The sequence below is a fragment of the Kitasatospora sp. NPDC051164 genome (genome assembly GCF_044455625.1).
Classification (GTDB): domain Bacteria; phylum Actinomycetota; class Actinomycetes; order Streptomycetales; family Streptomycetaceae; genus Kitasatospora.
In genome coordinates this window covers 1-55,835 of sequence record NZ_JBITFB010000036.1, presented here as the reverse complement: position 1 = coordinate 55,835, position 55,835 = coordinate 1, and the positions used below count along the sequence as shown (strand labels likewise).

Here is a 55,835-nt window from a genome sequence, read left to right as displayed (position 1 = left end):
TTCCGTCTCATGGCCGGCGCCGGGCACATCGGCAAACTGGTCCTGACGGTGCCCGGCGAAGGCCACGCCACAGCCGTACTGCGCGACCCGCCCTCGCCGGTACGGGCGGACGGCGCCTACATCGTCACAGGCGGCCTGCGCGGCGTCGGCCTCGCCACGGCCCTGTGGCTGGCGGGCCGAGGCGCCGCCCACCTCGTCCTCAACGGACGCACGTCCCCCTCCGCCGAGACCGAACGGGTCCTCGCCGGACTGTGCGAACAGGGGACCCGCGTCAGCGTCGTGCTCGGAGACATCGCGCAGCCCGGCGTCGCCGAGCAGCTGGTGGCCGAGGCCACCGCGGGCGGCGGGACACTGCGCGGCGTGGTCCACGCCGCGATGGTCCTCGACGACGCCGCGGTGTCCAACATCACCGACGACCAGCTCGAACGCGTCTGGCATCCCAAGGTCACCGGCGCCTGGCGCCTCCACGAGGCCACCACCGGACTGCCGCTCGACTGGTTCGTCCTGTACTCCTCCATGGCCTCCCTGCTCGGCAACCCGGGCCAGGGCGCCTACTCGGCCGCCAACGCGTGGCTCGACGCGTTCGCCACCTGGCGCACCGCCCTGGACCTGCCCACGTTGGCCGTGAACTGGGGGCCCTGGGGCGAAACCGGGGTCGCCACCGGCTTCGCGGCCCGCGGCTACCAGACCATTCCCACCGCAGAAGGACTCGAGGCCCTGGCGGCGCTCCTGACCCACGGCCGTGTACGCACCGGCGTGATCCCGGGCCCGCCGGACACCTGGATCCCCCCGGCCGGGCGGGCGTCCTCGCTGTTCGCCCTCTTCACGCCCGAGGCACCCGGCACCCCCGTACAGGCGTCCGGGCAGGATGCGGCGCGCGACATCCGGGGCGAGCTGCGGGCCGCGGAACCCGGCCTCGCCCGCCGCACGGTCCTCGAGGACCACCTGGCCGGGCACATCCGCACCGTGCTCCGGCTGGGGGCCAGCACCCTGGACCCGCAGACCCCGCTGAACGCGCTCGGGTTCGACTCCCTGCTCCGCATCGAACTGCGCACCCGCTTGGAGGCCTCCCTCGGCGTCAGGCTCGCCGGCGACTTCGTCGCGGGCCACCCCACGCTGGCAGCTCTCGCCGACGGCCTCGCGCAGCACATCGGCATCAGCCTGACCGCCGACGCTCCACCGGATCCCCCCGGCCGGGCCACGCCCCGGGCCGCGGACATCATCGCTCCCCGCTCGCCGCGGTCGGCCCGGCCGTCGGACGCCGCCGCCGGCACCGAACCGCCGAGGAAGAACCCATGAGCTCACTGCGGGCCGCCGGCGCCAAGCCACTGCCGGACCGCCAAGCACGGGATCCCGGCCTTGCCGGGGGAGGGAATCGGGGGACGGCCATGACCTTCGCAGACTCGCCACGCTCGGGCCCGCACGACACGCGGGGACGGCGCGTCACCATGTTCGTCCTGCCGGAGACCCACTGCGTGGGACCCGTGCGCCGTGCCGTGAACGCCATTCTCAGCCTCTGGGATGTAGCACACCTCACCGAGGACGCCGAACTCCTGACCTCTGAGCTCCTGACGAACGCAATCCGGTACACCGATAGCGAGCACCGGATCAGGGTGACCATCGCGCTCGAGCAGCGGTGGCTGTCGATCGGGATCCGGGACCGCTCCGCGATTGCTCCCCGGGCGTACCGGGCAACCGCCTCCCAAGAAGGCGGGCGCGGGCTGCTGCTGGTGGAGAGCATCGCCGGCTCGTGGGGGTACCGTTTCCATGTCGACGGAACCAAGACGGTTTCCTGCCGACTGCCGCTGTGAGGCCGCGCGCCGTCCCGGACCCCACCAGCCGTGCCGCCGCACGAACGGTTCGGCACCGGTCCTCACAGCGCGCGCGATTCGAGCGTCCTTCAATATGCAATTCCCGCGCCGCTCGGCAGAATTCCCCAATAAGTGTACGTGATTGTATTGGGAGCCGGGGTGGAGTTCCCGGTCGGGGTGGCGGTAAACATGCTCCCTGAAATTGCCCACGATATATCCGGAAAGAAACGTTTCCGCTCCTTGAGTGGTTCGGTCGCATGCTGTATTTTTTCGACCATGCCTGGCGGCCGCCGCTAATTCAAGGCGCTTTGCGGCGGCGAAATTCCGATAGCTGGGAGTCTGGATGCTGAGTGCAGAGGAATACCGAGAGATTTGCGCCATGCGCCACCAGGGCTGGTCCATCTCGGCGATCGCCCGGTGCATGGGCCGTGACCGCAAGACGGTCACGGCCTACCTCAACGGGGAGCGGACCGTAGGGGTCCGGGCGGAGACCCGTGACGAGTTCCTGCAGTTCGTCCCGTACTGCCGGCAGCGCCTCGACGACGATCCGCACCTGCAGGCGAGAACGCTCCACGGCGAGATCGTCGAGCTGGGCTACAACCGCGCCTACTCGACCTTCACCCGCGCCCTGCGCAGGCATCTGATGTGGCCGCGTCGCGGACCGCGCCACCGCGGGAGGGCCAGCCCCGGCCGAGGCCCCCTGGAAGACGTGCAGTTCGACTGGGTACGGCTCCCGGCCCCACCCGTCGAATGGGACTGCGGGCAAGAGATGTACCTGCTCATGGGCTCGCTCACGCGATCCGGCCACTGGCGGGCCGCCCTGGCCGGCACCACCGACCTCCCGCACTGCGTGGAAGCCCTGGACCAGGTGCTGCGCCGCCTCGGCGGCACCGGCGAGCGCTGGTTATTCGACCGGACCGCGCCGGTCTGCTCGACGGCCGGCAAGGTGACCGCCGTCTTCCACGAGATCGCGATCCACTACGGTGCCTCCATCGCGATCCGCCCGCAGACGGGAGCACCCAACCCCGTCGTCCGCGCCCACCGCTCCGTCGTCCTCCACTGGTGGGACACCGCGACCGGCGAACCCGGCGTGCAGGCGGCCCAGGACAGCCTCGACCGCCTGACCGAGCGCTTGGGCAGCCGGAACCGGCCGTCGGGCTGCCGCACCCGAGCCCTGCTGCCCCTGCCCTCGAAGCCGTTCCCGGCGCGTATCTGCGTCCAGCGCAGGGTCGACCCCCGCGGACTCGTGCCGTTCGAGGGCAACCTCTACCTGCTCCCCGCGGGTCTCGTCGGCAACGAGGTGAGGATCCGCCGACGGCTGGACGAACCCCACCTGTCGATCACCACCACCCGCGGGGCGGTCATCGCCTGCTTCCGGAGGGCGCCGAGGGGGGCGGGCCGGACGGTCGCCGGGCACGACGGCCCGATCGCCCTGGAACGGCCCGGCCGGACCACCGGCGCCGGGGCGCGAGCCCGCAGGACACCGTGTCCGTCGACTCCGCACCCGAGGACCGCTCCGTGAGCATCGGACCGAGCACCAGCGCGCTGCTCGAGACCACCGGCCGCACCCGCAGACAGGACGTCACAGCGTCCTACGTGGCCCTGGCCCAGGCCTGCGCGGCCACCGGCGACGACGCCCGGCACGCCGAGCTGGTCAGCGACCACCCCCACGACGTCTGGTCGCTGCCCGCCTCGCGCGCGATCGCCCTGGTACACACGGGTCAGGACGAGGCATGGGCGCTGGTGCGGGGCGCGGAGCTGCTGGAACAGCACCGGGTGGCCGTCGTCACCCCGTACTACGGCGGCGTGCGCACGGCTGCCGGCCGGGCCGTCACCTTCTGGCACGACCCCGGGGAACGGCGCCGGGACGAGTCACTGAGCGCCCGGGTGACCGCCGCGGTGCACCGGATCCATCCCGGGTCCGCGCTGTGGCTGGAGGACCACGACCCGTTCGCCGGCCTGCTGGACGGCCTGGACGACACCCCGCTGAGCGAGTCCGCCCGCCGGTTCCTGTTCGAGTGCACCGCCTGGCTGCGCGCGCAGTGGGCAGGCATCGACTGGCCGACCCCGCCCACCGTCATCCTCGGCGCCCGACGACTCGCTCACTGCCACGACGGCGGGACGCACCCGCGGCTGGCGCTGCGCAGACCGCTGTGGCGCGGCCACCGGGAGTGGGACCTGGTCGCCGCGCGCTGGAGCAACGAGCTGCTGCGCGGCCGCCGCGACGACTTGCAGGCCTACCACCGCACCTACACCACGCACGGCCGCACCGACGCCGCGATGCCCTGCGACCGCATCGGCGCGTGGTCGGGCTACCAGGTCGTGCGGGACGTCGTCGTGCTCACCGCCGTGATGGACACCGTGCGCCGCGCCCGCCTCGACTCCCGGACCCGCGACCTGGCGGTCCACCAAGTGGCGTGCCTGCGCGGCGCCCGGCTGGCCCCGTGGGACTGGGGGCAGCGGTGACGGCGGCGGCGGTCGGGTAGGAGAAGCCGAAGGGACGGAGCGGGAGACCCGATCCGCTCCGCAGCGGCGGTCGCGTTCCGCGCATCGGCTGTCGCGGCCCACTTCCCGAGCCGGCCGGGAGCTCCACTTTCCCTTCCCCGCGCGCTGGTCCGACGGACCCGACGCCGTCCGCGCCCGCTGGCGCGCCCTCGTCACCACCCGCCAGGACCTCGGACGACAAGCAACGGCGCACCCTCGCCCACCTGATCGGCGAACGCCACCGCCGCCGTGCTGCGCCTGCTGTACCCCTGCGAGCATCCCGACCCCGTGGCAGTCCTCCCCCGGGTCCGGGCCGCCCTCGACCCGCTCCTGCAGCGGAGTGCGAACACCCGGGTCCTGTACGGGCAGACCCAGCAGCTCAAGGCCTGGTCCGCCGCCCTGGGCCACGCCCTTGATGCGCTGACCCCACCACCCACCACGTAGGAACCATGACCACCGCCCGGACGACGCACAACCCACCACGGTCGCGGAGACCCTCCCTTCGGGACTCCGCGGCGCGCTCAGTCCGCGCGCAGAATCCGGGAGACGTAGATCTGCGGCGGATCCGCGCTCTCGTTCACCGCGTACTCCACCAGACCGAGGTCCCGGCGCAGCGGCGCCGAGTGCATGCCGGACCGTCCGGGGACGGGCATGCTCAGGTGCGGGAAGGGGTGTTCGCGCAGGTCGACGATGAACGCAACAACGGCGGAGAAGACGTCGGCGGGGATGTCCGGGTCGCCAAGGAATTCCTCAACGGCTGGAGAGAGGGTGATCGGGTCGTCGTCGTCCGGGAGCTCGGTGTAGTCGCTCACAGGGCCCCGAGTCGGCGCAGGACCGCCGAAGCGGGGGCGCCGGGAGCGGTGCCGGCCTGGACGGCGGCGTGGATGCGGTCGCCCTCCGCGTCCTGGTAGAGCCTGGCTCGCAGCCACCAACGGCGCAGGACGCCGCCGATCGTCTCGTCGTTGGCCTCGCCCATCTCCCGGTAGAACTCCATCCGCTGCGCGGGCGGCAGGGCCGCGGCGACGGCGTCCTGGGTGCGCGGGATGGGCTGCTGGCCGTCGTGATGGCCGTGCAGGGGCGCTGCGCTCACCGGTTCCTCCAGAGGCTCTCGTACGGGCGGGACCAGGTACCAGTCTCCTACCTCCGCAGTGCCGACCGATACCCGGGGCCGCTCACGCTCGCAGGCCGGTTCGCCGGGTTCGGCGTGGCCAGTCGTGTCCGGGATCATCCGGCTGTGCCCCGAACTCGTCGCACGAAGCCCGCAGCTGCGCGAGCCCCGGGTCTTCGTCCGCAACGGCGCGTCAACCTGGCGGCACGCGGCGGACTGGGCAGCAGACCCCCCTTCCCGAAACCGGCGGGGATTGAGCCGGTAGGTGCCGCTGCGCGGGCTCGTCTTCAGGAGAATGTTCAGCCTGACCAGGCGGGCGAGGGCAACCTTGACGGTCGTGACGCTGGCGAGGATCTCAGGCGCCACCGTGTCGGGGGCAACCCGGATCGCTGCCTGCGCTCCGCCGTGCTCGCGTATCCAGTCGATCGTGGCTCCCCGCCGGTGAGAGCCAGCGTGTGCAGCGGGGGTCCCACGTCCCGGAACCGTCCCGCCCGGTCCTCATGCCCCGGCTCGGGTTCGTACGCTTCGACCACCACGGTGACCTCGGTAAGAGGATCCCGGTCGCCAAAGTCGAACCACTCCCGATGGATCCTGTAACCGTCGAACGCCTTGTGGAGATACCGCTCCAACCGGGGACCGCCAGGAGACGTCGCGGCAAGAAGCAGCGCGACAGGCGACCCAGCCTGCAGAGCCGCCAGCCGACTCCCCGGATCGGTGCTGCGCCCGATCTTCGCCGTCCGGGCGCCTGTGGCGGTGATCAGGTAGACGAATTCCTCTGCCGACTGCGCCATCCCCTACCTGTCTTACAGCCCGGAGCTTCTGCCGTGCACCGTAGCTCCGGGGTACGACACGAGCCCCCGGGGCGGTCAGCCGACCGCGCGCAGCCGGGTGCGGCCAGCCTTGGGCGGGGCTGCCTGGTAGTCGGGGATCAGGATGGGTGGGACGCCCTCGCGGGCGGCGCGGGCCATGGCGGCCTGCATCTCGAGTTCGGAGCTGTAGCCGGCAATGGCGGGGTGGAGGCGGTAGCGGTAGCCCTTGCGCAGGACGAGGCCGCGCTCGACGAGAAGGGTCATGCCGCGGCTGACCACGGAGGGGAGGATCTGCAGTTCCTCGGCGATGTCCTGCTGGGTGATCGGCACGACCCCGCCAGGGTTCTGCCGTTCGACCATGACGGACAGGACGTTCGTCGCGGTGGGGGTGAGTTCGAGGCGCCGCAGCATCCCGAACAGGTCGGTGACCATCAGCATGCTGGCGACTCCTTGTCTCCGGTCTGGAGGGCTTCCAGTCCGATGATGTCAGGGAATCCGTTTTCCAGGGCGAGCGCCCGGAGTTCTGCCAGGAACGTCTGCTGCTCGTCCCCGTTGCCTTTGTAGGCGATGAGGGGGTTGAGCTGCCAGATTCCCCGGCCGACGCTGCGGATGTAGTTGCGGGCGGCGAGGTGCTTGAGGGCGGGGCTGACGCTGGAGCGGCTGGTGCCGATCTCGTCGGCGATCTCGCGCTGGATGGCGTGGCAGACCCCTCGTTCGGCCCGTCCGACGATGTTCGACAGCACGGCGCACTGGAGCTTGGTCATCTCCCCGGACATGAGCGCCTGTGGGAGGACGAAGCGGGCGAAGTAGCGGCTGAGGAGGGCGTAACCGTCGGACCCAAGGACCTCGTGAGGGGCCCGGCGGTAGAAGCGGGTGCGGGCCTCGTAGACGCCGTCGGGGAGGTGGCCTGCGTAGCCGCGGACGATCTCGGCGGCGAGGTCGCGCTGGTGCTGGGGACCGGCGGGCTGGAGTCTCGGCTGCTGGCGGGTGCGCTGGGATGCCTGCCTGCGGGTGCTGTCGCGCTCTGCCTGTGCCAAGACCGTGATCCTTTGCTCGTGTCGACAGGACGCTACATGTTCTTCGCAGCATTGCGAAGAATCCTGCGCTCGGGTGCGAAACATGTGTCGCAGCGGTGGTCGATCCCTCCGGAAGCCGGATCATCTGGCCCAGGTCGGATGATCATGCGGATGCCGTGGGGCGTCGCGTAGTGCCGACCCAATGTTTCGCAGAGTTGCGAAACATTGGGGCTGAATGTCGGCGTTCAGTGACCCCAAAACACCCTGAGTGTCGGCGCGGCCAGACCTTTGATTTTCCAAGTTTGCAGGTCAAAGGCATGATCGCCCGACTCCCCTCTTACAAAAAAGGGGCCCGACCCGTCTGCCGCAGGTCGCTCCCAGCGGGCTGACTGGCCATGCCGCTGCCGCCGCCCGGGCTGGGCTCGGTTTGGCCCTGCTGGTCGGGGCCGTCCGAGCTCACTGCGCCAGTCATGGAAGTCCGGCTGCCGCCGGACCCGGGCCCAGGGGGCCCTTTCCATGCCTACTAGTCCTGGCGGCTGGTACCCGGGCCCTGCCGCTGCTGGCGCTGCGGACCGGCGGGCGGAACCAGCAGCGGGTGGTCCCGGGCGGCGGTCCCAGGTCGTGAAGGTGGGTGGTGACATCGGAAACCGCCCAGTCGGTGGGCAGGCCGGGCACCCGGTGCAGGCCGATCCGGCAGGTACCCCCGCCCAGCACGTGCACCAGCCGCCTGCTCGATGGCAACTGCCCAGTGTCACGCCGTCTTCGGCGTGACCGGTGCGGTGACGGGCCGACGGCGGGGCCGGCCACGGCCCTGACGGCGGGACGGCGGGGCCGGCCACGGCCCTGACGGCGGGACGGCGGCGCAGGGCAGGCGGCAGCGAAGGATGCTCCAGCGCATCCGGGCGCTGGCCAGGGTGCGGTAGCGGAGCGCGCCGCGCTCAGCCACCGAGTCTGCCGCAGGCCGCGACGTTGTTGTGGCTGCAGCCTCATCCCGGGCGGGGCAGCAGGGCATCCGGGGTCACCGACAGCGGCGCAGAGCGGGGTGAAGGCCTCGTTGGCCGGGGCCCACTGCTGACCGCCAATGGGCGCGGCGAGGGAGGCCATGGCCTCGGTGCTGGTGCGCAGGGTGAGGCGGTGGCGGTAGGTGGCGATGACCTCGGCGACGGCGTCCAGCTCGCCGATCGGGGAGGAGTCGAGGGCGGCGGCCAGGTCCCGCTCGAACAGGTCGCGGTCGCCGGGCAGGCCGTAGCGGGACAGCGCGGTGCGCAGCTCGTGCAGGGTGGCCGGCCGAGGCGCGGCCGCGTCCTGGTGGTCGGGCTGGGTGGTTACCAGGTCCTCCTCGGTGGTGGCGGCCGCCGTGGTGGCGGGCCGCAGGGTCGGGGCGCCGTGGTGAGCGGCGCGGCCGCCCGGCCGACACCCGGCCCCGGAGGTACCTCATGAGCAGCACCCGCGCCGCCCGCTTCGCCGCCGCCTAAGCCCTGCTCCGCGCCGGGGCGGACGTCGACCACCTCGTCCAGAGCGATTTCTGTGCCCGCACCAAGGGAGCCACCGAGGCGGCCCCCGTCACCGGCGACGACGGCACCGTCCACGGCACCGCCGCCAGCACTATCCGAGCAGGTCAAAAGCGGGTTGCTGGCTCCGCAACATGTGTCGCGGACGACAACCCCCTCGGCGCTCAGATAGGGAAGTGCCGGAGAAGGAACTGCGCGAGACCGGTGATCAGCTGCATGCGAATACGCGCCTCCTGCGCGTCCGACAGCCCCGGGTGCGAGCCGTTCGAGTGCGAGATGTCCCAGATCCCCTGAAGCATGGCTCCGCCGTCGCGTTCCGGCAGCGGCTGGCCGAGGGCAGCGGGCGGTCTTCCGCCCGGAGTGTAGAGACTCTTGATCGCGACGCCGCCCTGGTTGGCCTTACCGTTGTCGGTGTAGCCAGCGTGGTCGACGGCGAGGCTGACGATCAAGCTTTCTAGGGCTGCCCTGAGCTGCCCGTTCGAGGATGCGTGGTCCTGTTCGGCGAAGTGCTTCACGGCCAGCTGGTAGTGGCCGAGCGCCTGGGTGTAGCCGCGCGCCTTCAGCTCCGCCTCCAGCGCGGTGATCTCCGGGTTGAGAGGGGCGACTGTGGGTTCGTTGGGCAGCACTCGGCAGGTGAGCTTCGAGTTGTTCCGGGTGATCTGGAGCTCGAAGCCATCGCCCGACATCGCTTCTGTCAGAGCTGGGAGCTTGTCGCGGTAGAACGGGTTGAGGCTCTCGACGAGGAGTCGGACGAACTCCAGCAGAGCCTTGTGCGCGTTCGCGTTGTCCCCCTGTGTAGCGGAGCGCTGGGCTCTCAGCAGAGCCGGCCGCAGCATTTCGGCCTTGCTGGTGAACTTGGGCGGATCACCGTCACCCAGCTCGGTCATCATCAGCATGTTCTTCAGCTCAGTCCCGCTGCAGCTGTCGACCGCGGTCTCGATGATCAGGCCCAGTGTCCTGATCGACAGGGTGTTCATGGTGACCAGTTTCAGAGGTCGGCCTCCGCCGGCGCGAGCGGTTTCCGAAGGTCGACCGCTACATCAACGGGCTGGTGCCTGGCATCCGTTGGGTTTCGTCATAAGCTCGCGGTTCGCTGCGCGGGCGGCGGCCAAGTCTTCGTCTCGGTCGATGAGCTCGGGCGGAGGTCGAGGAGCTGCTGTTCCAGCTCGGCGACCCTGCGGTTGAGCGTCTCGCCGTCGGCGAGGGTGCCCAGGCCGGATGCTTCCCAGGCGGCCTGACCGAGCGCCTCGGAGAGGCGTCGTTCGAGCCGGGTGATGTGCGCGGCCAGTCGCCCGTTGCGGGCGGTGAGGTTCGCGACGTCGGTCAGCAGAGACTTGCGACTGACCTATGCTCCAGTGGTCGCGCCGGGTGGGGGCCGGCTCGCGCGGGCGATGACGGCCGCATGCAGGTCTCCGTGACGGTGAATCAGGCCGCGGTGGACGCCGGCGGCGCGGGCGACCGACGAGACGCTGATCTCCTCGCCAGCGGCGACTTGCTCCACCGCGCTGTTCACCCTCACAACCGAGCTCCCAGCCGCGATCCTTGCCCGAATGCTCGGCGTCCACATCCACGTGGCCGTCCAGTGGCAGAAGGCGGCCGCCGGCGACTGGGCCACCTACGCCGCGCAGGTCAGCCACCGCATCAAGCATCCCCACCGACACGGAGACGATGGCCATGCCCCTCGATGACCAGCACATCTGGGCTCTGCTGAGGGACCTCGACGATCCCGACCGCATGGAGTTCCCTGCGAGCTACGACCACGTCGCGACCCGAGCGCGATTCGATCAGCTCGCCAACAGGCTGGATCAGCGGTTCCGCTGCACCTGCACCGTCGATCGAGGCGTCCAGGACGCGAACCATCACGGCACCATCGTCATCCCCGCCAGTACGACGGTCAGCGGCGACCACCTCACCATCACGGTCAGCAACTACGGCAACCTCGTCGCCGTGACGCTGGGGAACCCCGGCAGCTACGACGAGGAAGAAGAGAACGTCTTCTTCGACACCGCCGACCGTCGCCCCATCGACGACGAACTCGAAGCACTCGGCTACATCGCCGTCTCCGAGCACTTGCTCTGGAACCGATACGACGGCGTCAGCAACCTCGGTACGTACTTCGAGCCACGAACCTGGTGGGACCGCTTCTTTGACTACATCTGAGCCCGCCCCAACGGCTCTGCACCGCAGGCATTCGGACAGTGCCAATACTCAACGACGACAAACTGCCCACCACGGATCGCGTTGCTGGACTGCTGCTGATCCTCTACGCGCAGAAGATCTCCACGATCAGCCAGCTCACCGTCGATGACGTCGACATCACCGGCGACACCGTGGCAATCACCTTCGGAACCTCGCCCGTCACCCTCCCGAGTCCGCTGGCCGCCTTGGTCCGCGAGCTCGTCGCGACCCGTCGTGGAAAGGCCGAGATCGGCACACCGGACAACATCCCCTGGCTCTTCCCTGGAGGACGGCCAGGGCGCCCGCTCAGCGACAGCCAGATCGGTATGGGGCTGCACAGGATCGGAATTCGGCCCCAACAGGACCGCTCCACCGCGCTCTTCACCCTCGCCGTGGAACTCCCCGCCGCCATCCTCGCCCGGATGCTCGGCATCCATATCCAAGTCGCCGTCCAATGGCAGAAAGCGTCCGCCGGGGACTGGGCCGCCTACGCCGCAGACGTCAGCCGACGGAACAGCTGGCCCGACCCGAGCGGAAGTGGCACATGACTCCTCGTGAACAGCACCTTTGGGCCCCGGGGCCGGCCTTCAACGAAGCATCGTGCTGAGAATCGCGTCCCGCCGCTGAAATGATCACTTCCCGGAAAACCTCCTCGTGCCGGGCGGGATCGGCCCGATATGGTCATGCGCGGACTGGTCGAGCGTGGGATACGGGGGCGGAGGTGGCGGGAATCCGGGTCGTGGCCTGTCTGCCCGCGACTGCGCGGGATGACCTCGTCACGGCGCTCGGGCAGGCGATGGCACCGTTCGAGATGTACGCCAACCCGCAGTGGCGGTCCATCTGGGACTGGTGGGCGATCCGCGGAGGCAGTGACGGCAGCGGATTCTCGGCACGCACTGGGTTCCACGACAGCACGCAGCTGATCCACGACGACCCCCGCTATGACGGCACACCGCTTCCGAGCCGGCCCGGGATGTGCGCCGGCGGGCCACGGGGGCTGCTGGACTTGACCGACTTCCGCGCACTCTCGAAGCGGATGGCGACCGTCCGAACCCGAGCAGGCGATCCGTGGGATCTGTGGCACCGCCTCGCCCCCGAGCATCCGCCGATGCTGCCGTGGTCGACGCTCCGCGCCCGTCACCTGGAGGATCAGGGTTATCCGACGGAGCGGATGTGGGCCGACTTCACGAAACAGCCGCTGCTTCAGGCGTTCGTCGCGGATCCGTGCAGCCAGATCCCTGAGCTTGGTGACATCTCGTGGTTGAACCACCAGATTGGCCTTGTCGCCGCACTCGACGGTGACCGGGCGGACTTCGTTCGCCGGGTGACCGCCCGCATCCAGCAACCCGACCTTCTCACGCTCGACGGCTGGTGGATCGAGGACGGAATCACGCCTGTCCACGCTCTCTGCGAGGACTGGGAGACCTGCCCTCACATGGATGACGGGTGGCACTACCAACACGACATCGGCGGGTACCTGGACGCGCTTGCCGACGATGTCCTGCTGATCAAGCTCAAGTGCCATGGGTGACCGGCCCCTGCTGGTCGAACCAACACGGCATTCGGACAGTTCCGATACCCGACTCCACCATTAGCCCGGCCCGGCGGCGCCCAGGCCTCCCTCTTCGCCGAGGTCGGCAAGCTGGAGGCCGAACGCAACAGGGACCTCACCTGGCAGGTCCGGCAGGACTACAAGGCCGGCCGGATGCCCGTCGGCCCCGGCGCCAAGAGCCTTCTCGACTTCTTTGCCTTCGTCGACACCCACACCGGCGCCGGACCCGGAGCGCCGGCCACCAAGCGCGGAGACCAGGAGGTACTGAACCTCCTGGCCCGGCGCGCGAAGACCCTGCATCCGGGCACCGCGAACTACTGCTGGTTCGCCGACCCCGCCAAGGCCCTGTGCCTCAAGCCGGCCGGCACACCGGCCCCCGACCGGCCCCTGGTGGGGATGTGCGACGCCGCGCGCTGCCCGCAGGCCACCCACCATGCCTGCCACCGGCCGGTCTGGGCCGCCGGCGCCGAGAACAAGAAGGCGTTCATCGCCGCGATCGGCCGCAGCCAGCGAGTGGAGAAGACCCGGCTGCAGCAGGAACTCGACCGCGATATGCGCGTCCTGGAAGCCATCGACACCGCCCACAAGAACGGGGTGTGAGATGGCCCGGATCACCGAACAGACCCGCTCCCGCAACGAACACGCGATCCGCTCGGCCATGGACCGACTTCTTCGCGGCGAGGTACCAGAGGGCGGCCGGTGCGATCCCAAGACCCTGGCTGCCGAAGCCGGCGTCACCCGTACCGCCTTCTACCCGAGGAAGAACCCCGACGGCACCACCAGACCGGGTCCCTACCGGCACCTCGCCGCGGAGTTCACTCGCCGACTCAAGGCGATGCAGGGCGCAGGAGGGACCCCGGACCCGCGAGACTCCCGGATTGCCCGCTTGAAGGACGCCAACGCCGTCCTGGCCCAGCGCCTCCAAGCCCAGGAGAAGCAGCTCAAGGAACTCATGGCATTCCGACAGCTGGCCGTCTCCCGGCTCGCCGCTCAGCACCTGGAGATCGAACGTCTACGTGCCCAGTGCGTAACACGGGCAAGCGGTCAGGCGGCTGCTGCCTGACGCATCCCTGGGGACGGTGACGTCCATCACGCCAGCAGCGGCCCCGAGGCGACAGGAAAGCGACAACGCCGGGGGACCCGATACGAGTAGGCCTCGCTGCTAGCGCCTGGCTAGTGCTGGAAGAGTACTTCCGGATTGTTCGGCGAGGGGCCGTCCAGCAGCGGACTGTGGATCCCCTTCAGCGTCCGGTCGAAGAACGCCGTCACGTACTCGCGGGTGATCACCAGCCCGCGTTCCGGGGAGAGGCCCTGCGTCGGGAACCCGGCCTGCTTCTTAAGCAGGTCCAGGTCACTGAAGTCGAAGTGGTCGGCGTCGGTGACCGTCAGCCATTCCTTGTAGCCGCCGAGGGCGGCCCATGCCTGCTCCCACGTGGTGTTGTGGCCGCCGGCCGAGTGGTTTTCGGCCGTGCCCAGCATGAGGAACGGCCGGTTGATCCGGCCGGGCATCGGTGTCGGGTGGAAGGTGCCGTCCATGTTCACTCCGGCCCGTACTCGCGGGTCGGCGATCATCGCGGCGGCGGCGGACGCTCCGCCGAGGGAGTGTCCGGCCATGCCGATCTGGTGCTTGTCGATGAGGTGGGCCAGGCGCCACGCGGTATTGCCGTGCGTCAACTGGTCGATCACGAAGGACACGTCCGTCGCGCGGCTGGCGACGACGGAGTCGAGGTTGAGCGCCGGGTTGTCGCAGATCACGCACGACGACGTCTGGCCGTTCGCCAGCGTCTCGCCGCTGTCCTCGTTGGTGTGGCCGACGAGCGCGACGACGTAGCCGTGGCTGGCCAGGTCGGTCGCGAGCGCGGTGAGCGTCATGCGCGGGTTCTCGTGCGCGGCTGAGAGGATCACCAGCGGATACTTGCCCCTCTGCGGCCGCGCGCCGTCGAAGGCGTGGGTGGTGACGCCGGCAAGGGTCTGCGGGGTGACGCCGGAGCTCGCCGGCGTCTTCTGGCGCTGGAGGATTCCGGCTGCCTCGCCGAGGGTCATGTATGGGGCCGGCGTCCCGGTCCCGGGGACGGCCGGGTAGATCATCGTGACGGTCAGTTGGCGGGGGCCGGATGACGGCACCCACGGGTCAAGACGGTTCGCGTCGGTGAGGTGGATGACCTCCTTGCCGGCGGCGTAGGGGCCGGTCGGCGCGGGGAGCGTGCCTTGGAAGGACCGTGTGGGCGCGGTGGCCGTGGCCGGTGCGGTGTCGAACGCGTGCGTGGCCGACGGTGTGGCCGTGGCGGCGAACCCGGTGCCGGTTCCGGTGACGATGGCGGCGAGCGCCAGCGCCGCGACAGCGCTGATACGGCGATTGCGTTTCATGGGGGAGACGCTAGGTTCCGCAGCTCCGTATCGAATCAGCCCATGGATGCAAACACTCTGATGTCGTTCGTAGCCCCCGCGAGGTACCGGAGTAATCCGCCGGGAGTATGTCGTGCGGCGCGGGTTCCCTTCGCCGGCATCGTCGAGCGCCACCTTCGTCTTGGCCTACGACGAGCACGACGCCAAGCCCTACCGCTGGATCTACGACGGCAGCCCACTCAAAGCGGCATGAACCCCCGAAGGATCAACGCGGCGCTGCACTAGTCCTGTGAGACATGTTGCTCTGTTGCTCGCGGGACACGGGCGTGCCGGAACAAGGCTCGCGGTGGGCGGCCCGATCCTGGTCACCAGTACCAAGCTGGGTGCGGCCGCGTACGTGGACGACCGTGCCGCTCACCACGCCGGCAACTGGACCAGCACCCTCGCCACCGTCAGCCTCATCTGGATCCATCTGCGGACCATCTACCCGATCGAGTCGACCTTCGCCACCGTCCGCCATCGCACGAAGGTCAGCAAAGGCGCCGGCTCCCGTGCCGCCGGGCGGGCGATGGTGTTCAAGCTTGTCGAGTCCGTCCAGGCCCGCTGGCGGGCCGTCAACGGCGCCCACCTCGTCCCGTTCGCCCGCGCCGGAGCACGCTCCGAACGTGGCCGGCTCGTGGAGCGCCCCGGGGGGCCTCGCGGCCTGATTGTCTCAGCACCTCGAGGGCCGCTGCGGGGCGCACACGGCAGCGCGCTACTGCTCGAAACCGGCGCGCAGGGCCTCGATGAACCAGGCGAACACCGGCGCGAGGCTTGTCGGGGCGGGCCATCCGTTGATGACGGCCAGGAGGTGCCAGTAGCGTTCCGCGCGCGAGTCGTTGGCGACCTCCAGGCGTGTCGACAGCCAGCGGCGCAGGTCAGTGTCGTCGGCGCGGCCGAAGACCTGGGCGTAGCGGGCGGTGAGGGCGTCGATGATGGGTGCTGCCGCGGCGGAGGTGGGGGCGATGCCGGCCGTGAGGGCGTGCCCGACCTGTTCGCGGACCGTCTCGGTGAGGTCGTGGTGCAGTCCGGTGGTGTCGCCCTGGGCGCGTTCGGCTGCCTGGTGCTGTGCCATCCGGCGCACTGCGGTGCGGAAGTCCGGGTCCTGGGTGAGTTCGGCGAGTTCCACCCATGCTTCGACCTGATCCGGTTCGGGGTCGTCCGGCAGGTCGGGCATGGCCGAGCGCATCATGTCCACGAAGTCGGGGTTGGCGTCCAGGCCGCCGAAGATGTCGTCGATGAAGTCGTTGACGAGGCGTCGGCGCTCGTCGTCGGAGAGTTTCGCGAGCTTGTGCATGAGGTCCGTCTCCTCAGGGGTGGAGCCCCGCTTGGCTACCGCTCGCAGTACCGCGCGGCGCAGCCGTAGCGTGCGGATCTGCACGTCCAGAGCGTCGGCATGCGCTGCTGCGACCTCAGGAACCGAGATCTCCCGGTCCAGCACCTGCCGGATGCCGGCAAGGTCGACTCCCAGGTCACGCAGTGTTCGCACGAGGTCCAGGCGCGCAAGCGCATGGAGGTCATAGAGTCGGTAGCCGGCCGGGCTGCGGTCAGTCGACGGCACGATCCCGGTGTCGGAGTAGAACCGGATGGTCTTCACCGTCAGCCCGGTCCGCCGGGCCAACGCTCCGATCGTGTACAGCGCGTCGTCGTCCATGCCCCCACCTTCGCGTCTCCCCCTACTGGAGACTCAAGCCCATCCCCCAGGAGACCCCGCCGGCGTGGGACGGGCCATCCCCGCCTCATCCACAGGTCTTGACAGTTGCTCTGCTGCACGACCGGCTGGACCTGTGGCATTCACTGCCCGGCAAGGAGTGGAACCACTGGTGGAGCCTCTCCCAGGTACGGCCCCGCCCATGAACGGCTAGCGGTGATGGGTGGGGAGTGACTCGTCCTCGGCAGGCCTGGATCCGATCGCCGGCACAGCGAAGGGCTGCCTCCTCGGCGTCGTGCCAAGGAAGCAGGCCCTTCGGTGTTTTCGGGGCCGGAGTCATGCCCCTCTACGGCGTGGGTCTTCCGGGACGCATGCCGCGGGCTGCCACCGGGTCAAGAGCCCTGGCCGGTCGGATCCCTGTGCTCCACGGCCCGGGCGACGTGAGCGCACAAGCCGCAGTGCCACGGGCCTCACCGTGAGCTCGCGTGTAAACGCCGTTTACACCCGGGCGGAAGAGAAGCCCGAAGACACACGGCCGCAGGATGTGCCTAAACCCGCATGGCGCCACTATGGTGACGCCATGATGACTCAAAACTCTGGAGGCGGGCGGGAAAAGGTTGCGTCGAAGCTTCCCGTAGCCCTCCGTCAGGAACTCAAGACCCGGTCGGCGCAGCTCGGGATCGACATGCAGGACGCTGTCGCCCAGGCTGTCGAGCAGTGGCGTGTCCGGCCGGCCACGGACAACCCGACCGTTGACACCTCCGGGGCCGAAAGCTGGAACACCTGGCTCCCCCCCGGCCTGTACGACGAGTTCAAGGAGGACTGCGCCGGTCGTGGGATCTCCTTCGTCCAGGGCCTCGCCCAGGCGATCCGCGTGTGGATCGACTCACACAACGTCTCCCTGGCCGAGCTGGCGATCCCCAAGTACACCCGGCGGATCGTCGTCTGCAACCAGAAGGGCGGAGTCGGCAAGACCACCATCGCCGCCGGGACAGGCCAGGCCATAGCGCTCGGCCTGCCCGCCAGCACAGGCGCTTCGAAGCTGCCTGCCCTGCCCGGGCTGCGCACCCTGCTCGTCGACTACGACCCGCAGGGCCACCTGACGTCTCAGCTCGGCGTCAAGCAGACCCCGCCGGGTGAAGAGAGCCTGGTGACCCACATGGTCGACCGGGACCGCGTCGTCGGCTCACTCCTCGACCAGGTCGTGGCCATCGAGCCGGACCACTTCGAAGGCCGCCTCAGCCTGCTGCCCTCAAGCTTCGATGCGTTCCTGCTCGACTCCCGCCTGGGATCCGTCCGCGGCCCCCGCGAGACCAGCCTCCAGCGCGCCCTCGCCCCGCTCGAAGAGCACTTCGACGTCATCGTGATCGACGCCCCGCCGAACCTCGGCCTGGCGATGGACGCCGGTCTCTACTACGGGCACCGCCGCAAGAACGAGGCACCCGGCACCTCCGGCGTCCTCGTCCCTGTGGAGGCTGAGGACTCCTCCGCCGACGCCTACGCCATGCTCGACAGCCAGATCCGCACCGTCAGCCTCGACTACGAGGTCGACATCGACCGGCTCGGACTCGTCGTCAACAAGTTCGACAAGCGCAAGGGCTACGTCGCCACCCACTCCCTCGACAACTGGCAGTCCCTGGGCACACCGCCCGTCGTCTCCGTCGTCCCCGACCTCAAGGAACAGCGCGAGGCCGTCCACGTCAAGCAGCCGCTGCTCATGTACGCACCCACATCCATCCAGGCACAGCGCATGCGCGAGATCCGACGGAGGCTCTCGTGAGCATCGCCAAGAAGCTGCAGGGCGGCGGCGGGTCGTTCGGGGCGCTGGCTCAAGGCGCCGCACGCGGGGACGAGGTGCGAGCGCGCAGCGAGGCGCTGGACGCGACGGGCCGGGTGCGGCGTGCGTCGTCGGCACCGGTGTCGTCGATCGTTTTCAACCCGCTCAACCCCCGGAAGACCTTCGACAGGGAGTCGATCGGCGAGCTCGCCGAGAGCCTGGCCCGTCGGCAGATCGTCCCCGTCACCGTGGTGAGCCGAGGCGCGTTCCTCGACGCGCACCCGGACCAGTCGGATGCGATCGGCGAGGCGGACTTCGTCGCTCTCGATGGAAACCGGCGTCTGCGGGCCGCGCAGCAGGCGGGGCTCAAGACCCTTCGTGTGGACCTCAACGACGACTTGGTCTCGCGTGCCTCGGACATGGTCGAGGCGGCTCTGATCGCCAACGCGCACCGCGAGGACGTGTCGCCGTTCGAAGAGGCCCAGGCGATCGAGCAGCTGCTGGACACGGTCTACGAGGGCAACCAGGCCGCCGTCGCGCGGGCGCTGGGCAAGTCCCGTGCCTGGGTCGGACAGCGGCTGGCCCTGCTCCACCTCTCTCCGGAGCTTCAGGAGCAGACAGGAACCGGAGAGCTGGCCGTCGAGGACGCGCGCAGGATCGGGGCTGAAGCCCGGTCAGGGAGGATCACCCCGGCCGAGCAACTCGAGCGGGCCGAGGCCGCGAAGCAGGCGGCCGCCGAGAAGCAGGCCGCGAAGGCGGCGCGGACGGCCAAGCGCGCGGACCGTCCGGCGGGGGAGCAGGCGAGCGATCGCCCCTCGGCACCTGCCGCCGGGAACCACCGCGCCGGTGACGGTGTAAACGGCGTTTACAGGACGACTGCGCCCCAGCTCCAGGACGGCAGCTCATCGGAACAGCCTCCGGGTGTAAACGGCGTTTACACCTCGGGCCTACCGGACCAGCGCGACGCCGGCATCGATGCGAGCGACCGCATCACGTATTCCGCGGAGGAGTTCCCCGCAGACATGGTCCGGCAGGCTCAGCAGGCCGGCGGGACGACGGTTCCGCCAACTGCGACCGGGGTGCCCGACTGGCGCGACCTCGAGGGAGTGGCGACGTGGCTCTGCCGCTTCCTCCAACCCGACGAGCTGAGGGTTGTCGCCACCAAGGTGCTGGACCGGCTTGATGAGTACGCACCGGAACGGACGGCCGGCGGCTGATCAGCACGGGTTATGACCGACGGCCTGGGCACCGTGAAGGTGCCCAGGCCGTTCTGTCCTCGCCGGACCGGGACGGTGTAAACGGCGTTTACACGCCGGGCGTGGCGCAGTCGTCGGCGGGTGGCTCGCAGGGAGGCTCTGTGATGTAAACGGCGTTTACGCTTCCGTCCGGCGGGCCAGCACGATGTCCGTGCAAGTCGGGTGTCCTACCGCAAATGGGGACAGTCGCGTCATATGCGGATCGTTGACATGTGCAAGCCTGAAAAGTGAGGCACAGAAAGGCCACTTGGTCGGCTTCTCAGGGCATGGCTGGTGTGTAGGGCTTCTGGGCTGACGGATAGGCAGCCACGGACCCCTTCCAGGGATTTTGATCATGAAATCTCGTGTCTGCGCCTGCATGGCCCGATCCCCTCACGCCGGAACTGGCAGGACAGGGCCCGCGAGGGCGGGAAGCTGGCCGGGCAGCAGACCGCGTTGTCGGACGTCCTGCACGCTGCCTGAATTCGGGCCGGGGAGCACCGCGCGGGTGGCCCGTAGGCAGCCCGCTGCTCCCAGCGGCCGTGGCCCTCGTCCTCGTGCCCCGGGGGGCGGCGTCGTTGAACCCGGGTGGGTGTCCCGATCAGGGTGCGCGGCGAGGCCCTGCCTCGTACACCCGCCCGTGGCGCCGCTCTGGTGCCCGGCAAGCCGGGACGGCCCGCCGGATTCGGCGGGCCGTCCCGGGGATCGGGTCAGTACCAGTTGGTGCAGGCGATGTTGTAGCCCCATTGGGGGTTCGCGTACGGGCTGCCCGCCCATTCGGCGGCTGAGCAGGCGCGGTACCACACGCCTCCGTCGTCGTACTTCGTCGGCAGGGTGTACCAGCCGCCAGGGCCCACGTACCGCCGGTCAAGGAAGCTGTTCCAGGTCCGGCCGCCGTCGAAGGACTGGTCGTAGTAGAACGCGACGTTGCTGCTCCCGGCATACAGCCAGCCGGTGACGTAGTGGTGGCCGTCGCTGCCGACGTACTGGTTGATCTCGACCGTGTTCGTGTTTCCGTCGGGGTTGTAGGTGGCGCTGTTCCACACACCGCTGGTGAGGGCGGAGCCCACTGTGGGCTTCGGTGGTGTGGTGGGCTCCGCCGACGCGGTCCCGGCCAGGGGTGCGAGGAGCAGCCCGAGAGCTGCGGCAAGTACGGGAAGTCTCTTGATCACGGTGCGGCTCCCTGATCTCGTCTCCGCCTGGTTGGCGCAGACAGGCGGTCCACCGTCGCAGTCCTGCGGGGTCTCAAGACGGCCATCGAGTACGGACGGACTGATTCCCTCCCGCTCTTTGGCCAGCAACGGTCCCTTGACGCGGTCAACGCTTTCCGGTGCCGCTCGTTTCGATTGCGGCTTTCGCGCGGGAACACCGACGAGGCCTCCCTGCTCCTCGCCCCCGCCGCAGGACCCCTCGCCGCCTGGGCTTAGTGCATCTGGAACCCGTTGGCCGCAGCAATGATGATCACGATCAGCGCGATGAAGATCAGGCAGCCACATCCGCTGTTGCCGAGCTGAAGTCCGGTGAGGAATGCTCTGGTGTGGTTGCCGTTGCCGAACGGTCCTTTCAAGTCAGACACGATTGTCTCCTCTGGCTGGCTTGGATTTGAGTGTCAGTGAGCACACAGCACCGGTCAAGGCGCCCGTCGCCCATGAGTCTTTAAATCCAGGCGAGGTTCCCGTGCCCCGTTGTCGGCTCAATGAGCCGTCCAACGACCGGTTGTAGAGGGGGAGTTGCGAAACGGGCGCTTGTTGTTGCCGGACGCTGTCGGTGGCGGCTGGGTGCTGGGCGGCGTCGGGTGTGTGCCGCCCGCCGGGGCGGGAGGCACGGGGCCCAGGGGGCCGTGTGGTCATTTGCGTCGGGTGCAGGTGACGGTGAGGCCGCTGCCCTTTCCGCCGTCGGAGTAGGTGGGGAAGTGGAGGGTCAGCTGTGCGTTCTTGTAGGTGGCCTGGGCCGTGCGCCCGATGTCGCTGGACCAGCCTTCGTTCAGCCTGTACTGGCCGGTGAATCCGTCCTCGACGCTCTGCGTCATGTCCGGTACGACGAAGGGAACGTCGTCGTCGTACGACTGAACCCGCAGGCGGGTACCGTCGAGGTCCCACTGGCCGGCGAGTCCATCCCATTGGGTGGTGGACCACCGGCCGTCGGCGGCGATGGTGAGCACCCCCTGGTGTCCGGCGCTCGACTGGTAGTCCCACTCGCCCACGGCGAAGGCCTTGAGGGCCTGCTTCTTCGGGCCGCCTGCCTCGGTCTTGTTGCCGGTGCACGCGGCGATCAGGCTCGCCATTGTGCCGAGGGCGAGGTATCGCAGTGCGGTGCGGCGTCCTACCAGCCGCGTGATGTCAGGTCCCTTCATGGCTTCCGCTCCTTGGGTTTTGATGCAGCGTAGGTTCGTTCTGGGGGCTGGGAATAGGGCGTTCGCGCTGGGTTCGAGCGCTGCGGGCGCGGGAGTGGGCCGGGGGTGTCGCGCGCGTCCTGGACGGTCTCGGCCCGCGTTCGCCCCTTTCGGTCCGGTCGCGGATGACGCCGCAGCCTCAGCCCCACCAGTGGAGGAGCGCGCCGACGGTGATGACGGCGATGGCGCTCATGCAGCCGTAGCCGCCGCAGCCGCGGCCCATCGGCAGCGCCCGTCCCTGGATCGCGGCGCGGTGGTGGCCGAGGGCCAGGCGGTAGAACAGCCACAGGATCGGAGCCGACACGGCGACGATCTCGAACAGGCTCGGACCACTGCGCACGGGAGTGTCTCCTCACAGAGGGTGGGGTGGGGCTGGTTGCGCAGCTTCCGGTAGGCGGCCCGGGCCTGCGCCCCGGTGCGCCCCCGGCCGGCCGGGGGCGCGGCTGGCCAGGGCTCGTCTTCAGGCAACGCCGGGACCTGTCGCCCAGGGGTGTTGTTCTGGGCGACAGGCGCGGTGTGCCGGGGCGGTCGGCCGGTCAGCCGTGAGAGAGGGCGACCACCGAGAAGTAGGAGTTGGCGACCCGGCGGCATGCCTCGCGCTCGGCGGCGGTGTGCCTTCGCGGGAAGCCCGGGTCGTCACAGATGTTGTTGAGGTCCTGGAGGAAGATCTGGTCGACTCGTTCCTTCGGGGACGGGCCAGTCAGGCTGAAACGGAAGCCGTTGTCCCCGAACAGGTCCTTGTAGTTGTGGTAGCCGAAGTCGTGGCGGATGCAGGCGAGACTGAAGTCGTAGTCGGCGATCTTGTCCGGTGCGGGGGAGTTGCAGACGTTGGTGTCCCAGTTGAACTCGTAGCGGTCGGGCTGGTGGCTGCGGTGCGCACCGAGTTCCCGGTACCAGGCGTCGGTCGCGGCTTGCCCGGGCTGGGTCAGTTGGTCGAGGTGGGCGATGCGCTCCTCGCGGCTGGCCGGGGTGACCGGAGCCCCGCGGGCGGTCCAGACGTCGTTCTTGCCGGTGTACTCGTTGAGGGCGGAGCCGTCGGGGGTGATGCCGTAGAGGTGGTCGCCGGATGTGGCGAATGCGGCTCCGGGGTTGCCGATGCGGTTCCACTTGTCCGGGTGCCCGTTGTATTTGAGGATGTCACCCGCACGGTCGGTGGCGTAGAGGGTGTTGGCGGCGTAGAGGTGTTCAGTGCGCTCGGTGCGGACGGGCTTCCACTTGTCGCCGGGGCCGGCGTACTCCATCACCGAGGTGTGGTCGGTCGCGAGACGGTAGAGGTTGTTGTCGGTGACGGCGAACTCGGCGCCGGGGCCGCCCAGTCGGGTCCACGCCGTGGCACGGCCGTCGTAGCGGTAGATGTCGCCGGAGCCGTGCTGGGTGGCGTAAAGGGCGCTGTCGGTGGGGTGGCCGAGCCACGGGTCCACCTTCGTGGCCAGTGTCTTGCCGGTGTAGGTGTAGAGCCGGTCGGCCGGTCCGCCGACCTTCGTCCAGGTGTCGCCCTTGCCGGTGTACTCGTAGACGGCGGAGTGGTCGGGGCTGATGCCGTACAGGTGCTTGTTCGTGGCGGCGAAGTCGGCGCCGGGTCCGCCGATGCGCGGCCACGAGCCGGTGTCGAAGTCGTAGCGGTGGATGTCGCCGGTGTCGGGGTCGGTGGCGTAGACGGAGTCCTCGCCCGCGTAGATGCGGTTGGCCTTTCCGCCGATCTTGATCCAGCGGTCCTGGTTGTCGGCCCACCGGTAGATGGCGGTGCGGTCCTTCGTCAGGGCGTAGGCGCTGTCCTTGGTCGCGACGAGGTCGCCCAGCACGATGGCCGCGTTCGTGGAGGTGTGGAAGGCGCGTTTGCCGGTGGCGGCGTTGGCGGAGACGGCGAGGGCGAGGACGCCCGCGATCACGAGGCACAGCAGCCGGACGATCCGGGCCCGCGTCCATGGTGCGGGCGGCGGTTCCGGGGACCGGTCGACGGCCGGGCGGCCGTGTCGTGTGCGGGCGGGGATGGGAAGCTTCACGGGTTCCTCCTGGGATGGTTGGGTGTTCGGTTGGTGGAGCAGGGCGGGCGTGAGGGCCGGCCACGGGGCGGGCGCAGCGGCCGGCCGGGCTGTCTGAGGGGACGGCCGTTGGTGCGCGGGCTCGCTGGCGTGGCGGGTCAGGTGGCGACGGGGCCGCCGACCTTGGTCCAGGTGCCGGGGGTGCCGGTGTACTGGTAGATGGCGGTGTGGTCGGGGCTGACGCCGTAGAGCTGCTTGTCGGTGGCGGTGAAGGTGGCGCCGGGGCCGCCGATGCGGGTCCAGGAGCGGCGCTCGCGGTCGTACTGGTGGATGTCGCCGGGGGTTTCGGCGGTGACCGGGTCGGTGGCGTAGAGGGTGCTGCGGCTGGTGTAGATCCGGTCGGTGGTGCCGCGGACCCGGTCCCACACGCCCGGGATGCCGGTGTATTCGTAGAGGCCGGTGTGGTCGGGGCTGACGCCGTACAGGTGGTCGGCGGTGGCGGCGAACTGGGCTCCGGGGCCGCCGATGTCGGTCCAGCGGCCGCTGGCGGCGTCGTACTGGTGGATGTCGCCGCCGACGGGGGTGGCGGCGGTGTCGACCGCGTAGAGGGTGCCGGCGCTGGTGAGGATCCGGTCCGTGCCCGTGAGACGGACCCGGTTCCACACCCCGGGGGTGCCGGTGTACTCGTAGATCCCGGAGTGGTCGGGGCTGACGCCGTAGAGGCGGTCAGCGGTGGCGGCGAACTGGGCACCGGGGCCGCCGATGCGGATCCACGGCCCGTCGACGCCGACGGCGTGGAGGTCGCCACCGGTGTTCTTGCGGGTGGGCTCGTACTGCCAGATGTCGCCGGTTTGGGCGTCGGTGGCGTAGAGGGTGCTGCGGCTGGTGTAGATGCGGCTGGTCGCGCCGCGGACCTTCGTCCACGTATCGCCCTTGCCGGTGTACTCCTCGACGGCCTTGTGGTCCGGGGTGATCCGGTACAGGCGGCTGCCGGTCGCGGCGACGCTGGTACCGGAGTCCCCGGGCGCGGGCGCGGGTGCCGGCGCAGGCACGGGTGTCGGCGTCGACGGTGCCGGGCTCTGAGCGGGTGCCGGCGTTGACGGTTTGGAGGGTGCCCCCGGCGCCGGGGCGGCGGCGGGTGCCGGCGAGGAGGCGGCCTCGTGGGCCGGTGCGGGCCCGGGGGTGGGTGCCGGAGGCTGTGCCGCGGGTGCCGGCGCGGGCGGGGTTTCGGTGAGCTTGCGGTACCGCAGCGGGATGTATCCGGACGTGTCGTGGTCGGCGATCTTCACGGCGTACCGGTTGGCGGTGGAGGCGCTGGTGGTCGTGTGGGGCCTCCTCTCGGCGTAGTAGCGGAAGTCGCCCTTGGCCTGGTCGGTCCAGCCGGCGAACAGAATGATGTGCCCGCCCTTGTCGAACGGGGTGTCCAGCGCGTCTCCGGGTTGCAGTTGGTCCCAGGTGATCCGGTCGGCGACGTGGACCAGGCCGCCGGTGTCCAGGCTTTCCGTGAGCTGCCAGGCCATCGAGACGAAGCCGGAGCAGTCCTTGCGGTAGTAGCCGCCGGTCTCGTCGTCGGCCCACGCGGAGCCCTGGTCGTAGGGGACGCCCTGGCGGACCCAGGCCTGGGCGCGGGCGAGGATCTGCTCGCGGGTGACCTGGCCGCCCGGGGCCGCGCCGTTGCCGAGGGTCCCGGTGCGGGCAGGGGTCTGCGGGGCCGTCTTGCTGTCAGCGTGGGCGGGCAGGACGGCGGCCCCGACGACGAGGGCGAGGCCGGCGAGCGCGGCCAGACGTTTCGGGTGAGGGCGCGGGATGCGGCGCATGGCGGTTCCTTCGGGTGGTGGGCGGGGCCGCTTCCCGGGTTTGGCGGAAGCGGTGGATCACCACACTGGAACCTGATGTGATTGTCCGTCAGAGGCGAACGGAATGCGTTGGCTGTCGCCGCAGGTCAGCGGTGCCAGGGTCAGGCGAACGTCGCGAACTCCGGCGAACGTCCGCGAACGCGACGGTCATCATCGAGGGGGGAACCGGTGGGCAGAGCAGGGCGGGCACAGGGGCCGCTGAAGGGGCGCACCGAGCAGGCCAACGCGCTCGCGTGGTGTGTGCGGAAGCTGACCGACGGCCGCACGGGTGACGAGCTGCATGCGCAGTACGGAGGGGTGAAGAGCGTGTGGAGCGAGTACCGCTCCGGCATCAAGATCATTCCGTGGGAACGGCTCAGCAAGCTGATCGAGGACCGCTTCCCTCACGCCCCCACACGGATGGCCAAGCTCCAGGAGGCCCGCCGGCTGTACGTGGCCGCGCTGCAGGCCCAGACCGAACTCGCGCCGTCGTCCCCCGTGTCCCCGCGCCCGTCCCGCGGCGGCGAACGACCCGTGCCCGCCGGCGAACGACCCGCGAACAATCCGCTGACCAGCGAGGATTCAGCCGCACCGACCAGCGAACAATCATCCGGCGACGCGTCGGCCGTGCACGACAGCCGGTCTGAGGACACCGCCGGCGGGGCCGCGGGGGCGGGCACAGAAGCGGGCTCGGGCCGGCCTGAACCTGACGCCGGGGCCGCCGCTGAGCCCGGCCACGGGCCAGGTGCAGGATCCTCGGCCAAGCCCGCCGCCGCCTCTGCTGCCGGATCCGCGACCAGGGTCCTTTCTCCCGCCCGGCCTGAGGCCGAATCCCGTCCCCGTGCCGCTCCGGCCGCCTCCACCTCCGTCCCGGTGGCGCCGGCTTCAAGAACGGCCCCTGCAGTGCCGTCCCCCGGGCCGGTCGGCGGAGCGGACGGCTCCCGGCCACGTACCGCCGGCGGTTGGAGGCGCTGGCGGACCCCGGCGCAGTGGGCCGCTCTGCTGGCGTTGCTCGCGGCGGTGGTGGTCGCGAACCGGTACCAGCAGCCCCGGCACGGCGAGGACACCGCCGCGCCCGCGGTCACTGCCTCGCCGGACGGCCTCTCCCTGCCGTCCGACCCCAACCTGCCGTCCCCGTCCGGGGTCCCGACCATCGCGGGAACGACGCCGCCCGGAGAGGGCCCCGGCCTGCCGTCGGCCCCGGGTCCGGCGCCTACCAATGGTGCCGCGGCTCCCGCGCCTGTCCCCGGCCGCACCGCGTCCGCGAGCGCGAGCGTGCCTGCGGCACCCGGCGCCGCACCGACGGCGGCCGCCGCCGGCCCCACCGTCGCCGCCACCGGCAGCCACCTGTACCGGATCGCCCCGGACCGTACGGCCGTCGAGGAGTACACCGGCAAGGACGGCGCGTGGACGAAGGTCGGCGGCCCCGCCGGCCGGATTTACACCAGCGCGACGACGCTGTACGCGACGGACCCGGCCTCCGGTGACATCGAGCAGTACGACCGTGCGCGCGGGACGTGGACGCGGATCGGGGGCCCGGGCAGTGGTTTCGCTGCCACCGGTGACCATCTGTACGGGGTGAGTGTCGATCATCACGGGGTCTTCGAGTACACCGGTGCCGACGACACCTGGGAACAGGTCCGCGGCGCGACCGACCGCATCTTCACCAGCGGCAGCACGCTGTACGCGACTGACATGACCACCGGCGACATCGAACGCTACGACCGCAGCCGCCGGACGTGGACGCGGATCGGCGCCCCCGGCAGTGGCTTCGCCGCCACCGGTGACCACCTCTACGGGGTGAGCGTCAACCACTTCGGGGTCTTCGAGTACACCGGTACCAACAGCGACTGGAACCAGATCCGCGGCGCGACCGACCGCATCTTCACCAGCCGCACCACCCTCTACGCGACCGACGCGGCGACCGGCGACATGGAGCAGTACGACCCCGCGCGCGGGACCTGGACCCGCATCGGCGCTCCCGGAGCCGCCTTCGTCACCACCGACGACCACCTTTACGGCGTCAGCCCCGACCACTCCGGCGTCTACGAGTACACCGGCGCCAACGGCGCCTGGTCCAAGATCGGAGGCCCGGTCGCGCCCTGATCCCGGCCCTGGCATCGCCTGAACGCCGGGCGAGACCGACAGCCGATCGACCCACGGTGCCGACTCGAACCCGAGCGCGGAGCAGCCGGCTGACGGGTCCTCGCAGCAGTCACCGACAGGAGAGCGGAGATCCACCGTGGCCACGCACGCCATGCCCTGCCCGCCGGCCACAACTGCGGCCGCACTCGGGCGGCGGCGCTGGCGGGTGCGAGGCCCACAGTGACCGCCGCCGTCGAGACCCCGCCCTTCGGCGGCGTTCCGTTTGGGTGTCGCAGCCGTACGCGCCGCAGTCCGCCAGCAGGGCCCCCGGCCTGCTGCGCACCTGCTCCACGAGCTGCTCCACGCTTGGCGCCGAGGACTTCGGATTCACCTTCGTCCCCTGGGCTCGGCCGGCAGACCGGGGGGAGAGGTCTGCCGGCCGAGCCCGTGCACCGCCCGCCCGGGCTTCTTGTTGCCTCGATTCGCGGGGGCAAACATCGGCGTTCCCTGCAGGCCGCCCGGGGGCGGGACTGCTGCGTCGGCTGCCGAGTGCGCGCCGCCTCCTACGAGGCGGTGCGTCGGGGTCGTGTGGTGTGTTCGAGGGTGTGCTGGAGTTGGCCGCGGGTCATGGTGGAGCGGTGGGGGATGTCGAGGTCGGTGGCGCGCTGGTAGAGCTCGGCCTTGGTGAGCTGGGACAGCTGCCGCTTGCCGGTCGCGCTGGTGCGCTTGCCCGTGGCACCGGTGCGCTTCGACGTGGACTCGGCCCCGGCCGTCTTGGTGCTGCCGGCGTTGGCGGCCTCGGGGGCGGGGCCGGTGGAGACGGCGATCTGGCGGCGGCGAGCTTGTCCTCGTGCCGGTGCGCTCGTTGACGCGCTTGTTGCGGACCCGGTCGGATGTGCCGCGCTGCAGCTGGTGGAGCGCACGTCGTGGGACTGCGTGGCCGTGTACAGGGCGACCGGCACGGTGACCTGGTTGTGGACGCGGTTCTCGGGTGACCGTTGACCACCGGCGGGCATCCGCTGAGGCTGACGTGTCGGTTGTGCGGGCCGCTACTTCAACTCGAACAGCAGCGAGCGGACTTCGGTGCTCCCCGTGTTGTGCGTGGAGTGGTCCACTGCGGGGCTCCACATCGTCTCGCCAGCCGCGAGCGAGACCTCGACGGTTTCGCCGGACTCGTCGGTGAAGGTCACCTTCCCATCTGCGAGGTTGTAGACGAGGTTGTCACGATGGTGGTGCATGGCTGACGTGGCACCAGGCTGGAGTCGGGCCTCGAGAAGCCGTACCCGATCGTTCTCGAAGAGGATCTTGTATACATCAGGTGCTACCTGCACAGCGTCAGCTGCCATGGGGATCTCCTGGTTGAGGAGTGGAGCGTCGTTGACCTGATGGCGACGGTAGTTCCGGGCACACGGCCGTGCACGGGGGGACAGCCAGACCGGTGACCCGGAGGGCCGTCAGGCCGGACGTCATGCGGTCGCGGGTCAGCCGGCCCGGCCGTCGTCCTTCAGGTTCCGCAGCCGCTTGGCCGCCTCCCGTGTGGCCTCGTGCGCCCGGGACGCCTGGGCGTGGGCGGAGTCGACGGCGTTCTCGGCGGTCCGTACCCGGCTGTCGGCCCGGGCGACGGTGTCCCGGGCCCGGTCGCCGCGTTCCTGCGCGTGGAGAAGTTCGACGTCGGCCTGGTCGGCCTCATCCTGAGCGCCCTGCCGGGCCGACCTGACGGCGTGCAGCTCCTGTTCGGCCGCGGCGGCCCGTTCGGCGGCATCCCGCTCGGCTGCCTCAGCCGCGGCCACGGTCACCTTGGCCTCCTCCCGTTCGCGGGCGGTGCCAGGGGAGAGCGAGGGGCCTCTGCCCGGCCCGCGATCCGTCTCGGGCTCTCCGCGGTGCGCGGACTGGGCCCGGAGCACGCAGACGCGATCGCCGCCGCCCGCCCCTACTGCGACCTGGAGGACTTCGCCCGGCGCACCGCCCTCCCCGCGCCCGTGCTGGAGGCCCTCGCCGCAGCCGGTGCCTTCGCGAGCCTAGGGGTGACCCGCCGCCAGGCCCTGTGGTCCGCAGGACTGCTCGCCCGGACCACCGGCGCCATGCTGCCCGGCCCCGCCCCGGCGCTCACCGCCCCGGCGGACCTGCCGGAGATGACCGCCGTCGAGGAGACCATCGCCGACCTGTGGGCCACCGGCGCCTCGGCCACCGCCCACCCCGTCCAGCACGCCCGCCCGCACCTCGACCGCTGCGGCGCCATGACCGCCGCCCACTTCAAGCACAGCGCCATCCCCGGAACGACGGTGGCCGTCGGAGGCCTCGTCACCCACCGCCAGCGCCCGCCCACCGCAGGCGGGGTCCTGTTCATCTCCCTTGAGGACGAGACCGGTCTCGTCAACATCATCTGCCAGCCCCATGTGTGGGAGCGCCAGCGCCGCGTCGCCCTCGGCAACGCCGGCCTGCTCGTCCACGGCACCGCCGAACGCAAGGACGGCGCGATCAACCTCGTCGCCACCCGCCTCACCTCGCTCACCCTCGCCCCCGGCGCCCGCAGCCGCGACTTCCGATGACCGGACACACCCACACCATCCCGACGGCCCGCGTTTGCGCAGGTCACCCGCCCCGGGCGGATGACCGCCCGCACCGCGGCGGGATACAGTCCCCCGCAACGACCGAAAGGCACCTGACGATGGACGACACCACCCCTGCGCGGGCCCGCCGCGGCCGGCCCAAGGGCGTCCGCATCGGCGAGGACGGCCTCACCGAGCGCCAGCGGCAGGTGATCGACGCGATCCGCACCCACCTCCGCAGCAACGGGTACCCGCCGTCCATCCGCGAGATCGGCCAGGCCGTGGGCCTGTCCAGTTCCAGCTCGGTCGCCCACCAGCTCACCCGGCTCCAGCAGCTGGGCCTGGTCGCCAAGGACCCGCACCGCCCCCGCGCCTACTGCCTCCTCGACGACGGCCCGGCCACCACCGTGCGCCCGGCACCGCGCGACGCAATCGTTCCGCTGCTCGGCCGCATCGCCGCCGGCGGCCCGATTCTCGCCGAGGAACACATCGAGGACGAGCTCACCCTGCCCCGCCGGCTCGTCGGCGGCGGGCAACTGTTCGCCCTGGAAGTACGCGGCGACTCGATGACCGGCGCCGCCATCACCGACGGGGACACCGTCGTCGTCCGCCGCCAGCCCGTCGCCGAGAACGGCGACATCGTGGCCGCGATGATCGACGGCGAGGCCACCGTCAAACGCCTCAAGCGCGAGGCCGGCCGGACCTGGCTCTTGCCGCACAACCCTGCCTACGAGCCCATCAACGGCGACAACGCCACCATCCTCGGCAAGGTCGTCGCCGTCCTGCGCCGACTCTGAACAAACGGACGACACCACGCGATGACCGGCGGCCACCAGGCCACGCCCTCGCGAGCGTCCCACGAAGTCGTCATCCGAGGGGCTGAGCACCAGGGGAGATCGGCCCGCAGGCGCCTCACCGCGGCCGGCGACGGCACCACGCGAAGTTCGGCTGCCGAACGCCGCACGAGGCCCGTACGCGGCACCCCGGCCGGCGGCTGCGGTGTCGGCCGACCGGCCGCATCCAGCCTCGTCGCGGGCTTGGGCAGTTGCACCCTGGAGACATAAGCCCTCGACGAACGTCACCTTGACCCAGAAGGATCTTGCCAGGATGCCCGAGCGACCTTCAAATCCAGCGAGACCAGTGAAGGTTGCGGCGGCCTGGGACGGTCGAAAACACGTGTCTACATTGGGCACCCTGATGCGAGACTGCGCGCCATGACCACACCTGAGCTCAGCGAATCGGACTATCTCCGAGAGATCGAGCGCCTCGCCTACCGAGTCACTGTCGAAGCGTCCAACGAGGACTGGCTCTCGTTCGAGCGCGATCCGGACGACGCGACATCGCTCCAGCGGAGCGTGAACGCGCTCGCCCGGGTGCTACGCAGTTACCACTTCGACGGCGACGGCTGTGTGGATGAGGACCGTCCCCTGGTCAGGCTCGTCGGTGCCGCGGTCCTGAAGCCCGGGGTCATGCCGGCCGGGGTGGATGAGGACTACGAGGACGCGTGCGCGCGGATCGGTGTCGACCCGCGACCAGAGGGCTGGGCGCTGTGGAATACCTGGGATGACGGGGACTGCCAGGTCACCATGGTGGTGTCTGCTGTCGAGACGACCGAGGGGTTGTTCGAGAACTGGTCGCGCGGAAGGGCTCTCGACCCGGTGACCCCACTGCCGTCTCAGATTGCGCTCGTCCGTCGGGGCTGGATCGGGCCGATGACGTTTTCGCCGCGGGGTGTCAGCCGCACCGGTCGTGGCGGCCAGCCATTGTCCTGACCGTGCATCGTTACAGGTCGTAGCCACCACGAACAGGGACGCACTGAATTCCGCTCCCTTCGAATCGGGTGCGCCCGCCAATACACCGGCGGGCCGCGGACGTCGTGATCGTCGGCTGGCTACCCGAAGGCCCCGGCGAAGCATCGGTACGCGTTGTCCTCGTCGGAGTCCCAACCGAATCCGGCGGCCGCTGCTGTTCGCCGGCTCCGTCGTCACCGGCTTCGCTACACCGGAACGCCGCGCCTTGGCGGCCGTCCTGCGCCGCATCGCCACCCCGATGTCCCCGTTCACCGCCGGCACCGGACTGGGGCTGCCGCGCGGCACCGTGGTCCGGTTCGTCCGCCCCGACCTGCACGCCGAGGGTCGAGTTCCTCGAACTCACCGACGCTGGCCGCCTCCGCCGGCCCGTGTGGCGCGGCCTGCGCCGAACCGCCCTGGCAGGGGGCCGATGTGAGCGGTCGCGATAGCTGTCACCTGGCCACGACGTCTGTGACCCTGCCCCTGCCGAATCCCGCTCCAAGAGGAATCGGGCTCTGGTCGCAGTGCCGTGAGGGACGCTGCGGAGGTCGCTACCCAGCAGCCACGACCTGGCCGGCCGTGACGTGGGGAGAATTTGGGAGCAGTGACGCGAGGCTGTCCCGCACGAAGTCCGCCGCTCTCCGGATCGATTCCTCGGCCCCGGCTTGGTCTTCGAAGACGCTGGTGGAGACCATCACCCCGTCCCCGGCATCAACCCAGTAGTAGGCCATGAATCCGGGAACCTGGCGAAGGAGTGGCACGAATCCCTCGGCCACTCGGCGCCCTGCCTCCGCAGGATCGGTCACTCCTTCGTACCGCCGTACTACTGCGTACACGCTGGTCTCCTCATGGGTCCCGAGTCATCTCGTGCGAGACGACATACCCCTCACCGGGCGTCTCCCGCTCACGAGATTTCCGGATGGCGCCCGGATAGCCGCATGGGCAGCCACAGCCGACTCCGGGCCCGGGACGAACGAGGCAGATGACAACCACCCCGACCAGCTGGTAGCCAAGGCGGGCCGAAGGCGCAGGCCGCAGGAAGCGCCTGGTAACAACTACCTCGATCAACACACGCGCCGCCCGGGGCTGTCCCCATGGCCAAGGCCCGGCCGATTCATACCCCGGGGGCCCACCGACCGGTCGCCCGGGCATCGCCGGCGCCAGGGGTGCCCATCGGCCGCCGACCACCGCCAGGTGACCAGCCGACCTCTGCGTCCCCAGGACTACGCCCGGCTGCGGGCGGCGACCCGGTCCTGACCCGACAGGGAGGCCCGGTACCCATCCGCCCACACGGCGTGCGCGGCCTGACGTTCGGCCTCCTCCAGCCGGCCGGACTCGACCAGCTGCTCCTCGCTCAGCCCTGCCAGGCACCCTCCATGTCACCGCCCCAGGACCCGAGCGGAGGGCAGATAGGCGTACCGTTCGGCCTGCACGGCCACCAGCGCACGCTGCGCCGCGATCAGATGGGCTCGGGTACTCGAAGGTGTGACCCAATCGGATCCCGGCTACGCCTCGCCGCCGAGCGGGACCTGAATCGCCGGGGCTGTCCGCTGCCGTCCACGGGCCGACCGGGGCCGAGGAAGAAGGCGAGCGCCTCCGGGGCGCTGTCGAGCCTGGCCTGCTGCTCTCCCCGGCCGTGTCGCGGTCGCGGTCGACCCACCTGCGGACCCTGGTCGGGCGCCGGCTGTGGTGCCGCGCCGCACGCGCTCCGTGCAGTTGGGGCGTCCCGGCGGTCCCGGGTGTGTCCGCTCGGGCGGGAATGCCCGTTCAGGCACCGTATGCCGGGGAGGTGGACGAGCCGGGTTGCGGGAGGTTTTGAGGTTCGTCCGGTTGGCACTTGCGCTGGCCGAATTGAGCGGGACGTCTCAGCTTCAGGCCGTTTCCGGTGGCGTTCGACCGAACGTGCGCCACCGTCGATGCGCGCCGCGGCTGGTGCGGCATCCGGGAAGTGCCGCAGCTGATCAAGCCGCGAATGTACTGAGACCCGTGGTCACGCGGGCCCGAGGTCCGACGGCTGTGGCAGCTGCCGGACCTCGCCCGTGCCCAGCTTGACCGTGAACCGCTCCCGCATCGGGCCGTCGCCCCGGCGGGACAGGAGGGTGAGTTCGGTGACCGGTGCCGAGGTGGTGCCCAGGCGGGCGGCCAGTACGGGTGCGAGCCGGCGCGGGTCCTGGGTCCGTCCCAAGGACAGGTGGGGTGTGAAGTCGTCCGCCCGACCCCGGCAGCGGGGGAAGCGCTCCACCAGCGAGCTGTGGAGCGCCTGCCACGGGCCGGGGCCGCCGGCCGCCGGGTCGAGCCAGACCGTGGCGTCGTGGCGGTGGGGGAAGTGGCGCACTCCGTGCAGACGCGCGGTGAACGGGGCGTGCTCGGCCGCAGCGGCGCCCAGCAGCGGGAGCGCGGGCCCGAAGTCCGACTCCGAGACGAAGCCGAACAGCACGTTGACGTGCGGCGGCCAGCGGCGGATCTGCGGATCATGCTCCTCCCGGATCCGCTGGACGGCCTGCCACAGTTCCGTCGGCGGCAACCAGGCAAGCGCCGTCCGGGGCGTCGGGCCGACGTCCAGGACGCCCGGAACGTCGATCGGGTGTCCGTCCACCCCTCCATGGTGACCGCTGCGCGCCACTGCCCTCCCAGCACGCAGAGATGAGGGACGAAGCCGTCATCGCCCGGGTGCTCAACGACCTGCCTGATCAGGCATTTCGATAGTGGAAGGCGCCTTACGACTCACCGGCATCAGCCCGGGTAACTCGCGACGACCCAATGCGCGATGCCATCAGTAGTTCTGCGCGCGGCCCGATTCCATCGGCGTGGGGGGACATCGGGGATGCATGGTTGCGTGATCTTGTTGCGGGTCAGTCGTTGGCATGAGGGCGGCGCTCAGGATCGCGCGGCCCGGCTGTCGTTCCGTATTCGGGACCTCTTTCCCGCGCTCCCCATGGGGCCGGGCGGAAGGATGATGTTGTGAACAAGCAGGAGCTCATCGACCTGGTGGCTGAGGATGCCGATGTCGCCAAGGAGACCGTCAACAAGGTGCTCGGCAGCATGCTGCAAACGATCAAGAACAGCGTCGCGGCGGGTGACGCCGTGCAGTTGCTTGGGTTCGGATCCTTCTCGCCGGGCGAGCGCGCGGCTCGTACCGGGCGCAATCCGCAGACGGGTGAGCCGATGGAGATCGGGGCCTCCCGCACGGTGAAGTTCACGATGGGCAAGGAGCTCAAGGACGCCGTCAACGCTCGCTAGCCCAGCCTCCCGGTTTCCGTGCCCCGCGAGCACGGAAACCGGGGGTCCTCTGCCTCCTCCCCGTCGAGGTCCGACAGTCGGGCGATGTGGGCGACGCCGGCGATCCGCCGGGTCGACGGCATGCTGCGGCAGGCGCGGCCCGCGCGCGTCGCACAGCCAGCAGGCCCGGTCGCAGACGGTGCAGGGTCCGCGTTCCGTAGCGGGCACAGCGCATGGCCTCGTGCTCGCCGGGCCCCAGGGCGGAGACGCGGAGCTCGGTGGGGCCGGGCCTGTGACGGTGGCAGGCCCTCAGGGGCCCAGTAGAGCCCCGTGCATACCGCAGGGCACCCGAGTCCGGTGTTGTGACGGAGCGCGGTAGTTTGCGAGTGCAGCGCGCCCGCCCGCCCACACCCGCCACACCGCCCGCCCGGCTGAGCCCGGTGCCGGAGCCGACGCTCTCCAGGCAGGTCTGGTCGACGCCGACACCGCGCCGACGCACAACTGACCGCCGACGGCCCGCGAGGCCGCAGTCCAGCGATGCGGGTGTTCGCGCTCAACGGGGCAGGCGAAGAGGTTCCGGTGCCAGGGCGGCCCACGCCGACCTCAAGGCCAGGGCGGACGGGGAGAGGTACCGCTGGATCTGATGACCACCGCCCGGACCTACGACGACCTGATGCGCCGGACGACCACGCAGTCCCCAGCGTCGAATCCCACCCGGAGGAGATCGAGCTGCCCAACCTGCGCGACCCCACCGGGCCGCCCCCGCGCTGGTTTCCCGTGTTTGGGCAGCAGCCACGACTCCCGGCAGGGCAAGGACACCAGCCACCTGGTGAAGGAGCGCGGCAAGGGCCCCTTGGGGCCCGGTTCCGGCGGCAGCCGGAATGCCGTGATCGGCGTCGTACAGTCCAGCTACGACGGTCGCCAGCCTGACAACTGTGCCCGACCGGGGAAGCGGGAGCGGCACGGGCTTCAAGCCCGCCGGAGGCTTCGTGGCAGAAGCAGTGCCCACGCACTGGCCTCGCGGCCTGTGGGATCGGGCGGAGCCCGATGGGCGAGCGTGCGACGCCGAGTGGTTCTTGGGTATGTAAAGAGGCGCAGCGGTTTGACCTGGGGAAACGCGGAACGAATGTGGGGTTGCAACCCCCGTTACCAGCAAGTAACTGGGGGTTGCAACCCCACACTCAGGATCTGGCGCACCGAATGCGGGTTTTAGACCCACAAAAGTTATCTCCTGGGATAACCTTTGGTCGTGATCAGTCCTTCGACGGGCGGCCGTGTGGTGCGCCTTCCCTCGTCCCGGCCGGGCAGGCAGCCCGCCAAACCCCCGGCGCCTGAGACCGCGGGCGGGCAGAACGTCGTCGCGATCCGACTGGAGCCGGGCGAGTCCGTCTCGGTGAACCCGGCCCCAGCACCGGAGCCAGCGGTCGGGCGGCGTGAGGACTTCGACTTCCTTGGGCACACCTTCTACATGGCTTCCAAAGAGCTCTCGGCGAAGCTGCCGTTCATCGGCCTGACCGCGACCGAGTACGACGTGTGGCACACCATGCTCGGCGCGCAGCTCAAGGGCGGCATCGTCCTGACCACGGTCATCAAGCTCGGCGAGCGCCTGGGTATCGGCCGCAAGGAAGCTGGAAAGGCCCTGGCAGTGTTCCTCGACATGGGCTTCATGTGGCTGGAGAAGCGCGGCCGCTACCGCATCAACCCGCGCATCGCCTTCTGGGGCAGCAGCGCCGAGCAGCAGCGCGCCCTGGCGCTGATGCCCGACAGCATCCCCGAGATCCGTCTGCCCGAGGGCGAGGTCCGCCCGCCGCGCCGCACCCGCCGACCTAAGCTGGAGTCGCTGTGATGACCGCCGAACGCCACGACCAGGACCAGGAGACCGCGACCTTCCTGACTGCCGAGGACTCGGTTTTCATGGCGCAAGACCTTTCGCGCGCACTGCCCCTGTACCGGCTGACGACCTTGCAGTACGACGTGTGGCACACGGTGCTCAGCGAGATGACGGACGGCGGCTGGGTCCCCTTCACGCTGGAGGAGATCGCCGACCGGCTCGGAACCAAGAAGAGCAACATCTCGCCGGCCCTCGGCCGCCTGGCCGAGCTCGGCCTGATCTGGCGCGTCTCCAACGGCCTGCACCGCATCAACCCGAGGATCGCCTTCAAGGGCAGCCATGAGGACTGGGTCGCCGCGCTCTCCGAGGTGCCGGCCGACGTCCCCGAGGTGATCCTCCCGGCCTACCACCGTCGGCCACCGCGCGGCGGCCGCGGAGGCCTGGCCGCCACCGGCTGAGCGAACGACGCTTGCTGACCACGAAGTGCGGGTTGGAAGCCCACAGAAGTTATCGCCAGGCATAACCTGCCGGGCGGCTGCCGGCGAAGTCGGCTTGCATGTTCGCGTCCGAAAGAAGGCAGTTCACAGCCCTGTTCCCAGACGCGGGACAGGGCTGGCATTCCCGCCACGACGGTCCTACCACGTTCCTCCAGCGGGCTGCCGAGCAGGTCGGCCGCGCTTCCAAGCGGCTCGCGCCTCCCACGGCCGGAGCCCTGGGCACCCCTGCCCCGGGACTTCGGCCGCGCTGCGCCGGGACGACCGGAGCCGAGACGCGCACCGTGGGCGATTCCCCGCACCGCCGGCTGAGCGACTTTCCGGGTGCCGGTGGCGCCGTGCGTCGTCGGAGCTGCCGGGATCCGACTGCAGCCCGGTGTCAGGCGTGGGTGTCGGCGAGCTCGATGCGGCGCAGGACTGAGGCGTCACTCCGCTTGAACGGGAGCGGGTATGCGGGATCGTGCTCCCTCATGTCGCACGCGCAGGGCGTGACCGCGATCAGTCCCGCTGCGGCTAATCAACGGGGTGGGTTTTGTGACGGAGCGCCATAGCTTGCGAGTGGTGCACGGCAGATCGAGGGCTGTACGTGGTTGAGAGTGAACCTCAAGGGAAGCTCAGGGGTGGCAGTTGGTATTGGTTGAAGGATCTGTCTGTTTGCCGGTAGACCCTCCAGGCAGGAGGCGGTTTTCGGCTCTCTGGCGACAACCTTGCGCCGTCAATACATCCTTGAAACCCCTACCCTTTCAGTCAAGGTCAACTTAAGATCCGAGAGCCCAGTTCGGGAAGCGGCAGGCGAGTGGCCACCGGCGCGCCTCCGCTGCGGATGGACATGACTCAGGCCCCGGGGGGGGTTAGTGAAGTTTCAGTAACGATGTGGACTCGGTCCGGCGCGGCCAGATCCGCCGGGGCTCCGATCCCCTGTCGGACGAGGTATGACGGGCACCCCGCAGTAGGCACGGGATAGTCGTGGCATCACCCGACATCGAACAGTCCTGGCGTCACGACGGGCCATGCGTAACCCCTGCACGCGTCGCCAGCAGTCTCTCCTGAGTCAGTGGGCCCGCCTTTCGATGCACAGGCATACCTCGAGCGGTCCGTGTCCGGTCCGGTGGGTGTCGTCGTCCATAAATGAAGCGAACGGAGTGGTCAGTGCTGGAGCGGGGACCGGGGACCGATAGGCCGGCAGGACATCCGGACGCCGCAGCGCCCGGAAAACGGCGGCTGCTTTGCGACGGCGCGGGCGCGGAGTTCGTGAGAAACGTACCGGCCGAGCTCGCGGAAGCGGCGAAAAGAGTCGACGTGTCCGGTATTGGCCAGGTCATCACGAAAGTCCCTTGGGGGGTGGCATTCGCCGTGATGCTCACGTATATGGAAGTCCCCTTGAGTGTCGTGCTGGTGTCGTCATGGCACCGATCGTGCAGTGCCGGCCGGCGCAACCGCTGACCCTCTTCTCCTCCGCCGGGCGCAGCAGCGGGTTCCCGTCCTTTGCTGCCCAGCCTGCAGCGGGTCGCTCGACCCATCTGGTTTGTATGCGTATTTCTATGAGTGCCAGCAGGGCCTCGCGGCTCAGGCCCCCCGTCCTCCGGGCAGGGACGCCTGCCCGGCTTGAACCAGCCGGCCCTGGACTTCAGTTCAGAACAGCGTACAGAGCTCGACTTCCCCTACGGAGGTATCCATGCCGCGCCCCCCAGCTCTTCCTGCAGCGAGAAAAGTGGAGATCATCCTCGCGGTGTTGGCCGGCGATATGACGGCGGCTGAGGCTGCCCGTGTCGCGGGAGTCTCCAGTCAGGCCATCAGCAACTGGAAGCGATGTTTTCTCAAGGCGGGTCAGGACGGCCTGGTCGGCGCGGTCGACCAGCGGAGCAGCCGGGAAGCCCAGTTGCAGAAGGAGATCGCGGTGCTCAAGGGCGCCTTGGGTGACTCCTATCTGCAGATCCAGGCCTTCCGGTCGCGTCTGCAGCAGCTTCAGCGCCGCTGAACGTTCCGGATCAAGCTACCCCGGTGATTGCGCCTTTCCGGGGAAGTACGAGGCAGTCGGCCTGTTCCCTCAATTTCCCGTCAACTCGTACTGGACGCCTCCCGGCTCGGCTTGGAATTCTGTTCCTGGGCGGGACGTCGAGCACCCGCCGAATTCTACGAGGAGGCAGAAATGAACGAGAAGCTGATGGCCGGATACACCGCTTACACCGACGCGGCCGAGTACGGCGTCGGCGCCGTCGGCGAGGCACCGGCGACCACCCCCGTCTGCACCTTCCTGATGTCGGCCGCGCTCTCCGCGCAGACCGTCATCGGCGGCTGCTGAACCTCCCCCGTTTCTTCTCGAGAGCTTAGGACTTCGCCATGAACACCAGTGAGAAGCTGATCGCCGGTTACGCCGCCTACACCAGCACGGAGGAGTACTCCCTCGGTGCGGCCACCGACCCGCTGGCCTCGATCGAGTCGGTGAGCTGGCTGGTGTCGGCCGCGGCCTCCGGCGCCGTGGTCTCGGCCAGCGTCTCGGCCAGCGTCAAGTACGGCTGCTGATCCGGCCTCATCGGCGCCTGTGACTGGCGCAGTACGGTGCGGCCGTGCTGCGCCCAGTCACTACTTCCTTCCCGCTCAGGGTCTCAATTTTCCGGAATTCTTTGACGGGTTCCGGGAAAGGTTCGAGATCCTGGGTGTGCACTGTCACTTAATCATCGGCGCTTGCGCATCGGTCTGGAATTCTTGACCTGTGGATTCGGGCGCTGCCTGTCGGCCTTATCGGTCCTGGAAGGACTATTCATGAACACCAGTGAGAAGCTGATCGCCGGTTACGCCGCCTACACCAGCACGGAGGAGTACTCCCTCGGTGCGGCCACCGACCCGCTGGCCTCGATCGAGTCGGTGAGCTGGCTGGTGTCGGCCGCGGCCTCCGGCGCCGTGGTCTCGGCCAGCGTCTCGGCCAGCGTCAAGTACGGCTGCTGATCCGGCCTCATCGCCATTACCCGTGACTTCGCAGTGCGGCCCGCCGGCACGACCGGGCCGCACTGCGCGCGTTGCCTCCCCACGACCGGCCGGTGGCCGGTCAGTCCCGGTCCTTGCCCAGGGCCCGGCCCTGACCAGCCGCGGCGTCGGCGATCTCCTGTAGTGCTGTCAGGTGGTGGGCCAGCGCCGTTCTCCCCCGTTGGGTCAACCGGAGCCAGGTGCGCGGCACCTTGCCCACATGCCCCTTACGGACTTCGGCGTACCCCTGTTCCGCGAGGAATGTCACGTTTTTGGACAACAGTGACGGCGACAGTCCGCAGTACTCCTGTACCGCCCGGAAGTCCGACTCGTCGCATGCCGAGAGGAACGCGGCGATCCGCAGGCGGGTCACCGTGCGGAACGCCTCGTCCAGCCCGGCCCCGGGGGTCATCGACGCGCCGCCCTACGGCCGAGTGCCACCCAGACGGCGAGTCCGGCCACTACGCCGAGCCCGGCCATGATGTACCGCATGCTCTCGGCGGCACCGAGGCCCACAATCACGAAGAACGCGGCCATGGTGACCAGGCCGGCCCGCTCCTTGCGGGCCGGCCCCCGTACGCCCCGGACGCCCTGCTGGGTCCGGACGCCCTGCAGCAGGAGCAGAGCGGCAACGCCCAGGACGATTCCTCCCGCGACTCCCGCCAGCCGCAGCCAGATCGACTCGGGTGCCAGGCCGTCCAGGGCGATCGCGGCGGCCACCAGCACCCCGCAGGCCGGAGGGGCCCAGCCGGGCAGCGGAGGACGTGCCCCCAGCTCGTAGGAGATCCGAGCCTCGTCCAGGTCGCGTCGTGCGTCGTCTGCATCCATGGCCATAGAGTGGCATCAAGTTTCCAGTTTTTCAAGTACTTTCTCAAAGATAAAACTGAGGAGGGGGAGGCCACGTGAAACCTTTCGGCTTCGAGAGGGTGTCGAAGAGCTACGGGTCCCATCGGGCCCTGGAATCCATGACGTTCGCCGTGGAGGCCGGCGAGATCTTCGGCTTCCTCGGCGGCAACGGAGCAGGCAAGACCACCGCCCTGCGCATCGGCATCGGGGTGCTCGCCCCGGACGACGGGCAGGTTCGATGGGGCAACCAGCCCGTCGGACGACAGGAGTGGGCCCGGTTCGGCTACATGCCCGAGGAACGCGGTCTGTATCCCAAGATGACCGTGTCCCGGCAACTGGTGTACCTCGGCGAACTGCACGGCCTCTCCAGGGCCGACGCCCGGGACGCCATGCTCCGCTGGACGTCCCGGCTACGGATCGAGGACCACCGCGACAAGCCGGTAGACACCCTCAGCCTGGGCAACCAGCAGCGCGTCCAGCTGGCCGCCGCGCTGGTCCACGACCCTGAGGTACTGATCCTGGACGAGCCGTTCTCCGGGCTCGACCCGCTGGCCGTGGACGACATGAGCGTGGTGCTGCGTAACAAGGCTGAGCAGGGTGTTCCCGTGCTCTTCTCCAGCCACCAGCTGGAACTGGTCGAGCAGCTCTGCGACCGGGTGGGGATCGTCCGTGCCGGGCATCTGGTGGCCTGCGGAACCCTGGATGCCCTCCGCCCCACGGAGCACACTCGCCAGATATATGTCGAGGTCGGCGGGGCCCCCGACAGCTGGCCCGCCGACTGCCCCGCAGTGGCCGGATTCCGGCGGCACGACCAAGGCGTACTGGTGGACCTTATGCCCGGCCGCACCGAGAACGACCTCTTGACGGAGGCCGTCCGCCACGGCATCGTCCACCGGCTCCAGCCTTTCCGGCCCAGCCTCGCCGGACTCTTCCGCGACCTGGTGGAACCGGCCGACACGGAGACGAACGAGGCCGGGTTGCGAACCCATGCTCCCCGAACCACTGAGAAGGACGGTGTGTCCGTATGAACCGCCCTGCCGCTGAACAACGGTCGCTCCGCCCCGCCCGGGTCCGCCTGGTTTTCCGCCGGGAGCTGGACGCACGCATGTTCACCAAGGGTTACCTGATCAGTCTGCTGGCACTCTCCCTGATCACCTTCGGCCTGGTGATGGGGTTCGACCTGGTCGGCCGGGCCACCTCGTCCACGGTGGCTGTCTGCGGCGCGCCCGCCGCATCGTTCGGCGCCGCGCCCGACAAGGTGCGGCTGCAGCCGTGCGCGGACCAAACAGAGGCCCGGGCCCTGGTCCAGGACAAGGATGTGGACGCGGCCGTGGTCGTCGACGGCAGCCACGCCACCGTGCTGGTCCGCGCCGACACCGGTGACCACGCCCGGGCGGGCGTGTCCGCGCTCGGCGAAAACTGGGTGACCTTCCACGCCCTGAGCCTGCAGAAGGTGGACCTGGACCAGCTCGCGCGAGACGCCGCGGCAGCCGCACCCACCACGGTGACGGTCGGGGACGCGGTCAGTACGCTGCAGTTGGGAGCCGCCGTCAGTCTGATCGTCATCCTGTTCATGCAGATCATCGGTCAGGGGGCGGTGGTCGCCCAGGGGGTGGTCGAGGAGAAGTCCACCCGCGTCGTGGAGGTGCTCCTCGCCACGCTCACCCCTCTGGAACTGCTCATCGGCAAGGTGTCCGGCATCGCCACCGCTGCGGTGGTTCAGGTGGCCTCGATGCTCGGCGCCGTGATCGCGGCACGGTCCCTGATGTCCGAGCAGGCCGAAGCCCTGCCGGGACCCCAGGCCCTGGCCACCACAGTGCTATGGTTCCTGCTGACTTTCGCGATGTTCGCCTCGCTGTTCGCGGCTGCCGGATCGCTCGTCTCGCGGCCGGAGGACCTGCAGGGTGTGATGATGCCGGTGATGCTGCTGGCCCTCGCACCCGTGGGGGTCGCGGCGGCGGCCGCCGCCCAGCTGTCGGCCCCCTGGGTAACGGCAGTGCAGTACATTCCGCCATTCTCCGGCCTGGTGATGCCGCTGAAGGCCGCGGTCGGCGCGGTCTCTCCGGCCGAACAAGTCGTCGCCGCCGGGATCCTGCTCCTGGTCACCGCAGGCTGCATGGCGCTCGCCGCCCGGATCTACCGCAACTCGATTCTGCGGATCGGCGCTCCCGTCCGCTGGCGCCAGGCGCTCGTTTCCTGACTTCGCGAGGCAGGGCTGCAAAGGGGCTGTCCCGGCGCTCGAGCGCCGGGACAGCCCCTTTGACCTTTGGTCCCGTCAGGCGGCTGCGAGCGCCTGCGTCTCCACCAGCCGGCGGTAGGCGGCACAGCGTCCCAGCAGAACTCGGTGATCGGCCGCGTCCAGTACCCGGCCCCGGTCCATCATGATCACCTGGTCCGCGTGCTGAATGGTGGAGAGCCGGTGGGCGACCACGATCACCGCCCGGGAGGCAGCCAGATCGTCCACGATCGCCCGGAAGCGCCGCTCGTTGAGACCGTCGAGCTGGCTGGTCGGCTCGTCCAGCAGCACTACGTCGGCCTGGGACAGCAGCGCCCTGGCCAGGGCCATCCGCTGGCGCTGGCCACCGGAGAGGTTGCTCTCACGGCCCAGCACGGTGTCCAGACCCTGCGGCAGGACGGAGATCTCCGCGGCCAGGCCCACGGCATCCAGGACCCGGCTCAGCTCCTCCTCGGAGGCCGGTTCGGTGCGGCCCAGTTGGAGGTTCTCCCGGACGGTGGCCTCCACCAGGGTGAACTCCTGATCCACATAGGCGATTCGGGCCCGCAGCGCGTCCAGGGGCCAGTCGCAGGTGTCGTGGCCGAGCAGACTGATACGCCCACCACTCACGTCCACGAACCGGTCTGCCAGCGATAGCACCGTAGTCTTCCCTGCGCCGGACGCGCCCACCAGCGCGGTCAGGCCGACCCGCTGCATGCTGAAGGAGACGCCGTCCAAGGCCTCCGTGGTCACCCCCGGGTACCGGTACGACACGTTGTCGAACACCACTGCGGGTGCGTCCGCGACCGGCTCAGGGACGGTGTGCGCGGTGTCGTTCTCACCTTCCGGATCCAGCGCCAGCAGCTCATTGCAACGATCCCGGGCAGCCAGTCCCGCCTGCAGCCGGCCCACCGCGGTGGTGAGCGAGGTGGCCGGAGCGAGAGTCTGCAGGAGGTAGAGCAGGAATGCCGCGAAGTCGGGCATGGACAGGTCACCCGAGGCCATCCGGTGACCGCCGGTCAGGATGACCGCGATCATCGCACCCTGGTTGGCCAGCGCGGTCACCGCAGGAATCAGCGTCTCCAGCCGGGCGCCCTTGACGGACACCGCGCGCAGTTGGTCAGCCTCCTGCTCCAGCGCCCTGGTGGACAGTGCTTCGGCACGGTAGGCCTTGATGGTGGTCAACGCGGACAGGTGAGAGCTGAACCGCTGGGCGATCTGTCCCACCGCCGACTGCTGCAGGACGAAGTTGTTCTTCAGCCGGGCCAGCACCACGGTCATGGTCGCGGTGACCAGAGCCAACGCGCCAACCGTGACCAGAGTGAGGATCCAGTCGATCCACAGCATCACCCCCAGGGTCGACACCACCGTCAGCACAGCCAGCGGCACCTGGGCACTGACATCGACGACCTGACGCAGCAGCAGGGCGTCCGAGGTGATCCGAGCGGTGAGATTGCCGGCGCCCTCGGTACGAACCGTGGCCAGCGGCAACCGCAGGGAGTGCTCCATGATCCGCACCCGTAGGCGCATGATCATGGCCTCGCCGCTGCGCGACACCAGGTACCCGGCGCCGGCTTGGGCCGCGGCCCCGCCGACGGCGGCAAGGCACATCCACAGGACCGGAGTGATGACCGATGTGTCGGTGGCAAAACCGACAATGACCTCCTTTACGAGCAGAGGCACACTGAGCGCGGCCGCCGTGGCCACCAATGCCAGCAGGATGGCCGAGGCCAGGGTGGCGGGCCGGGTCGACAGTTCCCTGCGCAGCCGGATGACACGGTCGGCCGACCCTGGCCGTTCGAGGCCGGCGGCGGAAGGTGGGGTCACGGCGGTACCGGACTCTGGAAGGGTGGCAACGGACATGGCGTGTTCCTTCGGGGTCGATGTGGACGACGGACGGGACGCTTGAGGAGCCGGCGGGCGACGCCCGGGTCAGGGCAGTCCGCCACCGCGGGCACGCAGGGCGAGGTGGGCCTCGCCCAGGGCAGCCTTGAGCCCGTCGATCTGGTTGAGAAGCTCCCGCTCGCGGCGGGCGGACTCGCTGCTCCCTCGGGACGGCTGCAAACCGTGCTGCCCGGCCTCGACGAACTGGCGGCGCCACACTGACACCGCCTGGGCCGACACCCCGGCCTGCTGCGCGGCCACGGACAGCGTTATCCGCCCGGCGAGCAGGTCCAGGACGAGCCGCGTCTTCTCCGCGGGGGAAACCGCTGGTCGGTGGGACACTGGGCGTGCGACCCCCTAATCACGTGTTTTGGATTGTTGACGGCGACCGGCCGAGTGGCCGGCGTTCACTCGATCCCGTCGAGGAGGCCGACCAGCAGGTCCGAGTAGCCGTGGAGTTGCGGGGCCCAGCCGACGTAGCAGGCGAAGTCGGCGGCGTGGCAGGCCACGCGGACCGTCTCGCCCGCTCTTAGCAGTCGGGTGTCCAGTCCCTGCCCGTAGGCGGTCAGGAAGCTCTCGCGCACCTCGTCCAACAGCGGCCACTCGATGCCGGCCTGCTGGGCGGCGGCCCGGTACTCGGTCAGTTCGCCCAGCGCCCAGGCGACGTCCGCCTCAGGGCGGCCTGCGGCGGCCTCGGGACCGGACAGGACCGAGACCTCAGGCCCGGAACCCGCAGACGCCTCCGAGCCGGTGCCGGCCGGATCGGCCACCACCACCGCGCCCAGGGAGAACCCGCCGTGCAGGGTTACCCGTGCCTCCTGCGGACCGGGTGTCAGCAACAGGTAGGTCAGGTCGGCCAACTGCCGCCATCGGGCGGTGCCGAGCCGGGAGCGCAGCCGGTAGTGGAACCCCGCCGAGGCGCGCGGACCGCGTCCTGCGGCAAGCCACTGAGCCAGCCGCCGGGGCCCCGGCGGCTGCGGCAGTTCTTCGGCCGGTGAGGGCCCGGGGCCCGAATGCAGCGCACGCAGCACGAGGCCGAGCACCCGGGCGTACTCCGGGAGCCGTTCGTGGCCTGGCTCCACACCGGCCTCGGCTGGTGCGGCGGACGCCTCGAGCAGCGCGCCGAAACTGTGCCGCCCGTTCACCTCCCACAGGTAGGCGTCGGGCTCCGCCACGACGGGCCGTGCGAAGCGCACTCGCTCGTCGGAGGCGTCCCGGAGCGCTGTGGCGTAGCTGGCGGACAGGACGGGGAACGGCGCCGGGCGCTGTGGGCCCGGGGTTCGCCGCCAGCTGACACCACCGCCGGGGATCGCACTGATTCGGGTGTGCTGGAATCCGGTGCCGAACTCCAGCAGTACCTGCTCCTCCTCGACGGCCGTCATGACCCGCCCCCCGACCAGGCGCACAGGTCGTCCAGGGCTGCCACGGCGTGGGTCAGCAGGGCGGCCGTGCCGACGCCCTCCTCGCCCGTGGTCAGACTCACCCCGTTGACCGGCGGCAGGACCGCGAAGTTGTCCCGCTCCGCCAGGGCTGCCACATGGGCACGGTAGGCGGGGTTGAGATGCCCGCCCGGTGGCAGCGCCGGGCAGACGACGACCGGCGCCCGGGTGCACTGCAGAGCCAACAGCGTCGGTGTGTCGGCGAGCCCCAGCGCGAGCCGGGCGACGAAGTGCATGGTCGCAGGGTGGACCAGAACGGCGTCGGGCCATTCGGCGAGTTCTACATGCAGCGCCCGGTCCGGCTGGTCCGGCCAGATGTCCACGGTGGGCAGGCTGGCACCGCTCGCCACGGCGATCGCGGTGGCGCCGGTGAACCGGAGCGCGGACGGGGTGACTATGCACCGCACCTCGGTGCCGGGGTAGCCGCTGCGGAACCAGGACAGCCACTGGGGGAGGAACATGGCCTGGATGCCGCCGGTCGCGACGTAGAGCAGGCGCTTGGCCCTCAGCGGCGGCAGTGAGTCCGAGCCGGTCAGCGGGGATCCGGAAGCGGGGGCGGTCATCAGTTTCCCCTCCGCTCGACGGCGGCGAGGATTGCCGACAGGTCGCGGACCGCCGCTCCGGGGCCTTCCCCGATGTGTACGCCCCCCACGTTCACCACGACTTCGTCGACGCCGATCGTGTAGAACTCGGCAAGCCGGGCGGCGATCTCGTCGGGAGTCCCGGTGACCACCACACCGTGTTCCACCAGCAGTCGGGCGCCGGTGCGCGGGTCGGCCGGGTCCACCGGGACGCCGGCTTGGTTGAGCATGTTCGTGTAGTGCTGGGTGGACAGGTGGTTGCGGACGGCGTGGTGGGCGATCTCGGCCAGGTCTCGTCCGGGCCGGGTGACGGCGCACTGGACCACCGCCGCGATGCGCGGAGTGCGGCGCCCGGCCTCCCGCGCAGCAGCCGCGAGGGTAGGGCCGATCTGTGCGGCAAGGTAGGCGGGAGGCGTGAGCCAGGTGATCGCCCAGTCGGCGATCTGGCCGGCCAGGCGGGCCATCGGCTCGCGCAGCACGCCCAGGCCCAGCTCGACCGGCGGGGCATCGACGTCGGGAAGTTCCAGACCGTCGGTGGCCCACGGTCCGTCGGGCTCTACGGCGCACTTCCCGTCCAGCAGGGTGCGCATCATGGTGACGTACTGGCGGGTCGCGGTGACCGGCTTCGCGTACGGGGCGCCCAGCATGTTCCGTTGCAGGGCAGCCGCGCCGGGGCCGATGCCCGCCACGTAGGTGCGGCCGGAGAGAAGGGCGACCGACCGGGCGTTGACGGCAGCGGTCAGCGGGTGACGCAGCGGCATCACGGTGACGGCAGTGCCGTAGGCGAGGTCCATGCCGCTCTGGGCGAGTGCGGCGAACATATGGTGCGACTCGATGTTCAGCGACTGCCCGACCCATAGGCGGCGCGCTGAAGTGGTCTCCGCGAGCCTCGCGTAGGAGGAGACGGAGCCCGTCTCGAAGGGCATGACGGGATAGAAGACACTGGTTGTGGGCATGCGGGATCCCTCCTTCTTCGTTCGGTGGTGCGTGGTGGCGCCGTTTGCCCGGTGCGCGTGGCGAGGGACGAGGTATTTCAGTTCCACCGTTCGGCCAGGCCGTCGCCGTCCCCGCAGAGCACGCCGGACAACAACTCCCGCCGGTACAGTCCGGCGGCCTCCCGTACGTCCTCGCGGGTCAGTTTCGCCACCTCCCGGGGCAGTCCGGCGATGGCCTCGATGGGCAGCCCGAGGGTCAGATAGGACAGCAAGCACGCCGCCCGACCGTGCTGGGAGCCGAGGTTCAGCGCATATTTGCCGGTGATGTGTCCGACTGCCTCGGCGAGCTCCCGCTCGGTGGGGCCGTGCTCGGCGAAGTTGTCGAGCATGTCGAGCAGCCGATTCATGGCCTCGCCGCCGGCTCCCGCCCTCACATCGGCCTCAATGGCGAAGACGTCGCCGTCCACATGGTCGGCGACCAGGGCCACAGTCCGGTAGGCCAGGCCGAGTTCCTCCCGCAGCAGGGTATTGATACGGGAGGAGAACGAACCGCCCAGGATCAGCGAGGCCACCTGGGCAGCCGCGTAGCGGGCAAGATCGGTGCGAGGGAACGACTCGGCGGAGAGCCGGAGGTGGTCCTGCGCCAGCCCGGAGACCCGCACGGTGCGCACCTCCCGCCGACTGCTCGGCGTGGGACGGGTGGGTCGCGCCCCGGCGCCCGGGGCCCAGCCGTCAAGCCGTGCCCTGACCAGCTCCGCGGTCCGGTCCTCGTCGAGGTCTCCGCACAGCACCAGCAGGGCGCCGCCGGGCACGACCTGCGCCCGGTGGGCGGCAGTGACCTCGTCCGCGGTGACCGACGCGGCGTCGTGCGGTGAGGGCGCCGGCTCCGCGAACAGCGGTACAGCCCCGTAGTGCTGCTCCCACATCCGGCGGCTGGTGTGCACTGCCGGCTGGGCTGCGGCCAGGGCTGCCTGCTGGGCAGATTTGGAGGTCGCGGCACGGACCCGTTCCTTGGGATAGTCGGCCCGTACGACTGCCGCAACGGTGTCCAGCAGCACCGGCAGGCGGTCCGCCCTGCTGCTGAGCGAGAGGGTGAGCCAGTGGCTGCGACGGGCGACCGTGACTATGCCGCCCTGCTGTTCGAAGGCCGCGCACTGTGGCAGGTCGGGCCAGCAGGCGGCGAGGGCGTCGAGGACCGCGAGGTCACGGGCGGCTGTCAGCTCCACGGGCAGGGCCAGGTGTGCCTGCACCATGGGGACCGTGCGCAGCGCTGAGACGACCGTGGTGGGTCCCCCGTCCGGCCGGCTGGTCAGGGCGGCAGGCATACAAACGGCTGCGGCGGCGGGCGTTGCCCAGCCGGCGGTCTGGGCTGCGGTCATGCGGCGTTCTCCTGGGTGGGGAGTCGGTGCGGCCTCGGCACCGTCCCTGGTAGCAGGGTCAGTACGGCCCGGCCGGTCCGGCCGGCCACGGCGGCGGCCGCAGCGGCCACCGCGTCCGGTCCGGTTCGGGCTACTGCCTCGGCGAGCCGTTCGGCGATGTCGGGTTGGTTGAACAGCAACGTTCCGCGGGCCAGGAAGCGCACCCGGTGCAGCAGCGAGTCGAGGTTCTGATACAGGTCAGTTACCGCGCGGGCCACCGACCGCTCCACCTCCTCGCCCAGTCCCGGCGCCGAGCCGGAGGCCAGTTCCGTGCAGTGGCCGGTGATGGTCTCCAGGACGAGGTCCGCCATGCCCTCAGGGTGGTGGGAGACGATCACGAACGTGTCGGGGTCCTTGACCATCAGCGGACCGAACAGGCCCACGGAGGAGTCCACCAGTGCTCCCAGCGGTGCGAAGGCCCGCCGGAGGCGGGAGTTGGATCCACCGGTGAGCAGCTGTTGCAGCACGACGAAGGCGGCGTAGCCGTCCAGGTCGGCCGCCGCGTCAGGCAATCGGCAACCGATGGCGAGGGCGGGGCGGGGGGCCAAGGGATCGTGGCAGACGCCCTCTCGCTGCTCCTGGGCCACCGGTTCCCGGATGTCGGCGAGCGGTGCCGGCGGCTGTCCGGGCACGTCGGCGAAGATCCTGCGTGCGGCGTCCAGCACGGCCTGCGGGTCGACCTCGCCGCACACCGCGAGGACCGCGTTGCCGGGCGCGTAGTGTCGGCGGTAGAAGTCGGCGCAGTCGGCGACGCTCGCTGCGTCGAGGTCGTGTGTCTCCCCGTAGCCGTTGTGGGTGTTCTCCCACTTCCGGTACAGCACTGCGGGCAGCCGGATCCACGGGAACCCTCCGTACGGGCGGCCGGTGACCTGTTGCCGGATCTCCTCTTTGATCACATCACGCTGGGTGGCGAAGTTCCGTTCGGTCACCTCCAGGCGGGCCATCCGGTCCGCCTCCAGCACGAGGATCTCCTCCAGCGCGTCGGCCGGAACCACCTGATGATAGTCCGTCACATCGGGAAACGTATTGCCGTTCACGGTTCCGCCGCGCGCCTGAACCCGGGCGAAATGCTCACCGGCTGCGACATTCCGCGACCCCTGGAACATCATGTGCTCGAACAGGTGGGCAAAACCGGCCCGGTCCGGCGGCTCGCTACGGAATCCGACGCCATAATTCACAGCAACGCCCACTCCGGTGACGCCGGGAATTCCCCATGCCACTACTTTCAATCCGTTGTCGATGGTTGTCTCAAGGATGGTCTCCGGCATGCCCGAATAGAATCACAGCCCGTACCCGGCATCAAGCTATGGTTAGACGGTGGGTGAGGAATTCGCAGGTAGGCGCCCCATAACCTGCTGCCGAGTAAAAAAACCCGCAAAATTGAGCATTGCCCAAGGCCAATCCCCCCGCCTATGGTTCAGGTCATGGTCAAACTGCGTGCATCTGCGAAGCGGCCCCAATTTCAGCCAGTGGACCTGCAAAAGGTCCCGCATGTCGACGCTCTCCTTGAAGAGCTGAATGTCGGGCCTTTCGATCCGTCGACGGTGAGCGCGGCCCTGGGGCGCAACAACAACTGGTCCGGAACGACCCGCGGTGGTGAACGGGTATTCGTCAAACAACTCCTCGATGGAGAGAGTGACGAGCGGATACGCCGCACCGAGTCCGCCTGGCGGGCCTGCGACGGCCGGCTGAGCACCCCGCGTCTGATCGGCTCCGATCCCGAGCACGCCCTGCTGGTGTTCGCGCACGTGCCCGATGCGCGCAGTGGTGTCGAGCTGCTGGGCGATGAGGAGTTCGACGAGGATCTGTGTGCCCGCGCCGGGCGCGCGTTGGCGGTCCTGCACGGGCTGGACGTCGAGGAGCTGGACACCTCGCCCCACCCGCTACCACCGCTGCCGCTGCTGGAGGCCCTGTCGCTGGACTACTACCGCCGCGCCTCGGCGGCGGAACTGTCCATGTGGCGGCTGCTGCAGGCCGATCTCCCGCTGATCGAGGCGTTGGGCGCGCTGCGCGCCGCGGACACCGAGGAGGTGCCCTCACGCTGTGCGATCCACGGCGACCTGCGCCTGGACCAGTTCCTGCTCTCCGGCGACGAGCTGCACCTCACCGACTTCGAGGAGTTCCGGGCTGGCGACCCCGCCCGCGACATCGGCGCGTTCGCCGGTGAGTGGCTCTTCCACGCAGTCGTCGGCATCCCAGCGAAGCTGGCCGAGTCCTCGTCCTTCGGCCATGTCGCCACCCACGAGGAGATCATCGCCACTGGTGCCGCCGAGATCGAGCAACGCGCTCCCTACGTTCGCGCGTTCTTCAGTGCCTATCTGGAGGACGCCCCCGGCCGGGTGCACGACGACAAGGGCCTCGCGGCGCGCGCGGCCGCCTACGCTGGCTGGCACATGCTCGACCGGATGCTGGCTGCGGCCGGCAACGCCGCCCACCTCTCCGCGGTGAACAAGGCCGCCGCAGGCATCGGCCGCACGGTGCTGCTCTCCCCGGCCGACTTCACCTCGTCCCTGGGTCTGGAGGCGTGAAAATGCACGGACACCTGGAACTCTCCCCGCGGGTCGCCGCCCTGATCGACCGAATCCACGTCCAGCCCGGTGCCCTCAAAGCCGAGACGGCCGGTGAGATCTACGAGGGTGAGACGCCGCAGGCGCTCTCCCGCAGCCTGGGCACCGCCCTCTACCAGACGCTGCACGTCGGCCGGGACAAGCCGATCGACAGCGTCCGCCGCACGTGGCGCGACCCTGCCTTCGACGAGGTGCTCACCCAGGCGGTCGGCGGCCGGCACACCCGGCTGCCGGTTCGTGTCCTCGCCGAAACGGCCTCTGGTGCCACGGTCTCCATGGACGGTGTCCGGGTCCGGGTCCCGGCCGAGACGATTGACAACCGCGCCGAAGTCCAGAGCAGCGACGGCCCGCGCACCGAGGCAACCGTGCGGATCCCCACCTCGCGGCCGGGCCTGTCCCCTGGCTTCTTTCTCACCTTCTCCTCCCGTGGACCGCTGAAGGCGGGCGGAGCGCTGCTTCGGCTCTATGCCCGGATTGAGGACCCCGACGCGGCGCCCGAGGTGTGGCGCGCCCTGGTCGACCACCTGGAAGATTCCGGGGTTCCGTGGCAGGCGAAGATCTCCTCCTCCCTCGAGCTGTATCCGCGCAATGACGCGCTAGTGGTCTACCTGCCGCGGCCCGGCTGGCGCCAGGCCCAGTCCTGCGCCGAACTCCTGCAGTCCACCGGCCTGTTGGGCGAGGGCACCTCGCCGTTCGCACAGCCGATCACCAGCTCCGTCGGCTGCGCCTTCGAGCCTGACGACCCCAGGCCGGCCCGGCGCGAGATGAGCTTCGGTCAGCACCGCACCCAAGTCCTCGCCGACGCGCTGGTCCGCCATGCCCTGCTCCCGGTGGCCGAAGCGGGCCCCGTCGAGGAGATCGTCGCCGAAGCGTTCATCGACGCGGGCATCGACCCCGCGGTCCCCGCGCGCAACCTCTCCTCTCCCATGACCGACGTGCTCCGCGGCTACTGAGCCACCTGCTCGCCTCTCCGCTCCACGACTGTCCAGTACCCGAAAGGAACTTCCCCATGTCCGCAGATACGTCTGCAGCCTCCTCGTATGACGTCGTGGTCGTCGGCGGCGGCCCGGCCGGCTCCACCCTGGCCGGGCTGCTGGCCAAGGACGGACACCGCGTCCTCGTCCTGGAGCGTGAACGGTTCCCTCGCTACCACATCGGCGAGTCCCTGGTCACCGGCATGATCCCGGTGATGGAGGAACTCGGCGTGGTGGACGAACTCGAGACCCGATTCCAGCGCAAGAGCGGTATCAACCTGGTGTGGGGCAGTGACCCGCAGCCCTGGCGCTCCGACTTCTCCGCCACCGGCGGCCTCTACGACCACTCCTGGCACGTGCGCCGCGACGAGTTCGACCAGCTGCTGCTGGACACCGCCCGCAAGTTCGGCGCCGATGTGGTCGAGGAGGCCCACGTCACCTCCGTCATTCAGGACGAGGCCGGCACCGTCACCGGCGTCACCTACACCTGTGACGGTGTGGAGCATCAGGTGGCGGCCCGCTACGTGGCGGATGCCTCGGGCCAGAGCCGCCTGCTGACGCGCAACCTCACCACCGTCACCTGGCAGGAGGACCTGCGCAACGTTGCCGTGTGGACCTACTACAACGACTACAAGCCGCTCGAATTCGCCCAGGACATCCTGGTGGAGGCATTGGACCAGGGGGGCTGGATGTGGGGCATCCCGGTCTCCGACACCAAGCTCAGCCTGGGCTACGTCATGCCCGCTAACCAGCTGAAGGACGCCTCCAAGGACGGCCGCAGCCGACGCGAGGTCTTCGAGGAGGGGCTCGCCTCCAGCCGGATCGCCAAGGGCATGGTCGAGAACGCAACGGAGGACGGTGAACTGCGTACCGCCCGCGACTGGTCACACGTCAGCAACGCGTTCCACGGGCCGGGCTGGCTCGCGGTCGGTGATGCCGCCTGCTTCATCGACCCGCTGTTTTCGTCCGGCGTGTGGCTGGGCACCTCCGGGTCCTGGCTCGCTGCCCGCTCCCTCGACGTGGCGCTGAAGAACCCCGCCGACGCGCAACAGTCCCTCGACCGGTTCGCCTCGCTCTACCGCCAGCTCTTCGAGGACATCCTCGCCTACGTGCGGTTCTTCATGGATCCCACCCGACTCAAGGAGGAGTACATGGAGCGGGCCCAAGGCATCGGCCGCACGTACACCGAGAACTCCCGGGTCGGCTTCATAAGCCTCATCTCCGGCGTCAGCGCGCTGCCGGAGCTGGTCACCTTCGACCCGATGGGTGAAGAGGGCATGATCGAGAGCATCCGGGCGCGCTACGAGAAGGTCATCGAGACGAAGCTGGCCCGCGGCGAGATCGACCTGGAGACCCTCACCGCGATGGAGGCAGAGTCGATGGCCGCGATAGCGGCCCAGGCCGCCGCCGAGGACGGGGAAACGGCCTCCGCAGAGACCACTCCCGCATGACCCCGCCCCCCTGCACCGGCGTACCCGCACAACCCCCGGGCGGGTACGCCGGCCTCACCCGTCCCGGAGGACACCCGTGTCCAGTCATGACCTGGTACGCCTGTTCGTGGGGCTCGCCGCCGCAGTACTGCTGTCCCGGCTGGCCGGACGCCTCGCCATTCGGCTTAGGCAGCCGCCCGTGGTCGGTGAGATCGCCGCAGGGGTGCTGATCGGCCCCACACTCCTCGGCGGAGCCGTCGGCAGCCTGCTCTTCCCCGAGGGTGTGCGACCGCTGCTCACAGGGGTCGCCGACTTGGGGCTCGCCTTGTTCATGTTCGGTGTTGGCCTGCACCTGGAACCGTCGTCCCTGCGGAGGCAGGCAAGGACCGCGGGTGCCGTGTCCCTGGGCGCCACGCTCCCTGCCTTCGTGCTCGGCGCAGGACTGGGTCTGCTGCTCACCGATGGCGGCTCCAACGGTCACCGGATGGCAACCGTTGTGTTCCTGGGCCTCACCCTCTCCGTCACCGCGCTACCCGTCCTGGCTCGGATCCTGGCGGACCGGGGCCTGGCCGCCAGCCGCGAGGGTGCCGTGGCGATGGCGTCCGCCGCAGTGGTGGACGTGCTGGCCTGGGGCGCGCTCGCCGCCGTCACCGCAATGGTGTCGGATGGGCAGGCGGGCATCCTACTCTTCGTCCCCTATCTGCTGCTCATGCTGCTGGTGGTCCGGCCGTTGCTGGCCCGTTCCCCCCGGCGGCCAGGAGCGCCGGTCCTCATCGCCGGTGCTCTGCTCTCGGCAGCCGCCACCGAGGTGATGGGGCTGCACCTCATCTTCGGCGCCCTGTTGTTCGGTCTGATCACACCGCGTTCCCCCGCCGGTTCCCCGGAGCA

The 55,835-nt window shown here is 69.9% G+C and carries 57 protein-coding genes and 1 pseudogene (1 of these 58 running past the window's edge); 31 read left to right on the top strand and 27 right to left on the bottom strand.

Annotated features, from left to right (window positions below; translation table 11 throughout):
* From ACIBEC_RS38810 to ACIBEC_RS38790, 5 genes are all read left to right on the top strand, one after another.
* On the top strand, positions 1-1,299 hold the end of the coding sequence (locus tag ACIBEC_RS38810; RefSeq protein ID WP_360505573.1) for a type I polyketide synthase. It extends 5,214 nt beyond the left edge of the window; only the last 1,299 of its 6,513 coding nucleotides appear in the window; its start codon lies beyond the left edge, outside the window; the stop codon is at positions 1,297-1,299.
* Between the two features lie 89 nt (positions 1,300-1,388).
* Positions 1,389-1,811 (top strand): ATP-binding protein, encoded by a 423-nt coding sequence (locus ACIBEC_RS38805; RefSeq protein WP_360505571.1) that lies wholly within the window; start codon positions 1,389-1,391, stop codon positions 1,809-1,811.
* Between the two features lie 379 nt (positions 1,812-2,190).
* Positions 2,191-3,333 carry a Mu transposase domain-containing protein gene (locus tag ACIBEC_RS38800; protein ID WP_360505569.1) on the top strand — a complete coding sequence of 381 codons (1,143 nt, stop codon included), beginning with the start codon at positions 2,191-2,193 and terminating at the stop codon, positions 3,331-3,333.
* Complete coding sequence (locus ACIBEC_RS38795) at positions 3,330-4,277, top strand: hypothetical protein (RefSeq protein WP_360505567.1); 948 nt, start codon at positions 3,330-3,332, stop codon at positions 4,275-4,277. Before ACIBEC_RS38800 ends, ACIBEC_RS38795 begins: the two co-directional genes overlap by 4 nt.
* Before the next feature lie 306 nt (positions 4,278-4,583).
* Complete coding sequence (locus ACIBEC_RS38790; RefSeq protein WP_360505565.1) at positions 4,584-4,739, top strand: hypothetical protein; 156 nt, start codon at positions 4,584-4,586, stop codon at positions 4,737-4,739.
* A gap of 77 nt (positions 4,740-4,816) precedes the next feature.
* Here the strand turns inward: ACIBEC_RS38790 and ACIBEC_RS38785 are convergent, their stop codons facing one another.
* The 5 genes from ACIBEC_RS38785 to ACIBEC_RS38765 all read right to left on the bottom strand — a co-directional run bounded on the left by ACIBEC_RS38785 (position 4,817) and on the right by ACIBEC_RS38765 (position 7,249).
* A complete protein-coding gene (locus ACIBEC_RS38785) occupies positions 4,817-5,107 on the bottom strand; it encodes a hypothetical protein (protein WP_360505564.1) in 291 nt (96 codons plus the stop codon).
* Complete coding sequence (locus tag ACIBEC_RS38780) at positions 5,104-5,385, bottom strand: hypothetical protein (RefSeq protein WP_360505562.1); 282 nt, start codon at positions 5,383-5,385, stop codon at positions 5,104-5,106. Before ACIBEC_RS38780 ends, ACIBEC_RS38785 begins: the two co-directional genes overlap by 4 nt.
* A gap of 317 nt (positions 5,386-5,702) precedes the next feature.
* Entirely contained in the window at positions 5,703-6,194 is a 492-nt protein-coding gene (locus tag ACIBEC_RS38775; protein WP_360505560.1) for a GIY-YIG nuclease family protein, read from the bottom strand.
* A 75-nt stretch (positions 6,195-6,269) separates the two neighbouring features.
* Entirely contained in the window at positions 6,270-6,650 is a 381-nt protein-coding gene (locus tag ACIBEC_RS38770; RefSeq protein WP_360505558.1) for a helix-turn-helix domain-containing protein, read from the bottom strand.
* Positions 6,644-7,249, bottom strand: a complete 606-nt coding sequence (locus ACIBEC_RS38765) for a replication/maintenance protein RepL (RefSeq protein ID WP_360505556.1) — start codon at positions 7,247-7,249, stop codon at positions 6,644-6,646. The genes ACIBEC_RS38770 and ACIBEC_RS38765 overlap by 7 nt, the downstream gene beginning before the upstream one ends.
* A 1,113-nt stretch (positions 7,250-8,362) precedes the next feature.
* Between ACIBEC_RS38765 and ACIBEC_RS38760 the strand changes: the two genes are divergently transcribed.
* Positions 8,363-8,668: a hypothetical protein gene (locus tag ACIBEC_RS38760; RefSeq protein WP_360505554.1), complete on the top strand. Its 306-nt coding sequence runs from the start codon at positions 8,363-8,365 to the stop codon at positions 8,666-8,668.
* A 235-nt stretch (positions 8,669-8,903) separates the two neighbouring features.
* Here ACIBEC_RS38760 and ACIBEC_RS38755 read toward each other — a convergent pair whose 3' ends face one another.
* Positions 8,904-9,716: a hypothetical protein gene (locus tag ACIBEC_RS38755; RefSeq protein WP_360505552.1), complete on the bottom strand. Its 813-nt coding sequence runs from the start codon at positions 9,714-9,716 to the stop codon at positions 8,904-8,906.
* A gap of 697 nt (positions 9,717-10,413) precedes the next feature.
* On the opposite strand from ACIBEC_RS38755, the gene ACIBEC_RS38750 reads away from it, so the two are divergent.
* From ACIBEC_RS38750 to ACIBEC_RS38730, 5 genes are all read left to right on the top strand, one after another.
* On the top strand, positions 10,414-10,899 hold the full coding sequence (locus ACIBEC_RS38750) for a hypothetical protein (RefSeq protein WP_360505550.1): 486 nt from the start codon (positions 10,414-10,416) through the stop codon (positions 10,897-10,899).
* 38 nt (positions 10,900-10,937) lie between these two features.
* The gene (locus tag ACIBEC_RS38745) at positions 10,938-11,465 is read left to right on the top strand and encodes a hypothetical protein (protein ID WP_360505548.1); all 528 of its coding nucleotides are present in this window, start codon (positions 10,938-10,940) and stop codon (positions 11,463-11,465) included.
* A 191-nt stretch (positions 11,466-11,656) separates the two neighbouring features.
* A complete protein-coding gene (locus ACIBEC_RS38740; RefSeq protein WP_360505546.1) occupies positions 11,657-12,448 on the top strand; it encodes a hypothetical protein in 792 nt (263 codons plus the stop codon).
* Positions 12,449-12,622: 174 nt separating this feature from the next.
* Complete coding sequence (locus tag ACIBEC_RS38735) at positions 12,623-13,069, top strand: hypothetical protein (protein WP_360505544.1); 447 nt, start codon at positions 12,623-12,625, stop codon at positions 13,067-13,069.
* Between the two features lies 1 nt (position 13,070).
* The gene (locus ACIBEC_RS38730) at positions 13,071-13,532 is read left to right on the top strand and encodes a hypothetical protein (protein WP_360505543.1); all 462 of its coding nucleotides are present in this window, start codon (positions 13,071-13,073) and stop codon (positions 13,530-13,532) included.
* A 110-nt stretch (positions 13,533-13,642) separates the two neighbouring features.
* On the opposite strand, the gene ACIBEC_RS38725 is transcribed toward ACIBEC_RS38730, so the two are convergent.
* The gene (locus ACIBEC_RS38725; protein WP_360505541.1) at positions 13,643-14,836 is read right to left on the bottom strand and encodes an alpha/beta hydrolase; all 1,194 of its coding nucleotides are present in this window, start codon (positions 14,834-14,836) and stop codon (positions 13,643-13,645) included.
* A gap of 442 nt (positions 14,837-15,278) precedes the next feature.
* Between ACIBEC_RS38725 and ACIBEC_RS38720 the strand changes: the two are divergent.
* Positions 15,279-15,503, top strand: a pseudogene (locus ACIBEC_RS38720) (IS256 family transposase); the annotation flags it as partial.
* Positions 15,504-15,569: 66 nt separating this feature from the next.
* Here ACIBEC_RS38720 and ACIBEC_RS38715 read toward each other — a convergent pair.
* Positions 15,570-16,508 carry a MerR family transcriptional regulator gene (locus ACIBEC_RS38715; protein WP_360505539.1) on the bottom strand — a complete coding sequence of 313 codons (939 nt, stop codon included), beginning with the start codon at positions 16,506-16,508 and terminating at the stop codon, positions 15,570-15,572.
* A 580-nt stretch (positions 16,509-17,088) separates the two neighbouring features.
* Here ACIBEC_RS38715 and ACIBEC_RS38710 point away from each other — a divergent pair.
* Both ACIBEC_RS38710 and ACIBEC_RS38705 read left to right on the top strand, forming a co-directional pair.
* Positions 17,089-18,285 (top strand): ParA family protein, encoded by a 1,197-nt coding sequence (locus tag ACIBEC_RS38710; protein WP_360505595.1) that lies wholly within the window; start codon positions 17,089-17,091, stop codon positions 18,283-18,285.
* Positions 18,282-19,499, top strand: coding sequence for a ParB/RepB/Spo0J family partition protein (locus ACIBEC_RS38705; protein ID WP_360505537.1), 1,218 nt, complete (start codon positions 18,282-18,284; stop codon positions 19,497-19,499). The genes ACIBEC_RS38710 and ACIBEC_RS38705 overlap by 4 nt, the downstream gene beginning before the upstream one ends.
* Positions 19,500-20,227: 728 nt before the next feature.
* On the opposite strand, the gene ACIBEC_RS38700 is transcribed toward ACIBEC_RS38705, so the two are convergent.
* The 6 genes from ACIBEC_RS38700 to ACIBEC_RS38675 form a co-directional block, all read right to left on the bottom strand.
* Positions 20,228-20,689 (bottom strand): hypothetical protein, encoded by a 462-nt coding sequence (locus tag ACIBEC_RS38700; RefSeq protein WP_360505535.1) that lies wholly within the window; start codon positions 20,687-20,689, stop codon positions 20,228-20,230.
* A 251-nt stretch (positions 20,690-20,940) separates the two neighbouring features.
* Positions 20,941-21,093 (bottom strand): hypothetical protein, encoded by a 153-nt coding sequence (locus ACIBEC_RS38695; RefSeq protein ID WP_157881831.1) that lies wholly within the window; start codon positions 21,091-21,093, stop codon positions 20,941-20,943.
* 270 nt (positions 21,094-21,363) lie between these two features.
* Positions 21,364-21,870, bottom strand: coding sequence for a hypothetical protein (locus tag ACIBEC_RS38690; protein ID WP_360505533.1), 507 nt, complete (start codon positions 21,868-21,870; stop codon positions 21,364-21,366).
* A 178-nt stretch (positions 21,871-22,048) separates the two neighbouring features.
* The gene (locus ACIBEC_RS38685; protein ID WP_360505531.1) at positions 22,049-22,249 is read right to left on the bottom strand and encodes a hypothetical protein; all 201 of its coding nucleotides are present in this window, start codon (positions 22,247-22,249) and stop codon (positions 22,049-22,051) included.
* Between the two features lie 196 nt (positions 22,250-22,445).
* Positions 22,446-23,912 (bottom strand): phospholipase A2, encoded by a 1,467-nt coding sequence (locus ACIBEC_RS38680; protein WP_360505530.1) that lies wholly within the window; start codon positions 23,910-23,912, stop codon positions 22,446-22,448.
* Between the two features lie 137 nt (positions 23,913-24,049).
* Positions 24,050-25,708 (bottom strand): hypothetical protein, encoded by a 1,659-nt coding sequence (locus ACIBEC_RS38675; RefSeq protein WP_360505528.1) that lies wholly within the window; start codon positions 25,706-25,708, stop codon positions 24,050-24,052.
* Between the two features lie 207 nt (positions 25,709-25,915).
* On the opposite strand from ACIBEC_RS38675, the gene ACIBEC_RS38670 reads away from it, so the two are divergent.
* Positions 25,916-27,832 carry a hypothetical protein gene (locus ACIBEC_RS38670; RefSeq protein ID WP_396290033.1) on the top strand — a complete coding sequence of 639 codons (1,917 nt, stop codon included), beginning with the start codon at positions 25,916-25,918 and terminating at the stop codon, positions 27,830-27,832.
* Between the two features lie 542 nt (positions 27,833-28,374).
* On the opposite strand, the gene ACIBEC_RS38665 is transcribed toward ACIBEC_RS38670, so the two are convergent.
* The 3 genes from ACIBEC_RS38665 to ACIBEC_RS38655 all read right to left on the bottom strand — a co-directional run bounded on the left by ACIBEC_RS38665 (position 28,375) and on the right by ACIBEC_RS38655 (position 29,607).
* Positions 28,375-28,827 carry a hypothetical protein gene (locus ACIBEC_RS38665; RefSeq protein WP_360505524.1) on the bottom strand — a complete coding sequence of 151 codons (453 nt, stop codon included), beginning with the start codon at positions 28,825-28,827 and terminating at the stop codon, positions 28,375-28,377.
* 33 nt (positions 28,828-28,860) lie between these two features.
* Complete coding sequence (locus tag ACIBEC_RS38660) at positions 28,861-29,157, bottom strand: cupin domain-containing protein (RefSeq protein WP_360505522.1); 297 nt, start codon at positions 29,155-29,157, stop codon at positions 28,861-28,863.
* Positions 29,158-29,292: 135 nt separating this feature from the next.
* Positions 29,293-29,607, bottom strand: a complete 315-nt coding sequence (locus ACIBEC_RS38655; protein WP_360505607.1) for a hypothetical protein — start codon at positions 29,605-29,607, stop codon at positions 29,293-29,295.
* Between ACIBEC_RS38655 and ACIBEC_RS38650 the strand changes: the two genes are divergently transcribed.
* From ACIBEC_RS38650 to ACIBEC_RS38640, 3 genes are all read left to right on the top strand, one after another.
* Positions 29,533-30,360: an OB-fold nucleic acid binding domain-containing protein gene (locus ACIBEC_RS38650; RefSeq protein ID WP_360505592.1), complete on the top strand. Its 828-nt coding sequence runs from the start codon at positions 29,533-29,535 to the stop codon at positions 30,358-30,360. The genes ACIBEC_RS38655 and ACIBEC_RS38650 overlap by 75 nt on opposite strands.
* 119 nt (positions 30,361-30,479) lie before the next feature.
* On the top strand, positions 30,480-31,157 hold the full coding sequence (gene lexA, locus ACIBEC_RS38645) for a transcriptional repressor LexA (protein WP_360505521.1): 678 nt from the start codon (positions 30,480-30,482) through the stop codon (positions 31,155-31,157).
* Between the two features lie 417 nt (positions 31,158-31,574).
* Positions 31,575-32,132 (top strand): hypothetical protein, encoded by a 558-nt coding sequence (locus ACIBEC_RS38640; protein ID WP_360505519.1) that lies wholly within the window; start codon positions 31,575-31,577, stop codon positions 32,130-32,132.
* A gap of 2,008 nt (positions 32,133-34,140) precedes the next feature.
* On the opposite strand, the gene ACIBEC_RS38635 is transcribed toward ACIBEC_RS38640, so the two are convergent.
* On the bottom strand, positions 34,141-34,746 hold the full coding sequence (locus ACIBEC_RS38635; protein WP_360505517.1) for a 2'-5' RNA ligase family protein: 606 nt from the start codon (positions 34,744-34,746) through the stop codon (positions 34,141-34,143).
* Positions 34,747-35,111: 365 nt separating this feature from the next.
* Here ACIBEC_RS38635 and ACIBEC_RS38630 point away from each other — a divergent pair, with 365 nt between their 5' ends.
* From ACIBEC_RS38630 to ACIBEC_RS38600, 7 genes are all read left to right on the top strand, one after another.
* Positions 35,112-35,390, top strand: a complete 279-nt coding sequence (locus tag ACIBEC_RS38630) for an HU family DNA-binding protein (protein WP_360505515.1) — start codon at positions 35,112-35,114, stop codon at positions 35,388-35,390.
* A 1,447-nt stretch (positions 35,391-36,837) separates the two neighbouring features.
* The gene (locus ACIBEC_RS38625) at positions 36,838-37,215 is read left to right on the top strand and encodes a hypothetical protein (RefSeq protein ID WP_360505513.1); all 378 of its coding nucleotides are present in this window, start codon (positions 36,838-36,840) and stop codon (positions 37,213-37,215) included.
* On the top strand, positions 37,215-37,658 hold the full coding sequence (locus ACIBEC_RS38620) for a helix-turn-helix domain-containing protein (protein ID WP_360505511.1): 444 nt from the start codon (positions 37,215-37,217) through the stop codon (positions 37,656-37,658). Before ACIBEC_RS38625 ends, ACIBEC_RS38620 begins: the two co-directional genes overlap by 1 nt.
* A 1,747-nt stretch (positions 37,659-39,405) precedes the next feature.
* Positions 39,406-39,672, top strand: a complete 267-nt coding sequence (locus tag ACIBEC_RS38615; RefSeq protein WP_360505510.1) for a helix-turn-helix domain-containing protein — start codon at positions 39,406-39,408, stop codon at positions 39,670-39,672.
* 171 nt (positions 39,673-39,843) lie between these two features.
* Positions 39,844-39,996 carry an LxmA leader domain family RiPP gene (locus ACIBEC_RS38610; RefSeq protein WP_360505508.1) on the top strand — a complete coding sequence of 51 codons (153 nt, stop codon included), beginning with the start codon at positions 39,844-39,846 and terminating at the stop codon, positions 39,994-39,996.
* 38 nt (positions 39,997-40,034) lie between these two features.
* Positions 40,035-40,217, top strand: a complete 183-nt coding sequence (locus ACIBEC_RS38605; protein ID WP_360505506.1) for a hypothetical protein — start codon at positions 40,035-40,037, stop codon at positions 40,215-40,217.
* A 240-nt stretch (positions 40,218-40,457) separates the two neighbouring features.
* Positions 40,458-40,640 (top strand): hypothetical protein, encoded by a 183-nt coding sequence (locus tag ACIBEC_RS38600; RefSeq protein ID WP_360505506.1) that lies wholly within the window; start codon positions 40,458-40,460, stop codon positions 40,638-40,640.
* Between the two features lie 100 nt (positions 40,641-40,740).
* On the opposite strand, the gene ACIBEC_RS38595 is transcribed toward ACIBEC_RS38600, so the two are convergent.
* Both ACIBEC_RS38595 and ACIBEC_RS38590 read right to left on the bottom strand, forming a co-directional pair.
* Positions 40,741-41,070: a transcriptional regulator gene (locus ACIBEC_RS38595; RefSeq protein ID WP_360505504.1), complete on the bottom strand. Its 330-nt coding sequence runs from the start codon at positions 41,068-41,070 to the stop codon at positions 40,741-40,743.
* Positions 41,067-41,486, bottom strand: a complete 420-nt coding sequence (locus ACIBEC_RS38590) for a hypothetical protein (RefSeq protein WP_360505502.1) — start codon at positions 41,484-41,486, stop codon at positions 41,067-41,069. The genes ACIBEC_RS38595 and ACIBEC_RS38590 overlap by 4 nt, the downstream gene beginning before the upstream one ends.
* 137 nt (positions 41,487-41,623) lie before the next feature.
* Between ACIBEC_RS38590 and ACIBEC_RS38585 the strand changes: the two genes are divergently transcribed.
* Complete coding sequence (locus tag ACIBEC_RS38585; protein WP_360505500.1) at positions 41,624-42,532, top strand: ATP-binding cassette domain-containing protein; 909 nt, start codon at positions 41,624-41,626, stop codon at positions 42,530-42,532.
* A 77-nt stretch (positions 42,533-42,609) separates the two neighbouring features.
* A complete protein-coding gene (locus tag ACIBEC_RS38580; RefSeq protein WP_360505498.1) occupies positions 42,610-43,704 on the top strand; it encodes an ABC transporter permease in 1,095 nt (364 codons plus the stop codon).
* Positions 43,705-43,779: 75 nt separating this feature from the next.
* Here ACIBEC_RS38580 and ACIBEC_RS38575 read toward each other — a convergent pair whose 3' ends face one another.
* The 7 genes from ACIBEC_RS38575 to ACIBEC_RS38545 all read right to left on the bottom strand — a co-directional run bounded on the left by ACIBEC_RS38575 (position 43,780) and on the right by ACIBEC_RS38545 (position 51,244).
* Positions 43,780-45,582 (bottom strand): ABC transporter ATP-binding protein, encoded by a 1,803-nt coding sequence (locus ACIBEC_RS38575; protein WP_360505496.1) that lies wholly within the window; start codon positions 45,580-45,582, stop codon positions 43,780-43,782.
* Between the two features lie 69 nt (positions 45,583-45,651).
* Positions 45,652-45,945, bottom strand: coding sequence for a helix-turn-helix domain-containing protein (locus tag ACIBEC_RS38570; protein ID WP_360505494.1), 294 nt, complete (start codon positions 45,943-45,945; stop codon positions 45,652-45,654).
* Between the two features lie 65 nt (positions 45,946-46,010).
* The gene (locus ACIBEC_RS38565; RefSeq protein WP_360505492.1) at positions 46,011-46,985 is read right to left on the bottom strand and encodes a hypothetical protein; all 975 of its coding nucleotides are present in this window, start codon (positions 46,983-46,985) and stop codon (positions 46,011-46,013) included.
* Positions 46,982-47,605, bottom strand: coding sequence for a flavoprotein (locus tag ACIBEC_RS38560; protein ID WP_360505491.1), 624 nt, complete (start codon positions 47,603-47,605; stop codon positions 46,982-46,984). Before ACIBEC_RS38560 ends, ACIBEC_RS38565 begins: the two co-directional genes overlap by 4 nt.
* The gene (locus ACIBEC_RS38555; protein WP_360505489.1) at positions 47,605-48,579 is read right to left on the bottom strand and encodes an LLM class flavin-dependent oxidoreductase; all 975 of its coding nucleotides are present in this window, start codon (positions 48,577-48,579) and stop codon (positions 47,605-47,607) included. The genes ACIBEC_RS38560 and ACIBEC_RS38555 overlap by 1 nt, the downstream gene beginning before the upstream one ends.
* A 77-nt stretch (positions 48,580-48,656) precedes the next feature.
* On the bottom strand, positions 48,657-49,811 hold the full coding sequence (locus ACIBEC_RS38550) for an insulinase family protein (protein WP_360505487.1): 1,155 nt from the start codon (positions 49,809-49,811) through the stop codon (positions 48,657-48,659).
* Between the two features lie 122 nt (positions 49,812-49,933).
* Positions 49,934-51,244, bottom strand: coding sequence for a pitrilysin family protein (locus ACIBEC_RS38545; RefSeq protein WP_360505485.1), 1,311 nt, complete (start codon positions 51,242-51,244; stop codon positions 49,934-49,936).
* 156 nt (positions 51,245-51,400) lie between these two features.
* Here ACIBEC_RS38545 and lxmK point away from each other — a divergent pair, with 156 nt between their 5' ends.
* The 4 genes from lxmK to ACIBEC_RS38525 form a co-directional block, all read left to right on the top strand.
* Positions 51,401-52,504: a class V lanthionine synthetase subunit LxmK gene (gene lxmK, locus ACIBEC_RS38540; protein WP_360505483.1), complete on the top strand. Its 1,104-nt coding sequence runs from the start codon at positions 51,401-51,403 to the stop codon at positions 52,502-52,504.
* A 2-nt stretch (positions 52,505-52,506) separates the two neighbouring features.
* A complete protein-coding gene (locus tag ACIBEC_RS38535; RefSeq protein WP_360505481.1) occupies positions 52,507-53,496 on the top strand; it encodes a T3SS effector HopA1 family protein in 990 nt (329 codons plus the stop codon).
* Positions 53,497-53,552: 56 nt separating this feature from the next.
* Complete coding sequence (locus tag ACIBEC_RS38530; RefSeq protein ID WP_360505479.1) at positions 53,553-54,968, top strand: FAD-dependent oxidoreductase; 1,416 nt, start codon at positions 53,553-53,555, stop codon at positions 54,966-54,968.
* Between the two features lie 76 nt (positions 54,969-55,044).
* On the top strand, positions 55,045-55,835 hold a 791-nt coding region (locus ACIBEC_RS38525; RefSeq protein ID WP_360505477.1), incomplete at its 3' end, for a cation:proton antiporter.

Bases quoted from the DNA above. Each gene is read 5' to 3' on its own strand.
- ACIBEC_RS38805 (WP_360505571.1), top strand. From the start codon at position 1,389: ATGACCTTCGCAGACTCGCCACGCTCGGGCCCGCACGACACGCGGGGA.
- ACIBEC_RS38800 (WP_360505569.1), top strand. From the start codon at position 2,191: ATGCGCCACCAGGGCTGGTCCATCTCGGCGATCGCCCGGTGCATGGGC.
- ACIBEC_RS38775 (WP_360505560.1), bottom strand. From the start codon at position 6,194: ATGGCGCAGTCGGCAGAGGAATTCGTCTACCTGATCACCGCCACAGGC.
- ACIBEC_RS38770 (WP_360505558.1), bottom strand. From the start codon at position 6,650: ATGCTGATGGTCACCGACCTGTTCGGGATGCTGCGGCGCCTCGAACTC.
- ACIBEC_RS38755 (WP_360505552.1), bottom strand. From the start codon at position 9,716: ATGAACACCCTGTCGATCAGGACACTGGGCCTGATCATCGAGACCGCG.
- ACIBEC_RS38750 (WP_360505550.1), top strand. From the start codon at position 10,414: ATGCCCCTCGATGACCAGCACATCTGGGCTCTGCTGAGGGACCTCGAC.
- ACIBEC_RS38735 (WP_360505544.1), top strand. From the start codon at position 12,623: ATGCCCGTCGGCCCCGGCGCCAAGAGCCTTCTCGACTTCTTTGCCTTC.
- ACIBEC_RS38730 (WP_360505543.1), top strand. From the start codon at position 13,071: ATGGCCCGGATCACCGAACAGACCCGCTCCCGCAACGAACACGCGATC.
- ACIBEC_RS38725 (WP_360505541.1), bottom strand. From the start codon at position 14,836: ATGAAACGCAATCGCCGTATCAGCGCTGTCGCGGCGCTGGCGCTCGCC.
- ACIBEC_RS38715 (WP_360505539.1), bottom strand. From the start codon at position 16,508: ATGGACGACGACGCGCTGTACACGATCGGAGCGTTGGCCCGGCGGACC.
- ACIBEC_RS38710 (WP_360505595.1), top strand. From the start codon at position 17,089: ATGACTCAAAACTCTGGAGGCGGGCGGGAAAAGGTTGCGTCGAAGCTT.
- ACIBEC_RS38690 (WP_360505533.1), bottom strand. From the start codon at position 21,870: ATGAAGGGACCTGACATCACGCGGCTGGTAGGACGCCGCACCGCACTG.
- ACIBEC_RS38675 (WP_360505528.1), bottom strand. From the start codon at position 25,708: ATGCGCCGCATCCCGCGCCCTCACCCGAAACGTCTGGCCGCGCTCGCC.
- ACIBEC_RS38665 (WP_360505524.1), bottom strand. From the start codon at position 28,827: ATGCCCGCCGGTGGTCAACGGTCACCCGAGAACCGCGTCCACAACCAG.
- ACIBEC_RS38660 (WP_360505522.1), bottom strand. From the start codon at position 29,157: ATGGCAGCTGACGCTGTGCAGGTAGCACCTGATGTATACAAGATCCTC.
- lexA (WP_360505521.1), top strand. From the start codon at position 30,480: ATGGACGACACCACCCCTGCGCGGGCCCGCCGCGGCCGGCCCAAGGGC.
- ACIBEC_RS38640 (WP_360505519.1), top strand. From the start codon at position 31,575: ATGACCACACCTGAGCTCAGCGAATCGGACTATCTCCGAGAGATCGAG.
- ACIBEC_RS38625 (WP_360505513.1), top strand. From the start codon at position 36,838: ATGGCTTCCAAAGAGCTCTCGGCGAAGCTGCCGTTCATCGGCCTGACC.
- ACIBEC_RS38620 (WP_360505511.1), top strand. From the start codon at position 37,215: ATGACCGCCGAACGCCACGACCAGGACCAGGAGACCGCGACCTTCCTG.
- ACIBEC_RS38610 (WP_360505508.1), top strand. From the start codon at position 39,844: ATGAACGAGAAGCTGATGGCCGGATACACCGCTTACACCGACGCGGCC.
- ACIBEC_RS38605 (WP_360505506.1), top strand. From the start codon at position 40,035: ATGAACACCAGTGAGAAGCTGATCGCCGGTTACGCCGCCTACACCAGC.
- ACIBEC_RS38600 (WP_360505506.1), top strand. From the start codon at position 40,458: ATGAACACCAGTGAGAAGCTGATCGCCGGTTACGCCGCCTACACCAGC.
- ACIBEC_RS38595 (WP_360505504.1), bottom strand. From the start codon at position 41,070: ATGACCCCCGGGGCCGGGCTGGACGAGGCGTTCCGCACGGTGACCCGC.
- ACIBEC_RS38590 (WP_360505502.1), bottom strand. From the start codon at position 41,486: ATGGATGCAGACGACGCACGACGCGACCTGGACGAGGCTCGGATCTCC.
- ACIBEC_RS38585 (WP_360505500.1), top strand. From the start codon at position 41,624: ATGACGTTCGCCGTGGAGGCCGGCGAGATCTTCGGCTTCCTCGGCGGC.
- ACIBEC_RS38580 (WP_360505498.1), top strand. From the start codon at position 42,610: ATGTTCACCAAGGGTTACCTGATCAGTCTGCTGGCACTCTCCCTGATC.
- ACIBEC_RS38575 (WP_360505496.1), bottom strand. From the start codon at position 45,582: ATGTCCGTTGCCACCCTTCCAGAGTCCGGTACCGCCGTGACCCCACCT.
- ACIBEC_RS38565 (WP_360505492.1), bottom strand. From the start codon at position 46,985: ATGACGGCCGTCGAGGAGGAGCAGGTACTGCTGGAGTTCGGCACCGGA.
- ACIBEC_RS38560 (WP_360505491.1), bottom strand. From the start codon at position 47,605: ATGACCGCCCCCGCTTCCGGATCCCCGCTGACCGGCTCGGACTCACTG.
- ACIBEC_RS38555 (WP_360505489.1), bottom strand. From the start codon at position 48,579: ATGCCCACAACCAGTGTCTTCTATCCCGTCATGCCCTTCGAGACGGGC.
- ACIBEC_RS38550 (WP_360505487.1), bottom strand. From the start codon at position 49,811: ATGGTGCAGGCACACCTGGCCCTGCCCGTGGAGCTGACAGCCGCCCGT.
- ACIBEC_RS38545 (WP_360505485.1), bottom strand. From the start codon at position 51,244: ATGCCGGAGACCATCCTTGAGACAACCATCGACAACGGATTGAAAGTA.
- lxmK (WP_360505483.1), top strand. From the start codon at position 51,401: ATGGTCAAACTGCGTGCATCTGCGAAGCGGCCCCAATTTCAGCCAGTG.
- ACIBEC_RS38535 (WP_360505481.1), top strand. From the start codon at position 52,507: ATGCACGGACACCTGGAACTCTCCCCGCGGGTCGCCGCCCTGATCGAC.
- ACIBEC_RS38530 (WP_360505479.1), top strand. From the start codon at position 53,553: ATGTCCGCAGATACGTCTGCAGCCTCCTCGTATGACGTCGTGGTCGTC.